The 57,671-nt window shown below is 47.5% G+C and carries 45 protein-coding genes (1 of these 45 cut by a window edge); 17 read left to right on the plus strand and 28 right to left on the minus strand.

Translation table 11 applies throughout. From position 1 onward, the window contains the following. Positions 1–92: 92 nt before the first annotated feature. The 8 genes from A1OO_RS23020 to A1OO_RS10990 form a co-directional block, all read right to left on the minus strand. Positions 93–413, minus strand: coding sequence for a hypothetical protein (locus A1OO_RS23020; RefSeq protein ID WP_017003048.1), 321 nt, complete (start codon positions 411–413; stop codon positions 93–95). Positions 414–1,009: 596 nt separating this feature from the next. Further along, on the minus strand, positions 1,010–2,458 hold the full coding sequence (gene gnd, locus A1OO_RS10960) for a decarboxylating NADP(+)-dependent phosphogluconate dehydrogenase (RefSeq protein ID WP_016959865.1): 1,449 nt from the start codon (positions 2,456–2,458) through the stop codon (positions 1,010–1,012). Positions 2,459–2,468: 10 nt separating this feature from the next. Continuing rightward, positions 2,469–3,215: a 6-phosphogluconolactonase gene (gene pgl / locus A1OO_RS10965; protein WP_016959866.1), complete on the minus strand. Its 747-nt coding sequence runs from the start codon at positions 3,213–3,215 to the stop codon at positions 2,469–2,471. Beyond that, on the minus strand, positions 3,212–4,711 hold the full coding sequence (gene zwf / locus A1OO_RS10970; protein WP_016959867.1) for a glucose-6-phosphate dehydrogenase: 1,500 nt from the start codon (positions 4,709–4,711) through the stop codon (positions 3,212–3,214). The genes pgl and zwf overlap by 4 nt, the downstream gene beginning before the upstream one ends. A 170-nt stretch (positions 4,712–4,881) precedes the next feature. After that, positions 4,882–5,967, minus strand: a complete 1,086-nt coding sequence (locus A1OO_RS10975) for an NAD(P)H-dependent flavin oxidoreductase (RefSeq protein ID WP_016959868.1) — start codon at positions 5,965–5,967, stop codon at positions 4,882–4,884. 299 nt (positions 5,968–6,266) lie between these two features. Next, the gene (locus A1OO_RS10980; RefSeq protein ID WP_017003049.1) at positions 6,267–7,796 is read right to left on the minus strand and encodes a calcium-binding protein; all 1,530 of its coding nucleotides are present in this window, start codon (positions 7,794–7,796) and stop codon (positions 6,267–6,269) included. A 472-nt stretch (positions 7,797–8,268) separates the two neighbouring features. Next, positions 8,269–12,177, minus strand: a complete 3,909-nt coding sequence (locus tag A1OO_RS10985) for a PAS domain S-box protein (RefSeq protein ID WP_016959870.1) — start codon at positions 12,175–12,177, stop codon at positions 8,269–8,271. Between the two features lie 361 nt (positions 12,178–12,538). Then, a complete protein-coding gene (locus A1OO_RS10990; protein WP_016959871.1) occupies positions 12,539–13,228 on the minus strand; it encodes a hypothetical protein in 690 nt (229 codons plus the stop codon). A 167-nt stretch (positions 13,229–13,395) separates the two neighbouring features. Between A1OO_RS10990 and A1OO_RS10995 the strand changes: the two genes are divergently transcribed. Then, positions 13,396–14,103, plus strand: a complete 708-nt coding sequence (locus tag A1OO_RS10995) for a hypothetical protein (RefSeq protein ID WP_016959872.1) — start codon at positions 13,396–13,398, stop codon at positions 14,101–14,103. A gap of 248 nt (positions 14,104–14,351) precedes the next feature. Further along, entirely contained in the window at positions 14,352–14,867 is a 516-nt protein-coding gene (locus A1OO_RS11000) for a hypothetical protein (RefSeq protein WP_017003050.1), read from the plus strand. A 149-nt stretch (positions 14,868–15,016) separates the two neighbouring features. Here A1OO_RS11000 and A1OO_RS11005 read toward each other — a convergent pair whose 3' ends face one another. The 6 genes from A1OO_RS11005 to A1OO_RS11030 all read right to left on the minus strand — a co-directional run bounded on the left by A1OO_RS11005 (position 15,017) and on the right by A1OO_RS11030 (position 20,567). Continuing rightward, on the minus strand, positions 15,017–16,762 hold the full coding sequence (locus A1OO_RS11005) for a lysophospholipid acyltransferase family protein (RefSeq protein WP_017003051.1): 1,746 nt from the start codon (positions 16,760–16,762) through the stop codon (positions 15,017–15,019). A gap of 119 nt (positions 16,763–16,881) precedes the next feature. Continuing rightward, positions 16,882–17,310, minus strand: a complete 429-nt coding sequence (locus A1OO_RS11010; protein ID WP_016959875.1) for a YHS domain-containing (seleno)protein — start codon at positions 17,308–17,310, stop codon at positions 16,882–16,884. 135 nt (positions 17,311–17,445) lie between these two features. Continuing rightward, positions 17,446–18,201, minus strand: coding sequence for an NRDE family protein (locus A1OO_RS11015; RefSeq protein WP_017003052.1), 756 nt, complete (start codon positions 18,199–18,201; stop codon positions 17,446–17,448). Continuing rightward, positions 18,202–18,777 (minus strand): DinB family protein, encoded by a 576-nt coding sequence (locus A1OO_RS11020; protein ID WP_026023819.1) that lies wholly within the window; start codon positions 18,775–18,777, stop codon positions 18,202–18,204. Positions 18,778–18,864: 87 nt separating this feature from the next. Continuing rightward, complete coding sequence (locus tag A1OO_RS11025) at positions 18,865–19,941, minus strand: D-alanine--D-alanine ligase (RefSeq protein ID WP_431354940.1); 1,077 nt, start codon at positions 19,939–19,941, stop codon at positions 18,865–18,867. A gap of 47 nt (positions 19,942–19,988) precedes the next feature. After that, on the minus strand, positions 19,989–20,567 hold the full coding sequence (locus A1OO_RS11030) for a DedA family protein (protein ID WP_016959879.1): 579 nt from the start codon (positions 20,565–20,567) through the stop codon (positions 19,989–19,991). A 235-nt stretch (positions 20,568–20,802) separates the two neighbouring features. On the opposite strand from A1OO_RS11030, the gene A1OO_RS11035 reads away from it, so the two are divergent. The 6 genes from A1OO_RS11035 to mltC all read left to right on the plus strand — a co-directional run bounded on the left by A1OO_RS11035 (position 20,803) and on the right by mltC (position 29,394). Continuing rightward, positions 20,803–21,165, plus strand: coding sequence for a nucleotide pyrophosphohydrolase (locus A1OO_RS11035; RefSeq protein ID WP_017003054.1), 363 nt, complete (start codon positions 20,803–20,805; stop codon positions 21,163–21,165). Between the two features lie 213 nt (positions 21,166–21,378). Next, entirely contained in the window at positions 21,379–25,125 is a 3,747-nt protein-coding gene (locus A1OO_RS11040; RefSeq protein ID WP_017003055.1) for an EAL domain-containing protein, read from the plus strand. A gap of 125 nt (positions 25,126–25,250) precedes the next feature. Further along, positions 25,251–26,441 carry an L-2-hydroxyglutarate oxidase gene (gene lhgO, locus A1OO_RS11045; protein WP_016959882.1) on the plus strand — a complete coding sequence of 397 codons (1,191 nt, stop codon included), beginning with the start codon at positions 25,251–25,253 and terminating at the stop codon, positions 26,439–26,441. Positions 26,442–26,640: 199 nt separating this feature from the next. Beyond that, the gene (locus A1OO_RS11050; RefSeq protein ID WP_017003056.1) at positions 26,641–27,015 is read left to right on the plus strand and encodes a hypothetical protein; all 375 of its coding nucleotides are present in this window, start codon (positions 26,641–26,643) and stop codon (positions 27,013–27,015) included. 250 nt (positions 27,016–27,265) lie between these two features. Next, the gene (locus A1OO_RS11055) at positions 27,266–27,940 is read left to right on the plus strand and encodes a M50 family metallopeptidase (protein ID WP_016959884.1); all 675 of its coding nucleotides are present in this window, start codon (positions 27,266–27,268) and stop codon (positions 27,938–27,940) included. A 350-nt stretch (positions 27,941–28,290) separates the two neighbouring features. Then, positions 28,291–29,394: a membrane-bound lytic murein transglycosylase MltC gene (gene mltC, locus A1OO_RS11060; RefSeq protein ID WP_016959885.1), complete on the plus strand. Its 1,104-nt coding sequence runs from the start codon at positions 28,291–28,293 to the stop codon at positions 29,392–29,394. A 71-nt stretch (positions 29,395–29,465) separates the two neighbouring features. On the opposite strand, the gene A1OO_RS11065 is transcribed toward mltC, so the two are convergent. The 5 genes from A1OO_RS11065 to A1OO_RS11085 all read right to left on the minus strand — a co-directional run bounded on the left by A1OO_RS11065 (position 29,466) and on the right by A1OO_RS11085 (position 34,834). After that, positions 29,466–30,671, minus strand: a complete 1,206-nt coding sequence (locus tag A1OO_RS11065) for a sensor histidine kinase (RefSeq protein ID WP_017003057.1) — start codon at positions 30,669–30,671, stop codon at positions 29,466–29,468. Beyond that, positions 30,668–31,366, minus strand: coding sequence for a response regulator transcription factor (locus tag A1OO_RS11070; protein WP_016959887.1), 699 nt, complete (start codon positions 31,364–31,366; stop codon positions 30,668–30,670). The genes A1OO_RS11065 and A1OO_RS11070 overlap by 4 nt, the downstream gene beginning before the upstream one ends. 26 nt (positions 31,367–31,392) lie before the next feature. Beyond that, a complete protein-coding gene (locus tag A1OO_RS11075) occupies positions 31,393–31,677 on the minus strand; it encodes a hypothetical protein (protein WP_016959888.1) in 285 nt (94 codons plus the stop codon). Positions 31,678–31,800: 123 nt separating this feature from the next. Beyond that, positions 31,801–32,349: a PepSY domain-containing protein gene (locus tag A1OO_RS11080; protein ID WP_016959889.1), complete on the minus strand. Its 549-nt coding sequence runs from the start codon at positions 32,347–32,349 to the stop codon at positions 31,801–31,803. 277 nt (positions 32,350–32,626) lie between these two features. After that, entirely contained in the window at positions 32,627–34,834 is a 2,208-nt protein-coding gene (locus A1OO_RS11085) for an esterase-like activity of phytase family protein (RefSeq protein WP_017003058.1), read from the minus strand. 382 nt (positions 34,835–35,216) lie between these two features. On the opposite strand from A1OO_RS11085, the gene A1OO_RS11090 reads away from it, so the two are divergent. Next, the gene (locus A1OO_RS11090; protein WP_017003059.1) at positions 35,217–35,570 is read left to right on the plus strand and encodes a VOC family protein; all 354 of its coding nucleotides are present in this window, start codon (positions 35,217–35,219) and stop codon (positions 35,568–35,570) included. Positions 35,571–35,678: 108 nt separating this feature from the next. On the opposite strand, the gene A1OO_RS11095 is transcribed toward A1OO_RS11090, so the two are convergent. The 3 genes from A1OO_RS11095 to A1OO_RS11105 form a co-directional block, all read right to left on the minus strand. Beyond that, positions 35,679–36,131 carry an L-alanine exporter AlaE gene (locus A1OO_RS11095; protein ID WP_016959894.1) on the minus strand — a complete coding sequence of 151 codons (453 nt, stop codon included), beginning with the start codon at positions 36,129–36,131 and terminating at the stop codon, positions 35,679–35,681. Positions 36,132–36,342: 211 nt separating this feature from the next. Next, positions 36,343–36,861 carry a hypothetical protein gene (locus tag A1OO_RS11100; RefSeq protein ID WP_016959895.1) on the minus strand — a complete coding sequence of 173 codons (519 nt, stop codon included), beginning with the start codon at positions 36,859–36,861 and terminating at the stop codon, positions 36,343–36,345. Between the two features lie 157 nt (positions 36,862–37,018). Further along, entirely contained in the window at positions 37,019–37,474 is a 456-nt protein-coding gene (locus A1OO_RS11105; protein WP_016959896.1) for a hypothetical protein, read from the minus strand. Positions 37,475–37,740: 266 nt separating this feature from the next. On the opposite strand from A1OO_RS11105, the gene A1OO_RS11110 reads away from it, so the two are divergent. The 3 genes from A1OO_RS11110 to A1OO_RS11120 all read left to right on the plus strand — a co-directional run bounded on the left by A1OO_RS11110 (position 37,741) and on the right by A1OO_RS11120 (position 39,471). Then, a complete protein-coding gene (locus A1OO_RS11110) occupies positions 37,741–38,070 on the plus strand; it encodes a hypothetical protein (protein WP_017003060.1) in 330 nt (109 codons plus the stop codon). Between the two features lie 214 nt (positions 38,071–38,284). Beyond that, positions 38,285–38,794, plus strand: a complete 510-nt coding sequence (locus tag A1OO_RS11115) for a CreA family protein (RefSeq protein WP_016959898.1) — start codon at positions 38,285–38,287, stop codon at positions 38,792–38,794. Between the two features lie 101 nt (positions 38,795–38,895). Next, positions 38,896–39,471, plus strand: coding sequence for a DUF1415 domain-containing protein (locus A1OO_RS11120; RefSeq protein ID WP_016959899.1), 576 nt, complete (start codon positions 38,896–38,898; stop codon positions 39,469–39,471). Positions 39,472–39,483: 12 nt separating this feature from the next. Here A1OO_RS11120 and A1OO_RS11125 read toward each other — a convergent pair whose 3' ends face one another. Next, positions 39,484–40,149 (minus strand): fumarylacetoacetate hydrolase family protein, encoded by a 666-nt coding sequence (locus A1OO_RS11125; protein ID WP_016959900.1) that lies wholly within the window; start codon positions 40,147–40,149, stop codon positions 39,484–39,486. A gap of 305 nt (positions 40,150–40,454) precedes the next feature. Between A1OO_RS11125 and A1OO_RS11130 the strand changes: the two genes are divergently transcribed. The 3 genes from A1OO_RS11130 (at position 40,455) to yieH (ending at position 42,899) form a co-directional block, all read left to right on the plus strand. After that, on the plus strand, positions 40,455–40,823 hold the full coding sequence (locus A1OO_RS11130; protein WP_016959901.1) for a DUF3302 domain-containing protein: 369 nt from the start codon (positions 40,455–40,457) through the stop codon (positions 40,821–40,823). Continuing rightward, the gene (locus A1OO_RS11135) at positions 40,823–41,953 is read left to right on the plus strand and encodes an HlyD family secretion protein (protein WP_016959902.1); all 1,131 of its coding nucleotides are present in this window, start codon (positions 40,823–40,825) and stop codon (positions 41,951–41,953) included. Before A1OO_RS11130 ends, A1OO_RS11135 begins: the two co-directional genes overlap by 1 nt. 253 nt (positions 41,954–42,206) lie before the next feature. Further along, the gene (gene yieH / locus A1OO_RS11140; protein WP_016959903.1) at positions 42,207–42,899 is read left to right on the plus strand and encodes a 6-phosphogluconate phosphatase; all 693 of its coding nucleotides are present in this window, start codon (positions 42,207–42,209) and stop codon (positions 42,897–42,899) included. Between the two features lie 15 nt (positions 42,900–42,914). Here yieH and A1OO_RS11145 read toward each other — a convergent pair whose 3' ends face one another. The 5 genes from A1OO_RS11145 to A1OO_RS11165 form a co-directional block, all read right to left on the minus strand. After that, entirely contained in the window at positions 42,915–47,540 is a 4,626-nt protein-coding gene (locus A1OO_RS11145; RefSeq protein WP_017003061.1) for a hypothetical protein, read from the minus strand. 273 nt (positions 47,541–47,813) lie between these two features. Continuing rightward, positions 47,814–49,310, minus strand: coding sequence for a sodium/proline symporter PutP (gene putP / locus A1OO_RS11150; protein WP_017003062.1), 1,497 nt, complete (start codon positions 49,308–49,310; stop codon positions 47,814–47,816). Between the two features lie 54 nt (positions 49,311–49,364). Next, positions 49,365–50,075, minus strand: a complete 711-nt coding sequence (locus A1OO_RS11155; RefSeq protein ID WP_017003063.1) for a hypothetical protein — start codon at positions 50,073–50,075, stop codon at positions 49,365–49,367. A gap of 23 nt (positions 50,076–50,098) precedes the next feature. Further along, positions 50,099–53,206 carry a bifunctional proline dehydrogenase/L-glutamate gamma-semialdehyde dehydrogenase PutA gene (gene putA / locus A1OO_RS11160; protein WP_017003064.1) on the minus strand — a complete coding sequence of 1,036 codons (3,108 nt, stop codon included), beginning with the start codon at positions 53,204–53,206 and terminating at the stop codon, positions 50,099–50,101. A gap of 203 nt (positions 53,207–53,409) precedes the next feature. Next, positions 53,410–54,183 carry a helix-turn-helix domain-containing protein gene (locus tag A1OO_RS11165; RefSeq protein ID WP_017003065.1) on the minus strand — a complete coding sequence of 258 codons (774 nt, stop codon included), beginning with the start codon at positions 54,181–54,183 and terminating at the stop codon, positions 53,410–53,412. Between the two features lie 660 nt (positions 54,184–54,843). Here A1OO_RS11165 and A1OO_RS11170 point away from each other — a divergent pair. Together A1OO_RS11170 and A1OO_RS11175 are read left to right on the plus strand one after the other, a co-directional pair. Then, the gene (locus A1OO_RS11170) at positions 54,844–56,682 is read left to right on the plus strand and encodes an SUMF1/EgtB/PvdO family nonheme iron enzyme (RefSeq protein ID WP_016959909.1); all 1,839 of its coding nucleotides are present in this window, start codon (positions 54,844–54,846) and stop codon (positions 56,680–56,682) included. 485 nt (positions 56,683–57,167) lie between these two features. Then, positions 57,168–57,671, plus strand: partial view of a helix-turn-helix transcriptional regulator gene (locus A1OO_RS11175; RefSeq protein WP_016959910.1) — the 5' portion only. Its footprint extends 204 nt past the window's final position; the window shows 504 of its 708 coding nt (coding positions 1–504); the start codon lies at positions 57,168–57,170; its stop codon lies off the right edge, out of view.

Genomic DNA, 57,671 nt, shown 5'->3' on the forward strand with positions numbered 1-57,671 from the left:
CCTTGCTAAGCGGACTAAAATTGTGGGTTATAATGTGGAGCGAAGCGAAACGTAACCCACTGTTTTAGTTCCGTTTAAGCAACTTGTTATGTTTATGACGATGAACGTTTGCTGCGTATTAAACGATAACACCATTTACTCAGTACATAATTTACAGGGATCAATATAATAGCTCCCAAAAACCATATCTCATTTTGTAAATAGCCCATTCCTGTCGGGCCAATATTCCAGCCAAATATAGATTCAATACCGCCACTCAAAATGAGCAAAACAATATACAACGGCATATAAAATACTGAGATGATCCATTGTAAAGCGACAACTTGAATTTGATCGCTATGTAACAAATAACTTAAGTACGCTTGAAAGCTAGATACCACAATTAAAATACCTATGTATGTATTCTTGCGCATAAACAATGCCTCATAGAACATAACAGTGTATTAGATGACAAAATGTCGGAATTAAACACGATATTTTGTCCCTTAATAACAATGCATTATACCTTAACTGCTCGTTACCAACTGATTCTAATATCTTTTTTAATCATTTAAGATGTCGATTTGCGGAAAAGCTTCAAGATGTCTTTTTTCATCAACATGCATTGGATCTCTACGATGCTGTGGTTATCAACAGTAAAAATCTCGGTTCAGATTAGAAAGAATAAGGCCAATCGGGGGAGCTATTATCCGAGCAGAGAAAGAGCCTAGCTCACTTTGGGGCAGAAATGAGTCAACACAACGTGGAATCATCCTCTCCCCCAAAAGCACTCTTCACAAAACTCATGTACTCAGCTGCCCCCTAACCTTATCCCCAATTTCTGTGCATAACTCCCACGTAATCGATGGCTTCAATGGCTTATAGATTGCAAGTGATTGTGTGATTTTTGTTCAACTTTTGTCTATAAATTTCACGCACAAAAAAGGGCAGGATATTCATCCTGCCCTTTGGTGTTTTTATCTCTGGCATCAGAGGCTATTTACACGCTCTGTGCTTATGCGTTGATGGCTTACACGTCGTAGGTGGTAGACGAGATGTTGCCGCCTGTGCCAGTCCAGTTCGTGTGGAAGAACTCGCCGCGTGCTTTGTCCGTGCGCTCGTACGTGTGCGCGCCGAAGTAGTCACGTTGTGCCTGAATCATGTTCGCTGGCAGGCGAGCGGTGGTGTAACCGTTCAGGAAGGTCAGTGCAGAAGACATACATGGCATTGGTAGGCCGCTTTCGAACGACTTAGCCACCACTTTACGCCATGCTGGCAGGCTGCCTTGCAGAATGTCTTTGAAGTACGCATCTGTGCCTAGGAACGGCAGTTCTGGGTTTGCTTCAAACGCATCACGAATGTTGCCAAGGAATGCGCTACGGATGATACAACCGCCACGCCACATTAGCGCTACATTGCCGTAGTTCAGTTCCCAGTTGTTCGCTTCAGACGCTTCGCGGATCAGCATGAAGCCTTGTGCGTAAGAAATGATTTTAGAAGCAAGCAACGCTTGGCGTAGTGCATCTAGCCACTCTGACTTGTCACCTTCAACCGGTTGGATTGGGTTATCGAACAACGCAGCCGCTTCAACGCGTTGGTCTTTCATTGAAGACAGCACGCGCGCGAACACTGACTCGGTGATCAGCGTCAATGGAATACCCAAATCTAACGCATTGATACCTGTCCATTTGCCCGTGCCTTTTTGGCCTGCTGCATCCATGATTTTCTCAACCAGTGGTTCGCCGTCTTCGTCGCGGTAACCCAAAATGTCCGCAGAGATTTCGATCAGGTAGCTGTTTAGCTCAGTGTTGTTCCACTCGGCAAAGGTCGCTTGCATTTCATCATGCGACATACCCAAACCTTCTTTCATGAAGTGGTAGGCTTCGCTGATCAGCTGCATGTCGCCGTATTCAATACCGTTGTGAACCATTTTCACGAAGTGACCTGCACCTTCACGGCCAACCCAATCACAACATGCTTCGCCATCGTCAGTTTTCGCGGCGATAGCTTGGAAGATTGGCTTCACGAAAGGCCATGCCTCTGGGCTGCCGCCCGGCATGATTGACGGCCCGAAACGTGCGCCTTCTTCACCACCAGAAACACCGGTACCCACAAAGTGGATGCCTTTTTCGCGTAGCTCTGCAACGCGGCGGTTGGTGTCAGGGTAGTTGGTGTTACCACCATCAATGATGATGTCGCCTTCGTCTAGCAGCGGCACAAGTGCGTTGATGAATTGATCAACCACATCGCCTGCGCGAACCATCAACATCACTTTACGTGGTGCTTCTAGTTTGCTCACCATGTCTTCTAGCGAGGTAGCACCCACAATGTTGGTGCCTTTCGCTGGGCCTTCAAGGAACTCGTCCACTTTGGCGACAGTACGGTTAAAAGCAACGACTTTGAATCCGTGGTCGTTCATGTTCAGGATCAGGTTTTGACCCATCACGGCCAGTCCGATTACACCAATATCAGCTTTCATTTATATCTCCTTAGGCCAGCTCTTGGGCTGCTTCTGAATCTAAATACCACTCGGTTGTATCCGCTTGTTTTTCACAGCGAACTTTTGCAGCAGGGTAAGCCTCGGCTGCTGGCGCGTTGTCGGCGATTTCTTTCAATACCGACGCTTTGCTAGCGCCCAATACCAAGTAGGTAATGCGTTTTGCGTTTTTCAACAGATGCGCAGTTTTGGACACACGGAACTGATGGCTTTCAGGGTGTGAAGCAATGGTCGCAATTTCTGTGGTTTCGTAATCTGTTTTACCTGGGAACAGGGAAGCGGTATGTCCGTCTGTGCCCATGCCAAGCAAAATCCAGTCAAATGCAGGTGTCTTACCTTGGTCTAGTTGACCTTCGCTATCTGGAATCGTGTCATACATCTCTTCCGTAAAACGAATCACTTCGCCTGCCACGAAGTCTTCACCACGGATACGGTGAATGTTCTCAGCAGGGATCTGGATGTGGTCAAACAACAGTGCCTTTGCTTGTCCGTAATTGCTTTGCTCATTATCTGGTGCCACGCAACGTTCGTCGCCCCACCAGAAATGCAGGTTCTGCCACTGAATACGCGTGGCGTAATCCGCGTTTGCCAAGTAACTGAAAAGCTGTGATGGCGTGCTGCCACCAGACAGTGAAATGTGTATAGGACGTCCCATTTCGCTGTATTCCAACAAGCTCTGAGCAAGGGCTTCAACCACCTGCTGAGAATCATCGAATACGCGATAGTTCATGTTACTCATAGTTCACAATAATCCGTATCTGCTAAGTTCTTACAAGGGAAGCGCCATGAACGATCTTCGTCGTTCAGTAGTTCATCAGCTTCTTTTGGCCCCCACGTCCCTGCGGCGTAGCCGTATAGGTGCTCAGGGTTTTCCTTGTATTCCAAAATCGGTTGAACGAATTCCCAACACGCTTTCACTGCATCGGTTCGCGCAAACAATGTGGCATCGCCTTTCATTGAGTCGAGCAGCAAACGTTCGTATGCCGTGAGCATTTGGGTTTCTTCAAGGGTGTCGTAATGGAAGTCCATCGAGACTTCCTTGGCTTTAAAGCCTGCGCCCGGTTCTTTCAAACCAAAGCTCATTTGAATGCCTTCATCAGGTTGAATACGAATAATCAGCTTGTTCTCTGGGGCATTCGCGCCAAACACTGGGTGCGGCGTTTTTTGGAAGTGAATGACCACTTCCGTCACTCGCGTTGGCAAGCGTTTACCGGTACGAACGTAAAACGGCACGCCGTTCCAACGCCAGTTATCGATAAACATCTTCAAACCGACATACGTTTCCGTGCGGGAATCGTCTGCTACACCATTCTCTTGGCGATAGCCTTTGAGGTGAGCACCACGCACATCAGACTCAGTGTATTGTCCCAGTACCAGATTATTCTTCAACTTTTCTTCGGTCAGTGGCTGAAGGCTGTTCAGCACTTTCACCACTTCGTTACGCATTGAATCTGCGTTTATGACCGCAGGCGGCTCCATACCCACCATTGCCAATACTTGCAGCAGGTGGTTTTGGAACATGTCGCGCACGGCGCCCGCACCGTCATAATAGCCGCCACGTTCTTCTACACCCAGGAACTCAGCCGCAGTAATTTCAACATAATCGATGAAGTTGCGGTTCCAAAGGGGTTCGAACATACCGTTAGCGAAACGGAAAACCAGCAGGTTTTGAACCGTTTCTTTACCAAGGTAGTGGTCAATGCGGTAAATCTGATGTTCTTGGAAAGCATTGTGAAGGGTTTTATCGAGCTGTTCAGCGGTCGCAAGATCATAGCCGAATGGCTTTTCAACGATCAGGCGTTTCCAGCCGTTGTCTTCTGTGTTCAGGCCATGAGCAGCAAGGCTCGTTGGGATAACGCTGTACAAACTTGGCGGTGTCGCCAAATAGAAGGTGGTGTTGCCACCGGTTTCGTAAACTTGCTCGATATCATCCAAGCGCGCTTTCAACTTGCCGTAATCGTCGACATCTGACGTATCAATCGGCTGGTAATGAACACGCTCAAGAAACTCTGTCAGCATTTGCTGATCAACTTTCTCATTCGCTGTTAGCGAGATTTTGAGTTTTTCTTGAAATTCGGCATCAGAGTAGTGGGTACGACTGACCCCTAGAATGGCGAATTTTTCTGACAGCAATCCATTAGCAAAAAGATGATAGAAGGCAGGAATTAATTTGCGATGGGTCAAATCACCCGACGCGCCAAAGATGACGATACAATTATTTTCTGGTTTGACCATAATGCAATCCCACTTGCCTGAAGCCCTCAGAGCAAGTCATTCATTTTTTAGTGATAGAACTATAAACAATAAGCTGAAAAGTAACAGTCGTTTCTGTCTATCAAATTGATAGATAGACCCGAACAACCTCAATAGCAGAGATTCAGGCGCAACTATATACCCAAGCAACTTCAAGATGCTTGAGTATATAGCGCTTTCGTCAATTCACCCGCTGAAATTGCTTTGCAACCTGATGTATTTTGTCCACACCAAAGTGGCGTGAAATCATCACGGCCTTGCAATTCAGCTTGGCTTCGAAGAGGGGTCGCCTCAATCGAGGCAAACGGAAACGTCGGGACGAGTGGATGGATACAACCCAGCTCTTTCATGGCGCGATTGACGATGCCACGAGCGGGTCTGCCTGAAAATATGTTCGTCAGCGCGGTATGCGGTGATTGGCCGCTCTGAATAGCAGCACGGTGCAATGGTGAGGTCTTAGCTTCCACGCACAATAGATACGCGGTTCCAACTAGCACAGCATCGGCACCTAGTGACAAAGCGCTTTGCACGTCGTTACTGTCACCAATACCACCCGCGCCAATCACAGGCACATTGACACGTTGGGCGATTTGCGAGATCAGCGCAGCGGCTCCCATTTGGGTAGTAAGGTTATCCGTCAGGAACATGCCTCGATGACCGCCCGCCTCTATGCCTTGCGCAATAATACCGTCAGCCCCATTGGCTTCTAACCATATAGCTTCTTCAACCGTGGTCGCAGAAGACACCACTTTTGCGCCCCAGCTTTTTACCCGCGCCAAAAGTTGTTTATCGGGAAGACCAAAATGAAAACTGATAAATGAGGGGCAAAAAGGTTCGATGGCATCAGCAATATCGTGGTTAAACGGCATTCTGGTTGCGCTGTTGAGCAGGCTTGCTGCATTCACATCAAACTCTTCAAAGTACGGCGTCAGCACAGTTCTCCATTTTGCGTGTTGGCTTTGGTCGAATTGCGGCATGCGATGACAGAAGAAGTTGAGATTGTAGGGTTTGGTCGTCGAGGCTTGAATCGCTTCTATCTCACTCACGATTTGATCGATACTCAACATGCCACAAGGCAAAGACCCTAACCCACCCGCTTCACTCACTGCGATGGCCAGCGTGCTGTCTTGCACGCCTGCCATTGGCGCTTGAATAATGGGAAGTTCGGTACCGAGCAGTGCCTTGATGTTGCTGTCGAAGTTATCGCTACCCCTATTGGTGATCTCTCCGTTATGCATCAGCGTTCCTTTTCTGACGTATTCGTTATCGGTTGGGCTAACAGCGCAAGCAATAGACATGCGAGATATACGCAAGTGACCTCAAGATGCTTGGGTTTATCACTCTAATCACAAAACGCGCAGAGTGCGCGAACAAAGGTCTGATATTGACCATTGGTTGGCAAATTTAAGTATGTTGAGGCGAGGAGATTAGCATTGGGGATCGTTCAACGAGAAAACGGAGGCGTACCTCCGCTTTGGGATATTTTCGCGAAAACTTAAGTCTAAACGAAAACTGAGGTCTAAACGAAATCTAGGGTTTAAACGAAATCAAACATGCTGTTATCCAGATCGGATGCATTGAACTTATCGAGTACGATTTTGGTTTGCGCATTATCAAACGTCATGACCACATCTTCACCAGACTGACGGATGTTGATGTCGCCCATTTTGGTTGCGAGTGTTTTTTGAAGCGCAATGGTGTCGTACTTGCCGTTGAAATCCAAAATGATGTCGTTCTCACTGCTGTTGTTGAAGAAAAACACATCCGAACCCGCACCGCCAGTGAGAATATCTCGACCCATACCACCATCAAGGTAGTCATCGCCGCCACCGCCGTTTAGGCGATCTAAGCCATCATGACCGTACAACTTGTCGTTGTCCGCTTCACCAAACAGTTTGTCGTTACCCAAACCGCCCAACATCGTGTCTTCACCCGACCATCCGTAAAGAATGTCATTGTCAGTATGACCGTTGATGAAGTCGTTGCCCAAACCACCATAAATGGTGTCGTTTCCTTCAAGACCAATTAGGGTGTCGTTACCTTCTTCGCCAAGAATAGTGTCATTGCCTGAGCCGCCATTCACTTGATCATCGCCAAGGCCACCGCTGACGTAATCATCACCCGCGCCGCCGAACACGGTGTCATCATCACCGCGCCCAAACAGGGTGTCATTACCTTCACCACCGTGCAGTTCGTCTTCGCCATAACCACCATTAAGCATGTCGTCACCGTTGCCGCCGTTCAACAGATCATCGTCAAGGCCGCCGAATAACTCGTCGTGGCCATCGCCACCTTGAAGGTTATCGTTGCCGTCTTTTCCGTAAAGAAAGTCGTTCCCGGCTTGGCCATACAGGGTATCTTTACCATCATTGCCGTTAATGATGTCGTCGCCTGTTCCGCCGTAAAGTTTATCGTCACCCGCTTGGCCGAACAGTTGGTCGTTACCCGCATCGCCGTATATCGCGTCGTTACCGTTTTCACCGAAGATCACGTCATTGTCTTCGTTGCCGTGCATCACATCAGCACCGTCACCACCGCGTAAGGTATCGTTACCCGCACCGCCGTTCATGGTGTCGTTTCCAGCGTCACCCCAAAGCACGTCGACACCGTCATCGCCATTTAATGTATCGTTACCGTCACCACCAAACAGGATATCGTTTCCTACGCCACCAAACAGTTTGTCGTCACCCACGCCGCCTCTGAGGCGATCGTTGCCCGCATCACCGTAAAGTGTGTCGTTACCTTCATCACCTTGCAAAGAATCGTTGCCGTTGCCGCCATAGAGAAGGTCTACTCCCAAACCACCCTCAACGATGTCATCACCATCATCACCGAACAACTCGTCGTTACCAAAGCCACCACGTACAGAATCATTCCCTTCGCCACCACGTACAACATCGTCGTTGTCGCCGCCAATTACGGTGTCATTACCACGTCCACCGTCAACATAATCGGTATCGCCATCGGCCTGAATAAAGTCATTGCCGTCCAAGCCATAAATCTCGTCAGCGCCGGGTGTGCCGCGAAGAACATCATCGCCATTGGTTCCATTAATGATATTTGCCATCGGTATCTCTTCCTTAATTGGTTTTGATAGAGACGTGCATGAGAAGAAATCGCTTTCTCGCGCACGAGTACAGAACGAAATACTTCAGCAAAGCCAATTAAGTCATCTTTGTTTGAACGGAATTTTAAGGCAGTAAAGCAAAAATGCCTGTTAAACTGAAATTGGGGAGGATGATATTCATACACAATTAGTATGGATTTTCGATTAACGATGTGATCTTTTTTACGTGATGGGCGTCGTTAGAGAAAAAACTGCGAGCAGCATTCAAAGACCGTCGATTTCAGCTCGATGCATATGTGTAAAAACCACACGAATCGAACCTGACAAATTTTCGGACAATGACAGGCGTCTAGAAAATAATGAAACCGTCCTGTCATGCTTTTTTGGTACTCATGACGCCCTTAAACATGGCGGCCTTTCCGCTAGACATAGCCATTCACGCCAGCGGAAAAAGCCTAAGGTTAAGGTAAGGTCACACATTGATATCGCTTTCTTTGGTAAGTACCTCTTTAATACCTCCCATCATGGTTTTCACCTCGGCAAGTACCTGCTTTACCTTGCTAATATCTGCTTTACTCGTTCCCATCACGTCAAAGAGCGCACTCAATGACAAAGCACCGCTTGATGCGGAGGATCCTTTTAAGCCATGGGTAAGCACACCAATCTGATCGATATCATTGTCTGAAATGGCTTGTTCCAATAAAGCCATGTCAGAGATCAGTGATTCCCAAAAAATGGTCAACACTGCATTCATCATTTTTTTGTCACAGGTGCCGATCATGCTCTCTAAGTGGTCGAAGTCAAAAAGCTCAGTGTTCAGCGCAATCGATGTACTGGGCAGTTTGGCTGGCAATGTCGATACCGCATTAACCGGCATTTTTATGACATTTCTTGCCAGTGTTGATTTCAGTTTGACGAGCTCAACAGGTTTGGAAATATAGTCATCCATTCCCGCTTGAATGCAGTTTTCCGATTCGCCCGCCAATGCATTGGCTGTTATCGCAATGATGATGGTTTTATCACGCTGTTGTTCGGCTTCTAATCGACGAATTTCAGTAGTGAGTGCAAAACCATCCATTTCAGGCATGTGGCAATCCGTTAACACAACAGGATAGTGACCCGACTTCCATTTCATCAGGGCTTCCACACCGTTTTTTGTCATTTCATAGTGATAGCCAAGATTTGTAAGCTGGCGCTCCAGCACCATTCGATTGGTAGGCTGATCCTCAACGCATAGAACAACAATGCTGTCTTTCTCAATACCATCATCATCAACGTCGTCAGCTGTGCTGTTGAATAATGAATAATCTACATTTGTGAAATCCGGTTTTTCAAAGCCACAGAGCACAAATAATGCCGTGATCAACTCGCTTGGGTTGAACGGTCGAATGCCCAAATAATAGAGCTGTGGAGCAACATAACCTGCGAGTTCGGAGACTTCCGTATCTAACACAATGTTTTTTAATTTCTGATCGTTGATATGGAAAGGCTCATTAACCGTGATGACAATGGTTCGACAATCATCAATAGAGGTAGGCATTTCACGTGTGATCATCTTAGGCTGACATTGCAAAATAATTTGTTCACAGGTGCGATAAATTTCTTCGTCTTCTATCATCACAACGAAATGGTAGTCGTGAAAGTCATAATTATTAAGCAAGGTTTCATCTGATGTACTGTGATACAACGGCAGCGTCACCGTAAAGTCACTGCCTATTTCAGGCTCACTGGTGACGCAAATATTACCTTTCATCAGTTCAACAAAGGATTTTGAAATGCTAAGACCCAGTCCCGTGCCGCCATATTTTCGCGTGGTAGAGCTATCGGCTTGTGTGAACGGCATAAATAGCTTATCGACCTGCGCCTCCGTCATCCCTACGCCAGTGTCGGAGATAGAAATACGGAGAGAGCGGCTGTCTTGAAGATATTCCGTGCTCACAGTAACAAACGCCTTTTTATCGGGTCTGTATGAGAACTTAATAGCATTACCCACTAAGTTGAGTAATACCTGTCGAATGCGTACCGAATCCATTTTTATTTGTTTAGGTAACCGAAAATCGTAGTGAATCCTCAGTACCACGTTGCTTTCTTGCGCCGTTACCCAAAAAACATCAAGTGTTCTTTCGATCAAACCCAGCAGATCCGTATCTCGGTACTCCAACTCCATTTGCCCCGACTCAATTTTCGAGAAGTCGAGAATGTCGTTGATAATCTCAAGCAATGAAAAAGATGAATCTCGAATTGTGGCCGTCATCCGTTGCTGATCTTTGGTCAGTTCACTCTCTCTGAGCAAATCAATCATGCCCACAACGCCATTCATCGGCGTGCGGATTTCATGGCTCATGGTAGCAAGAAACCGAGACTTGGCTTCGCTCGCTTTCAATGCTGTTTTTGATTCCTGCTCCAGCTTTTTCTGCAACGTGCGCTCATCGGTGATATCGAGATTAATGCCAAATAACGTATATTGCTCACTATTGGGATTATGGTAGACATCGCCCGCCGCCTTTATCCATCTCACCTCTTTCGTAAAACCATGAACAATACGAAACTCGGCATTAAACGCAGTATTCGCATTAAGCGAGCGACGCACTTCATTTTCGGCATAGTCAACGTCATCGGGGTGTATCGTTTTGCGCCAGTCTTCATACGTCAAAGCATTCGCTTTGGAAAAACCATAGAGGTTGAACATACCTTCGTCCCATTTCAATTCACTCGTGTGAATATCCATGGACCAGTTACAAATCCCACCGGCATTTGAGGCCAGTTTCATCCCACGAAGTAATTCGTCTCTGGTTTCTTTCGCACTGAGAAGCTCCTTCTCTGCTTCCTTTCGCTCTGAGATGTCTTCAACAACTTCAATGAGGTACTTTGGCCCCCCTTGGTCATCACACACTAAAGAAACCGATGTCGTGGACCAAAACTCCTCACCGTCACTTCGAATGTATTGTTTTTCCAAGGTAAACGACTTCGTTTTGTCGGTAATCAACTCATCAATTGACGTTTTAGTGATTTGTCGACAGTCTGGATGAGTAATCTCATAAAGGCTCTTATTTAGTATTCGCTCTTTGTCATATCCCATGAGCGCGCACATTTTATCATTCACTTCCAAAAAGCGACCATCCAGTGAGACCCTTGCAATACCAACGGCCGCCTGACTAAAGGCCGCTCTGTATATGATGTCACGCTCGCCTTCAGCATGAATATCGACCAATGATGCGACCATTGGCTCCGGTTCATTTAGGCTATACATCTTGGAGACAGGTACATGAGCTTGGTTCTGACCAATCAGATTAACAGCGCCAGTTGAAGGGTTCATTGGCACAACAATGCGCCGAGAAAGGTAAAATGCGAGCGCCAGACCGAAAGCAACAAACATCAATGCGAAAAGTATGGCGTTGCGAACTAAGGTATCAGACGCAGCAAATGCTTCATCTACTCCCACCCGAATATATGCCGACCAAGACAATCCTGGATAATCGTACGCCCCATTGGAATGTGCATAACCCGTGACTTGCTGAATGTGTTTCCGAGAGTGCATAGAAATGTTAGCGCCGCTAAACCCAGACACGGCGAGTTTCGCCGCCTCTACGCCACGCTCCATGAGGTTTAACTGTCCGATCGTGGTGAAATCTCGCTGATAGTTGGCTGCTTTTTGCCCGACAGGATCCATGTCGACAATAACGTAGCCTTGGCGATCTAACAGAGTCAGCTCTACACCGTTGTAACCTTCAGACGACAACAGTACATAGGTTTCTTCAACGATTCGCTCAATCGCTTCAAAATCAACCACATTGACCCAAAGCCCCAGAGGGTTACCTGACATATCACGCAACACGGTCGAAAAGATCATGTCGTAGTGATTACTGTCGTTTTCCAGAAGATTTCGCTCTGGTCCAACAACAAATGTGCCATTAGGCATCTCTGGATTAAGGGATTCCCCCTGAATTGCGCGTTGAAACCAATCACGTTCTCGCATTGCTGCAGGGGATATAGACAGATCGGCGAGTGGCTTACCAAACGTATTTTGACTGTTTGCCGCGACAACGTTGCCTTCAAGATCGAAGACAACCATTCGACGATACATGTTGTCATGTCGAACATAACCGTTCAGCGTTTTAGCAAGAGCGGCCGTTTCCCCCAAGCCTTTCAAGCGCTGCTCATCAAGACTACCAAGCGAAAGAGGGAAGGTTTTTGTATCGTTATAACGCGCAAGAAGCTCCCTATCTATGAGTTTGATCAGCAGCGCCGCTTCGCGCTCAATACTCGTCAATACGGTGGATTGCGCAATGTCTTTTCCTTTCAAAGACACCGTCGCGACCATAACAACCATGAGCAATGCTAGGAATAAGAAAAAGGCGGAGAGTTTGATCGAAAGCTTCATTTTACTGACTCTTTTCTTGGGCAAAATGTCGTACGTCAAATGAACCACTGATAAGCCACATCATCATTCTGCTCAATCAGCGTCACGCAACTTGTCTTGTTAACAACACATATTGAGTAAGATTAGTTGCATATCTTATAATTGCGACATAACTGTCGCTGTTTAGTGGTGCTGTCTCGGCGTAAAAGCCGATGTAGCTTCGCTTTCATCTTTAGGAAGAGGCACACATCAACAATGCGTGATTGGCTCAAAATCCTGCCCGATGTGGTCAAGCGAATTGGCCTTTATTTACTGATGAATAGATTAAAAAACGGGAAGCTCGCATGGTGAGTCTTGTGAAAGAGCCGCGAGAAAGGGGGATTTAAATCGGGAAGAAAGTCATCGATGCAAACCCGTGCACCACCTGATTGATGTGACGGTTGGTGCTGTCGGCCACCATTTTCGCCATCATGTCTTGGATAACCATCATTTGACCTAACACGCGCTCATAACTGTAATTGGGCACGCCCTCTTCGGTGAGGCCATTGCTCCACAGCATGAGATTGCCGTTACTGTCTGTGCGAGTGTTTAGCAACCATGCGACAGTTTCTAGGTTGCGGGCGCTGTTGTAGAGCTTTTGCTGATCAATATCGTCCAGCAAATAGAACTCCAGTTGGTTGTTGTAACTGCTGCTGACCATACCCGTGATACCGACCATCAGCGCGAACACACGATCCCCTTCGAATTCCTCCGCAAATGCAAGATACAGGGCATCTACCCCGTCGATGTTGCCAAGTTCTGCGTAGCCATTTATTGGGCGTTTAACGGTCATAAAAGAAGCAAGGCGGGCGTTCACCGTTGCGCCGGGCACTTTGGTGAGCTCTCTTGGGTTACGTTTGTAGAGTTTGATGGTGAGGGTTTGAATTAAATCGCGGATCTCCACAATATGAATATCCGTGATCAAATCCATGTCGGATTTAGCAAGATTTTTAAACGCAAAAGGACGACTGCTACTGCTACAGGCACTCAATACGAGAACCAGTACCACACACAGCCAATGTCGTCGCATCATTCCTACTCCGCGTTTAAGAGAACTCAAAAAGTGTAGGTGGCGCACTATTGATTTGAAAAGCGTGCTACATCCGGTCTGAGGGGTGAATCTAAAAAAATCGCGATATTGTTACTCACGACACCATCCTTTAGAATTCGCCCAATCAAATTGATTTCGCAAGGCAAACCATGAACAAGAGTTTTCTGACTAACATCATCGCTGCGGCCATTTTCGCGGCAGGCTATTTCCTTGACCAACCCATTGCCCTTTATGGCGGTTTATTTGCGTTGTCTGGCTCACTCACCAATTTGCTGGCTGTGCACATGCTATTTGAGAAAGTGCCAGGTCTTTATGGCTCCGGGGTTATTCAAGCGCGTTTTGAAGCCTTTAAGTTGGGCATCAAATCTTTGATGATGGATCAGTTCTTTACTAAGGAGAACATTGATCGCTTCCTTAACAAAGAAATGTCAGGCGGCGCCAACCTGAACCTTGACCCTGTCATTGAGAAGATTGATTTCAATCCGACGTTTGACGGCTTAGTTGACGTGATCAATAACAGCCAATTCGGTGGCATGTTAATGATGATGGGCGGTGCAGAAGCGCTGACCCCGTTGCGTGAACCGTTCGTGGCGAAAATGCGTCAGTCCGTGATCGACATTACGCAGCAAGAAAGTTTCCGTGAAGCGCTCAAAGGCCAGATTGAACAACCAGAGATGTTAGGCGATATCACCGCCAACATTGAAACCGTTATCGAGCAACGTCTTGATGAGCTAACCCCTGATATGGTGAAAGACATTGTTCAAACGATGATCCGCGAGCACCTTGGCTGGCTGGTTGTTTGGGGTGGCGTGTTTGGTGGTTTGATTGGTGTCGTCTCTGCACTCGTCACGGCTTAACAACTAAGCGAGCGGTGATCCCAGTTCGCTGGCATAAAACGCGGACATATGATGCTTATCGGCACCTTCGGGTGCCGTTTTTGTTTCACAAGGTCTCGCCATGCTTTGGGATGGCTCACAAATCTCTGTTCTAATTACAAAATCACCCTCAAGTTCCCCGCAGTTCGTCCGATTCACTCCTAGAATAAATGCATATTGCACGTCGCATAACTGACACACTTTAACCGTCTTTCACATGAGGTGAATTTATGGCCAAAACACGGATTTTTACATTAGCTACAGCGCTTGTTTGCGCCATGTTTGCGTCTTCTGCTTCTGCATTGATATTGCCACTTTCGGTAGGTGCCGATGCCGGTGTTGCGGATGTTAAATATAAAGGGCGCAGTGCGACAGGCTACTTTTGGGCCGTCACGGGTAACCTAAAGCTCACCAGTATGACCAGTATTTACTCAGGCTATGGTGAAACGACGGCTGAAATCCCCGATATTGATGGCGTTGATCAGGATTTCACGTCTATCTCTGTTCCACTGGCACTGCAGGTTAACCTGCCGATTGTGTTGGGTGATGTCTATGTGCGCGGCGGTGGTAACTATTACGAAAACACCTATGGCACCGAAGTCGAAGACGGCTATGGTTTGATTGGTGCAATTGGTCTGAGCCTTGCACCCGCGATTGGTCCAGGCATGGCAATTGAATTGGGTTATCGTGACCGTGGCAATGCGGAAACCAGCAGCATTTCTATTGGCGCTCGCTTAAATTTCTAAGCCGATTCAGCCTTTAGACCCAAAGCCAAACAAAGAAAACCAAAACAGCGCCCTATCGGCGCTGTTTTTTATTGGGTGTTTATATCAAGAGCGAGACCAAGAACTAGAGCGCGTACTTAAACCTTAAGCCATAGGCTAGAAAGGTTTGGCTACAGCGCTTGATGGCTTTCGAGGTAAGCCTCTGCTTGCTCTTTACCCATATATCGTCCCAATGTCTTCGCTTGTACGTTGCGCAAGTCGACCACAATCAACCCATCTAACGCGTTGTTAAACGCCGGATCGACATTGAAACACACCAACTTCCCGTTCAAACCAAGGTACTGGCGCAGTAACACAGGCACACCCAAACCGCTGCTCATTCTGCTTATTACTCTCGATAACACTTGCATGTCACCCAACGCAGATAGCATTGAGGTGTGCCATGGCACAGGCTCTGAGGTTTCTAGTGGCGTGGTAGGTTTCACCAACTGTGCCATGTTGTCGTCGTAATGATGAACGCTCAAGCTTTCTGCCAATAGACGTCTTGCTGTCAGGGGATAATCATTGCTGATGCTCACAGGGCCAAACAGAGTGGTGATATGCGAATGTCGGCTGACATATTCCGCAATGCCTTTCCAAAGTAATAACAATGCCGACAAGCTACGCTGATATTTTACATCGATCACCGAGCGTCCCATTTCCAGCGATACGTTCATGCTGTCGACAAACCGCTCATCATATTGAAACAGACTGCGCGAATAGAGCCCTTCAATTCCGTGTGTTTTCACAATGTCCTGGACCTGCCCTAAACGATAAGCACCCACCATTTGTTGTGCTTCTCTGTCCCAAATAAACAAGTGCAGATAATAGTTATCGTAGTCATCCAGATCGCACGAAAGCCCTGTCCCTTCGCCCACTGCTCGGAAGTTGATTTCACGCATGCGACCAATTTCTTTAAGAATGCAGGGGATGTGCTCGCTGGTTGTGCAATACACATCAAACTCGCTCGACGACAGTAACTTGGCATCGTCTGGTAGGGTTTTGATTTCAGCTTCGATGACATCTGTCCCGACCGAATCAATGATAGGTTCGCCATCACTGCTAGCCAAAGCACTGACGGCTTTTTCTTGATTCAGCAGATAGGTGTTCAAACGCAAATAATTAACCAGTGCATCATCGTTTTCAAACGCCCGACACTCTTTCCATTTGATCGGTTCACCGATGGTCAGAGGGATAGGTTTTCCACGTTTGTTGAGCAATTCTCGCCCGAGCAACACAGTGCGAAGTAGTGGGTGAATCGTTCCTGCACGATAAAACTTGCGGCTGTTACGCCCACCGATAAAAATAGGTACGACAGAGGCTTTGTGCTTTCTCACAATGGCCGCCACAGAGCGGCTCCATGCTTTGTCATTTAACAAGCCATTTTCGTCGAAGGTCGACACCTCTCCGGCGGGAAACACCAGTAACAGTCCACCGTCACCAACGTGCTGATGCGCTTCTCGCAGCGCGCGCATATTGGCACGACGAGCACTTTCGCCTTCAAACACATCCACGCCGATAAAGAGATCGCTCAGCTCAGGAATACGTTTAAGGTAGTAATTGGCGAGCACTTTCACATCAGGCCGCACTTCACGCAGCACTTTGGCAAGGATAACCCCTTCCACACCGCCTAACGGATGGTTGGCGACAACGACAGAGCTTCCTGAACGGGGAATATGATCAACTTCTTGTGACACAACTTGATAATCAATGCCCAACACATCAAGGGTATAAGTCAGAAAATGATCGGTATCTATCCCTTCTGGGCGAAGGCGATAGTATTTGTCTAACGTGCGGAGCCCAGTTAAGGACTCCACTGTTTTTTCAACCACGCCAAACGGCGTTTTTCTTGGCAATAGAAAGGGGCTGGTATTCATTCTCTCTCCCTGATGAAGCCAAGTACGTGCAACACGGTAAGTTGCAACTCGTGAATGCAAAATGGCACCATGATGCCGTCTTTAGCCCCTTATCTATAATAAGGCGCCTCTCGTTTTTTCTAACGTTTCACCCAGTTCAAATCGCCCTGAGAAATGAAGCCGGGAACATCTTTTTCCCATTTGCCCTGAATCGATTTGTCGTAGTTCAGGTAAAGCTTTCCATCGACGATTTTCCAGTAAGCTGGGTCGCCAGGAGCAAGGTCATCTTTTTCTGCAATGGCCCATGCGCAATAGCCGCCATATTGAGGGGCGTACTGTTCGGGATTGGCCAAAAATTTGTCGAGATTGGCTTGGCTTGAAAACAGCCATTCCGCGCCTTGGTACTCCGTTTTAAAGTCAGACTTCCCTTGCACAGGGCCGCCTTCAAAATAAGAAACCGTGTCGTATCCACTCACCGCTTTGTTACTGAAAAAACCCGTGTAAACGTCTTCAGCCGCGAACGTAGCCGCGGAAAAGAACAGTGAGATCAATAGTAAAATTCGAGACATTTCATCACTCCATTTTTTAATAATTCGTTGCTGGGAGATATGACCGAGCAGTGCACTTTTCCTTTCACGACTTTTCACTTTTCTGCGAGGTTTTTAATCACTCGTTTGAATCAATGTTCACGTCTATCTGCGCCTTTAACCTTGATCACTCGCCACCAGCTTAAGTGGCTGGTTCTTTCTCACAAGCGCTGTCGTTACCGCCTCACCGTTTTGGCAGGGAGGGCCATCCACGTAGACCATTTCCACCTGCTCAGGGGTCACCTTAAGGTGGGTAAAACTCACAGTATTCGCGTCTTCACGGTGCATGCACACCGATTTATAACCTGCCTCTGGTACATGACTGCGGTGAAATTCCCACGCTTTTTCAACGCTGCGCGGCGCCGTTAGAATCACAGTATGTGCCTGTCTTCGCGCCTGCATAACTTCAGTAAACGCAACAGAAGACGATATCATGGGCTCAATACTTGGCCTTTGGGTTAGTACGTGGCCGTCCCATTGAAATGCGATCACATGACCTTGTCGTGACGACAAATCTGGTGCGAAAACCAGCAAGGTAAACGGCGCATACGATCCCAAATGGCGTGTATTTAACGTCGCTACCACATCTGACACCATGGCCGATGGTGCGAGCATTTTCACCAATAAGCCTCGGCTTATAAGCGGCAATTCAGGAATGTCACCTTGGTAGTAATTCAATAAGCAGAGCGACAAGCCATGCTGATTAGTCGCCATCCATGTGCCGCCACCATCAGGATCGACAGGCATCATAAAAGCCGTATTACGGTGCGCAAATAATTGAGGTGAGAAGGCGATAGCACGCCCTTTTTGTTCATCGCGATTGAAAAAAACGTCGTAGCCCGACTCATGCAGCAACCAACTTACCGTGCACATTTAGTCGCCTCCTCGATAAAAAGTCGCGGTCGCAGGTGCCATACCAAAGGTCTCGGCGGTTGATATATCCTGCGCACACAAACTCACGCGGATAAGTGCAAAGTGATGCACCGCATGGCTGGCAACAAAAGACAATTCACGACCAAGGGTGGATTGCGTGACGGACGCGACATGGTGTTTCAAGCTGACTTCTCCACTAACGTTCATGCCCGTTGAAAGGTTCGCTTCACTTATCGTTTCCAGCCAATGATAGAGCGATATCCACTCTTCAATGGCAATGCTTTTTTCTCTCTCGACAGGATGAGCTCGGCGGCGAATATCGTAATCCACAAAATCAGAATTCGGCCACGCTGTGATCGCGTGAAAAACATCGAGAATATGGCGCATATGTTGCCCAATGGCACTTTGCAGGTACGGCGTTGCCACATGGTTATATTGCTCATCAGACAACTGATGCAACAACTCCAAAGCTTGTGCCGCGACGTCCATCCCGCCGATAACTTCAGCTGGCACTTCAGCTAACGCATCTATAATTGCGCTTGGATTGCGATTGCTTACAGCATCCTTTGCTAACATGCTTTCACCTTCATCTTTCACACTCTTATTCTTTGTTGTTCGACCTAAGCTCGTTCATCAACTCAAGTTCAATCAGTGACTCAAGCTTCAATCTGTCGATGGATAATGTTGCACCAACGCTTTTTCACGCCGCCATGCTTTATAAAGCTCAACCAACGTCGGCACCTTGTGACCCGATTTACGCTGTAAATCGCCAATTTCAAACAAGATACGGTACTGTTCTAGCAAGGTTGAAAACGCATCTTTCAGCGTCGCGCCTCTGTCCCAAATATGGGCGGCTTCACTGCTCGCTCCATTGACTTCGATAAGCGCGAAATCGTCACCTCGCATCAAACTTTCCATGTCGCGGAATTTGAGATCAATGCGCCCGTAGTGATAACCGGGGAAATCATCAAAAATTTCATCTAATCGAGCAACTAATGCGTCAGTGATGTATTCGCTGCCATTTCTAAAGATGGCACCTCGGCAATGACTGCCTGCAAACGCTAACCTAAAGGTCTCACCCGTGGCTAATACCAAATCGAGCTTGTCTTCATGACGGGCACGATAAAGATGCCGTAATTTTCCGGCACGAGGGTCATCATCGATCAACTGCGCTAACGATCGCTTCCCATCACCAATCACGAAGGGATTGTATTTCAGCGTAAGAGAGAAAATTCGACCGCGTTTTTCACCGGGGTAACGCACATAGAAAACGCCCGCTTCAGCGTTATACGGCGCTTTTTTTTGCAGCATGAGCCGCGCGCCATCAGGGAAAAGGCGGAGGTATTCTTCCAATTCGGCTTTGTTTTCAACCAAACGTACACCCGCACCACGACAACCTAAATCCGGCTTCGCCACCACAGGAAAACCTAGCCCTGCTTGATGCAAAGTGGTGAGTGCCTGATGCGCTTGTGTTTCTGCTGGGACGGTGGATTTTTCCCACATCACATAAGGCAAAATCCATGGTTTGGCTTTTTCTCCCGCCAGCGACAATATGGCGTCTTTGGATTCGCCCACCATGCCACTGAGTTCAATACCAGGGTTAGCGATAAGGGGGAGACTTGCGCTGCGATATTTAATGCCATGCCAAATCCACTGCACGGCAACTGGGGTATAAAACACCCAACCGGGCCAAAACTCAAAAGCGGAAAATGGGTTACCTTCCATGTTCAATGGTGGCATCCCATGATTAACGGGTAAGGCAGGTGCTGTTTTTTCTTCCACCAATTTTAATCTGTGCAAACCGCTTTCTCCTTAAGCTTGTTGCCTGCAAAACGGTTAATAACAATAAGCAAAATCAGCACGACAGGAATAAGCGCCCAACTGACATTGCTGTTAATCCATTCGATTTCACCGAGTTGGTAAACCAATGTGAACACCGCGGCAGTCCATAGTGTTGTTGCAAACACCACAGCCATTAAAAAATCACGTAGCCCAACGCGGAAAAAACCACTCAGGCAGAAGCCGACGAAACGTAAACCCGGAACAAATCGAATGAGGAAAAGATTGCCGATTGCGTGTGCGCGCAGTTTTTTTCGAATCACCCTTACACTCGGTTTCGTCAGCAAAAAACCACGTAAACGACGCCATTTTCGAGCCCAATATCCAAGCGCATACAAGCCAGCATCGCCCGTGGCGATACCGATAAAGATAGCGAGCAGTGCCATAGGCACAGACATTACGCCCTGAGAAGCGGCGACACTTGCCGTAATGATGGCGAGATCTTCAAGGAGATAGGACAGCAAAATCACCGCAAAAAAAAGCGTTAGCGGCGAATACTGTAAAAGGGTTGTTGTCACGTCATTCAAAAGGCGCGCTCATGTGGCTATTAAACTCTTAGAGAATAGACAGGTTCAACGACGTTTCGCTTTCAGATTATTAAGAAAGTCTTTAAATTCACAAAAATAGGACACGCTTTGCTTCAAATTTGTTCCATGGCGAGACATTGAAAATTTTCTGATTGGCCATCGCGAGCAAGCTATTTTCACCACATGATTAACGTGACAAACTGGCGTTCAAACCCCGTTAACAGGCAGTGGCAGCATGAAAAACACCGCGATATCTCCTTTTGTACGCTTACAAAGTGAACTGGCGAGTTTCGCCAAAGCACGTGACTGGGAGCAATTCCACAACCCGAAAAACCTCGTGATGGCTCTAAGCGGCGAAGTCGGTGAGCTGGCTGAATTATTTCAGTGGTTAACCCCAGAACAAGCGGCTGATTTTCCGCAAGAAAAGAAAGAAGCCTTGGCTCATGAACTGGCAGATATTCAGCTGTATTTGCTGCGCATTGCAGAGAAGTGCAATATTGATCTTGAAGAGGCCTGTGATAAGAAACTCGTGCTTAACAACGAAAAATATCCCGTCGAAAAATGTTATGGTCGCGCCGTTAAATACAACGAGCTATAGATTCTCCGCTCCTTTTCGTCAGGTGAAAGCGCCTAAATTAATATCCCACAAATGAGACATGGGCTAAACTTTTGATAAAGGACACGCGCGCTCGGTATCCCCCTTTAGGCGGATACCGAGCACATTGATCTCCTCCATCCGGTAAGCAGTCAGGATAGGTAATTAATTTTTAATCATTAATCAATTTTTCGCGACTAAACAATGGATGAGTAGATGGCACTCTCTGACGAGCAAGTACAATCAAAAGACTTGTTTCCTAACGATGCCTTGCTCGTGCGCGCCATGCTGGTGTTTATTGGCTGTCTATCTTTATCGCTGGTAGCCATCTATCTACTCAGACAACCTGGCAGTGCAGCCTTCACTTGGTACGCGAATGGTTTGGCCATCGCGCTGATATCACTCGCACCCAACGCACAACGAGCCGCTCTAACGGGATCCGCATTTATTGCCATATTGCTGGCTAATATGCTGTTTGGCGATGGTCCACTTCAGAGCATACAACTCGCTTTATCCAACACCGCGACGATCACTGCTGGCTGCGTGGCTCTCGTTTATGCCAGTCGAAACGCTTCACCCTTCTTATCAATGCAGAGCTTTTCCATTTTTATTGGCCTAACGGTTTTACTCAGTCCTTTGCTTGGCGCTATCGCGGGTGGCTATACATTACATAAAGCGCTTTCAATCCCCTTTAACGACGTCGCCCTGGCTTGGTATTTCGGTGATGTGATTGGTATTTTGGCGATGACACCCGTGACCTATATCTTACTCAAGCGACCTATCGAACTGCCATCGTCATTTTCTAATATGAAAACAGTCTGTTTGATATTAGGTATCACGGCTCTGTCGGGCTATCTCCTCTCGCATGTGGCATACCCTTTCATTGCCATTGCCTTTGCACTGACTTTCGCTTGTGCTGTATTGGATCGACTCTCTGCGTTTATAACTGCATTTTTTGTATCCGTGGTTCTCGATATTTTAATGGTTTCTCCGTCAACCAAGCTCACATTTTCGGATGCTGCCGCTAATCCCGCGGGCTTATTGCCCCCCATCGCTGGCGCAATGTTGATCGGTATCTTGTTGGCAGTGAAAACCGCCAAGTTGCGAGAAATACAAAAAATGAGCGATGAGAAAGCCGCCCTATTCTCTGGCGCCATGAACGCATCAGTGATCGGTATGGTTATGGTATCGCCTGAAGGGCGCATGATTAACGCCAATCGCAGTTTTTTAGCGCTTATCGGGCTGAGCAACGAAGACCTTCAACGCAAGAATTTCAATCAGCTTGTGTTTCATTCAGACAAACACGATGTGAACGAGCAATGCCAAAAACTAGCGGCAGGAGAGACCGATAGCTTCCAACTCGCGTTACGCTTTCTCACCAAGAATAAACAGGTGATATGGGTCCAAATCGGTGTTTCCGCCGTCAAAGACCAATGGACAGACAATGTGATTCATTTTGTCTACCAAATACAAAATATCGATAAAGAACGCCGCATTGATGCAGAGAGAAGCATGTGGTCTCAAAAGTTCGAGTTCGCACTGGGCATAAATCACATTACGGTTTATGAAATGGAATGTCATACCAAATTCATGCATTTGTCAGACAATGCTTATCAAGCCATTGGCATCAAAGCGTATACCGTCAAACGTCTCTATGAATGGATGGCTCATATTCATCCTGATGATCTCAGAGAATACCAACACTCTGTCTCTAGAATTGGCCTAGAGCCCGTGGCGATGGAATACCGCGTGATTGACGATGAACAAAGCTATCGCTGGATACGTGATTGCAGTCAGCCTATTGAGCAGTTAGATCAAGACTCGACCAAGAAAGTCATTGGCACGATGACAGATATCAGTCATGAACGCGATGCCTCGAAAGACATCGAACTGATTGATCGCTCAGCATTAGCACTCAAAGCTGCCCAGTTTGGCGTGTGGGAGTACAGCCCCATAAACGATGTGTTGTATTGGAACCCTGAAATGTACGCTCTGTTTGGAATGAAATCGGGGGAGTTCATTGACAAACGCATGTGGCGCAACCTACTCCACCCTCACGATCGCCGTCAGTTTGATGCCATGCTTGCATTGACTATTAACGGCGCTCACTATCACACCCATGTACGCCGAGTGCTTGACGGTAAAGAAAACCCGCATCATTCACTCATGGCAAAAATCACTCTCGATGATAACCATCCGCACTTAGTTGGCGTGTGCACCGTGACGCCGCATGTTTCAGCAGCGAACAACCCGCAAGAGAATGCAAAAACACAGCTAGCATCGGCTATCCATGCTTCGAGTGAAGGCATTATCGTGCTAGATACAAACCTCAATATTCAAGTGATAAACCAAAGTGCCCGTGATATTACCCATTGCGGCACGGATAGTATCAGTAAAAGCATTGATACCTGTTTTTCACTGTTTGATGGCGACGCTTCGCTTTCGCTTAGGCACTTATTGGTCAACACGCCAAACGATGATTTCATTCTGGACAATGTCTTCTGGTTGCAAACCACACAAGGGCTGGACGTCCAAGTTGCACTATCAGCTAAACCAATGTTGTCCGACGAAAGTGTATTTGAAGGGTGGGTTATCACGCTGCAGCATACGGCAAAAGCAAGTTGGATGGATCAGACAGATAACGATTTGCGATTGGATAAATTAACAGGCTTGCCCAATCGCCGCGATTTTGACCATGTGCTGCAACATCATATCGACACGTTGCAACAACATTCGGGGGAGCACACACTCGCTGTTGTTCAACTTGAAGGACTAGGAGCGCTAAAGGACTTACTCGGTCGACCTGCACGGGATCAAGTGATCAAGTCTGCTGCGCTTGTTCTAAAAGCCAACGTACACAAAGCCGGATATCTTGCACGGATCAGCGATGACAGGTTTGCCATTTTACTCCAACACTGCGCGCCGTCTCATGCGTTCGAAATCGCCAAAGAAATCACCACTAAACTGGATCACCTCAAATACACCCACGATGCCAAAGCGTTTTCAATAGAAAGTGCCATTGGTCTTACCGCAGCCAACACATTAGAGATTCCCCCTTTTCAATTGCTTTATCACGCTCAAGTCGCCTTGGCATTGGCTGTTGATGGTGAGGCTCCCCATGTGTCTCTCTTCGATGAATCAACACCAAAGCAAAGCATGCAACTCAGTAGAGATAATCTGCTACAACAAATCGACACAGCAATTGAGCAAGGTTCATTCACGTTACTTTGCATGCCGATTGTTCCCCGACGAAACGGCCTTGCGACATGGCATGAGCTTTTGATCAGAATGATCACAGAAGATGGACAGCTGCTGCTCCCAAATACGTTTTTTAGTGCCGCGGAGCAAACAGGACGCCTGATAAAAATTGAACGCTGGGTGTTTAGTGAAGTGCTGGAAAAACAAGCACAGGCATTACATGACGCGAATCTTTCTGTCGCTGTTAACCTTTCATCTGAAGCTTTCTACAACAGCGCCTTTGTTGAACATTGCACAACACTCATCAAACAGAGTGCGCTACCGGCTTCAAGCCTGTGTATTGAAATCAAAGAAAACACCTTACTGATAGACCCAATGAAAGCCAGAGATGTCGTCTCAACGTTCCGTGCTTTAGGCTGCTCAGTAGCCGTTGATAACTTCGGAGCAGAACTCACCTCATTCAGCCATTTAAAAACCCTAAATGTCACCATGCTCAAAATTGATGGCAGCATTATTTCTCTGATGCGATCGAGCCGAGTGGAGAAACGTATCGTTGAATCCATCAAACAGATTGGTGACACTCTCAACATCAAAACAGGGGCACAGAAAGTCAACAACGAAGAAGACTATCAGCAAGTACAAGATGCCGGCCTCGACTACACTCAAGGTTATGTGTTCGGCGAGCCTCTCCCACTATCGCGTGTCATATCCTCAGCAAAAGCGGGATTAAGCAACCACCTCTTATTCCCGAGATCCGCCAGCTAACTCGCCCAACTCTCGGACACTCGCATCACAGACTGGCCGATCCCTCCTTTTCATTTCGTTCATTTTCGCCTTCAATGCTAACGTTGAGCGAAACGCTTTGTTGGACAACACGCTAGGACTGGCAAATGAAGAATTGTGACTATCTGGTAATTGGCGCAGGCATTGTTGGGCTTAGCGTGGCGCATGAACTGCAAACTCGCTATCCCGATGCACACGTCGTGGTGGTGGATAAAGAAGACCAAGTCGCCAGTCATCAAACTGGCCGTAACAGCGGTGTGATTCACGCAGGTGTCTACTACACACCGGGCAGCATGAAAGCCAAATTCTGTACCGAGGGGAACCTAGCGATTAAAGCGTTTTGCCGCGAGCACGACATTCCTTTTGAAGAATGCGGAAAACTGCTAGTTGCCACGAATGACATAGAACTTGGTCGCATGGAAGCATTAAAAACCCGCGCCCAAGAAAACGGCTTGGAATTCGAGGTTTTAGACGCGGCTCAACTTCACCAAAAAGAGCCAAACATTGAAGGGGTTGGCGCGATATTTGTGCCATCAACAGGCATTGTCAATTACCGCCAGATCTGTGAAAAACTCGGAACACTGATCAAGGAGAGCGGCGGCGAGGTTATATTCAATAGCAGCGTCGAATACATACAGGAAACCGAGGAAGGTGTGACGGTTGTTGCTGGCACCCAGATCCTCCATGCCGACAAGGTGATTGCCTGTGGCGGTGTCATGTCAGATCGCATTGTGCGTATGCTCGGCAAAACGCCAGATTTCCAAATCGTGCCTTTCCGAGGCGATTATTTCCAGCTTCCACAGCGACACAATGGGATTATTTCTAGTCTAATTTACCCCATCCCCGATCCCGACCTGCCCTTTCTCGGCGTTCACCTCACCAAGATGATTGATGGCTCGGTCACCGTCGGCCCTAATGCAGTGCTAAGTCTTGCTCGCGAAGGGTACTCGCGGTTTTCATTTTCTTTCAAAGACACCGCAGAAATGCTGCAATATGTCGGCTTTTACAACGTTATTCGACGCAATTTTTCTTCAGCGATGAAAGAGTTGCGTAACGGGGTATGGAAGCCGGGATATCTCAAAGAAGTGCAGAAATACTGCCCGTTGCTAACCAAAGAGGATTTGCTCACATATCCTTCTGGTATCCGAGCGCAGGCGGTCTATCAAAACGGCGACATGGTGGATGATTTCTTATTCCATCAAACCCCACGCACCTTGGTGGTATGCAATGCGCCATCGCCAGCCGCCACGTCATGTTTTCCGATTGCGAACTTCATTGTCGATAAATTAGACGCATAGCGGCTGTTCTTACCTTGTGCGCACAATATTTTGTTGGCCTCGACTCTCAAGATATTTTATACCGTTCAGATTAAGTAAGCGGTCATCAATTTGCACTCAAAATCATCCAAGACAATCTTGTCTTCAATGTCTATTGAGATAGTATTTTGCTAGAAAACGCTCATAATCTTGCTACAAAACACTTAAAGAAAAATTACCCATGACTGATTTTCAATACTACTTTCATCAACTTCCTTGTTTTAACTGTAAAAAAACCACAGTCAGCACGGATCTTGGTTGGTTAACGGCTGCGATGAAAGATGATGTCGTCGCGCAAATGGCTGCGATTATCGCGCAAGGCAACGTTGAACCAGATCTTTCAGTGCACGTTACTTGCACGAAAGACGAAGCGCGTGACTACTTATTGCTGAATTTCTACGGCTACTCAGAAGAAGAACTCGCAAATCAAGTGAAAGCGGAAGATGAGCAAGAGGTCGCGGATGAAATAGCAGAGCTACTGGCAGAGGGTAGCGAAGCAGCCGTCTTTGAACATGAAATCGCGCTGCAAAGTTGTACTGATTGCGACATTGATTAATCGTTAAACCAAGCGCAAATATTCAGTTTGCCCATGTTCGTCATACACAACATGATGTTCAATTTATTCAAGGCGTTAGAAACTTAGGGTTTGATAACGCCTTTTTCGTTTCTGCGATTTTTCTCAAGTACCATTTACAGTGTTTACCATTTACACATGTGAAAAGTTACACTCGTAAAATTCCAGAATAGGCTTTTCTTGCCATATCTTGAATAAAGGCAATTTTGTTCTTAGTCGGTTGAGGTTATCGATGTTTAAACGCATACAACAACACGCGAAAGGGGATCTGTTTATCTTTCTTCTTTTCGCTTTTTTAGCGTTATGGATGCATCATTTCAGTCATTCGGCAATATTGAGTTATTCACTAAAACCCGTTGAGGTTTTTCTCCATGAGGGCTCACACGCGCTTGCTACTTTACTGACTGGAAACCACCTTCAAAGCCTGCATCTAGCGTGGAGGGAAGGACATGTAATTTCCGCGGTTAGTGGACGGATAGGTCAGATTATTATTGCTTTCTCTGGTTATGCGGGTGCGTCTCTTTGGGGGCTTCTTATCTACGCCACGAGCATTAACGCCAGTAAGGGTATAAAAGTTGTTCTCATTGCTTTCAGCGCTTTTTTCTTCCTGTATATCGACAGTCTGACAACGGGCCTGATTTTAAGCTTTGTGATCGGCGTATTTGTCGTTAGCTGGTACCTTGGTAAAGCTGGCAGTTATTTCCTCCGATTCCTCGGCATTTTCGTCATGCTGAACTCCATCTACTCACCCACTTATTTATGGTCTTATGATCAGACGGGCGATCATGTGTCCTTAAGTAAGCTAACCTTCCTGCCTTCGTTCGTGTTTATCCTGATCTGGCTTGGTATTGGTTTGTATTGCTTTAAGTTGGCATATAACATCACGCTCAAAAAACAGCAGCAGTGATACACAGCCACTCTCTTTAAGCAATTCGCGACAGAATCTTCAAACCATTGTTATGGTTTACATTGTTATCAGAAAGTCGTGTTCAACTGAAACGAACTGACGGCGTAAGGGATAATCGTCAATCGTGTTATTTCGCAACGCCCAGTTCGGCTTAATGTGGTTTTAAGTCGGTATTCACGCCAAACTTATGATGTCTGCACCACATAACCTCCCACAAATTCCTTTTCTTTTCTTAAGCCTAGGCATAGCATCGTCGCCTCTATTCAATAGGCGGAGGTTCTCCATTATTCTCCCGCCAACCATCTGATTAAAAAACACTCTTCACTCAGAAAAGAGATACTTAATTCATCATGAAAAAAACCGTTCTGTTTCTCTGCACAGCCCTAATCACAGGCTGTTCGACACCACCTCAAAGCAATGATCATCATACGCCGCCGATTGCTGGTGAGCCGATTTCCGATAGCAACAAAAAAGCGATTGCTGCGCTGTTTTCATTGCTCGCCAAAGAAGCGAAGAAACAATGGGGCGAAGACGAATACATCGAATCCAGCAAGCATCGCTATGTGAAATATCTCGACGGTTATCAGACTCGGGCACACATCGACTTTGATGCGGGTAAAATCTATGTTTCAACCGTGTCGCAGCATAAGCCGATGGAAAAATTGCACAAAGCGATTGTTCAAACCGTGCTCATGCCTGCCGATCCTAAAGATATTGAACAGTTCACGGACAAAGATATTCAGCTTAAAGGCAAACCGTTTTTCTTAGGGCAAGTGGTCGATCAGGAAGGGAAATCGATTGAGTGGGAATGGCGGGCAAATCGCTTTGCCGCCTACATGCTTGAAAACAAGCTGCAATCCAAAACCATCAAGAAAGGTAACGCTTACTACGTCCAAATCGACATGGTAAAAGACCACCTTGCCCAACGTGAATATCAATACGCCCACTTGGTGCGCGATGCATCAAAGCGCTATGACATTCCTGAAGGCTTGATTTATGCGGTGATCAAAACCGAAAGTAGCTTCAACCCTTATGCAGTAAGCCATGCGGGTGCGTACGGTTTGATGCAGGTGATCCCAAAAACAGCAGGGGCGGATGTGTTTAATCTGGTAAAGAAAAAGCCAGGAATGCCAACCAAAGAATACCTGTTTGACCCTGCTAACAATATCGATACTGGCGCAGCGTATTTATACATTCTAAAAACGCGATATTTACGCGACGTCACCAACCCATCTTCACGGCATTTCAGTATGATTTCAGCATATAACGGCGGAACGGGCGGTGTACTGGCGACATTCCACACTGACAGGAAAAAAGCGATGGTTGCATTGAATCAGCGCTCGCCAAGTCAGGTGTACGATGCACTCACGACGAAACATCCTAAAGATGAAGCCAGACGCTATCTGCAAAAAGTGCTCTATTTCCAAAAAGATTTTAAGGAAGGGAAGATCTAGCTCAGGCAGCCTGCCCCCCACTAGCGACAGTTTTGTCAATTCGTGTGGGGGGATGAAATTGGGTGGGTAGCTTATCGCGGCAAAGTAACCATCACACCTAACCCCGGCTTGCGATCAGTCAGGGTAATCACGCCGTGGTGCAACCCTGCTACGGCTTTGGCAAGAGAAAGCCCTAACCCCAGCCCGCCGTCTGTGCGGCTCTTGTCGACGCGATACAGACGTTCAAACACGCGCTCTTTTTCAGCATCTGGAATACCGGGGCCGTTGTCTTCCACTTTCAACCAGACTTGATTACTTTCTCGCGCTTGGCCGCAGCTAAGCGAGATCTGACTACCATCAGGGCAATAACGCAGGGCGTTTTCAATCAGGTTTGCCACTTGTTGGATCAGCAGTTCTCTGTCGCCTTGAAACAGCAGAGGCTGCATGGGTTTTTCAACCACCAGCGACATGCCAGCATCTTCCGCAACATCGCCATAGATTTCGGCCACCGTATCGATAATGTGTACCAAATCAATCTGCGAGAAACGACTACGTCTCGCGCCAGATTCAATTTGTGAAATACGCAGTAAGGCATCAAAGATGGAGGCTAACCGCTGTGAGTCTGCCAGTGCATGATCCAATTCCTGCATAAAAGGGGCTTGTTCCGTCACCTTCAGCGTTTCCGCTTCTTCTCTCAGCGTCAAAAGGTTATGACGTAAACGGGTGATTGGCGTTTTCAGCTCATGCGCAATGTTGGATGAAATATCACTCATGGCGGCGACCGAACCTTCAAGACGCGACAACATTTCGTCCACTGACACCGAAATACGCGCCAAATCGTTGTGTGTATATCGCTCTCCGGTTCGCACAGACAAATCGCCATCTGCCGCCGCATTGAGCACACGTTCAATACGATTAATGCGCTTTTGGCTGATCCGCCCCATCGCCACGACCAGTACTGCGGTGAGTAATGACACCAAAACGCCAGCTAAGATGAATCCTGATGTTAATACCGCGAGGATTTCATCATCTTCAATCGGGTCATCATCAACCTTCCGCTGACCATGACCTTCAATTAATGCGCGGGATTCTTTCACTATCTCGCTATTTTGATCGCTCAGTTCATGCTCGACATAGACAAATGTCACTGCCGCCATCAAAAACAGGCTGAGCAATGACACGGCACCAAACATTAATCCCTGCTGTGTGGCAGAGGTTTTCATCCATTTAGGAAGCGCATCAAGCAAGCGACGGAACGATAAGTACTGACGAACAGAGGCTGAAAACTTTGCAATCATTTCACCTCTCCGCCGTCTTTATGTTCTAACTTGTAGCCCACACCGCGTAAAGTTTGGATCAGTGTGTCACCGAACGGTTTTTCCAGCTTATTTCTCAATCGACTGATGTGGGTTTCGACTACGCTGGTTTGCGGGTCGAAATGAATGTCCCACACGTGCTCTAGCAACATGGTACGTGTGATCACTCGTCCAGGATGGCGCAGGAAGAGCTCCAGAATACGAAACTCTTTCGGTTGCAAATCAAGCGAGATACCTTGACGAATCGCCGTGTGTTCAAACAAGTTGATCACGACATCGCCAAAGCTCAATTCAGGATTGGTTTCGTTGGATTTAAGTACAGAGCGGCGCGATAACGCCGTCACACGAGCCAACAATTCAGAAAAGGCAAAGGGCTTGGTCAGGTAGTCATCCCCCCCTGCCTCTAACCCTTCCACGCGGTCATCAACGCCGCCAAGGGAGGTTAGAAATAAAATCGGAGTGCCAATTTGTGCAGCACGGAGCGCTTTAACCAGCGATAAGCCATCCAATCCGGGCAGCATTCGGTCGACAATCGCGACATCGTATTGTTCTGCCATGCAAAGGGTCAGCGCATATTTGCCGTTGTCGGTCACTTCGACCTGATGACCTGCTTCACGTAACCCTTTTTCCACAAAACTGCTGAGACTCACATCGTCTTCAACCAGTAATATTCGCATGTGAACTCTCTCTTGAAAGCGGCGGCTTATACCGCAGCAATAGGCTCGTTGTTGATATTATGATCTGTTGGGTTAGCGACGTCATTTTTAAACTGACGTTGTTTCCAAGCGGCAATAATCACCGCAGTAACACCTGCTAACAGTGTGATTCCTAGTGTAACCAGTCCTAGCATGAAAAGCAGGGAAAAGCTCAATACACCGACAACCGCAGTGACACCATTCTCTCGAACTTGCTTTGCCAGCGCTTTGGCCCGTAGCCATAGCTTCGACATCGATAGCTTTGACATAGATTGACGTATAGATTTAACCATTATTCACTCCTTGAGGGCGTCAAACGACGACGCCCTTATTCTGTGTTTGTTAGTCTCTGCTTAGGCAACATCGCCTCAGTCATCACAATCGTTTTTGTGTGATTCTATTTTGCTTGTAACAAATTACTTGGCTGCAACCGCAACGGCATCAATATGTGTTTCTACGCGCTTGCCATTGGCATCAAGCATTTCCACGTCATAAGTTATTTTGCCGAAGTGATCGTCTACATCCACGCTCCACGCTTTACCACCAAATTCGGTTTCGGCTTGCATCACGGCTTGTTCGAGCGACAGATAAGTGCCGTTGTTCAAACCTGACAACCACATGGCATCTTCAACTTGGTCATCTTGGTCGTCGTCATGGTCGCGGCGTTTTTGCATCAAAATCACTTCGCCTGTTTGAGCATTAATCACGGTGTGGATTTCTTGGCCGTCAGTTGCAGACAGTTCCACTTCGTAAACCGCTTGACCGTGTTTAACGTCGCGCTCTGCCTCAAGCGGAATACCGCCCGTTTCATTTTTCGCAATTTCAACCGCTTGAAGCAGTGACACCGCATCTTGATTTAGCGATGTTGGTGCATCACTCGCATTTGCTGAACCCATTGCCATCATGGCGCTCATACCAAGAAGTACAGAAATAGCAGCAGGCTTAAAGTTGATGTTCTTTTTCATGGTGGTGTCCTCGTTATTAGTTTTGGCTCAATCAGAATGTCTCTGTCGATGGAGCCACTCTACGCGCCGTCGTTGTCAGGAGGCTTTCCTGAACTATACATTTTTGTAAGGTTATGGATGGCGAGGTGTCTTCTTAATAACAATTTCATAAATCAGCGTTTTACAATGTAAATACATCAATAAAACAGAACGTAAAAACGCCAGCGATTTGCTGACGTTTGAGGGGGTTTTTGAACGTATGGGTTTGGATTTAACCCATGGTTAAAACGCCGTTGCGTTATGGACGCAGCGCTGCAAAGTCGACGGGCTTGCCATCATGCTTGAGCGCAAAGAATAAGGTTTCACCGCTGCTGTCATCAACGCCGTCGTTATCGGTGACTGCATATGCACGTCCATCTTTGGTGATGGCAAAACCTTCAATTTTATCGGTCACATAACCACCCGTCGCTTGTAGATCAGGGATAAAATCATACACCACATCTTTGTTGACTAATGGCAGTTCACCACTCAATGGGGCTGGCGTTACATCACCCAAGATAACGCGCGTCAATTGCTTCACTTTCGCGGCATCACCAATTTGGTTGTCACGCTCGATGATGTACAACGCGTCTTCGTAAGCGGTGATTTCAGATAATCCGACCCAGCCTTTTTTGGCAACATCTGTCGGGTAACGCACCGCTTTCCAATCACCAGTACGGGTATTGTATTGCACCAGCTTGACGGTATTTTCAGGGTCATCTTTCCAGCTTCGCTGAATCGCTATCCACAGATTGTCGCCTACGCGTGTGATCCCTTCTGCGCCATAGCGCTTTTCAACCGCAAGCAGGTCGACTGGGAAGGCAACGGTTTCGACAATCTTGCCGTTAGCATCGGTGCGATAAAGCGCGTGAGGAATGTTCTTGTCGGTACGCCCTTCAGAGGCAAGCCAGAATCCGCCGTTGCCATCGGTGGTGATGCCTTCTAAGTCCACATTTTTCGCAGGCTTACCGTTGACAGTAACAGCAATGCGCTGCGTGATTTTGGCCGGTGTCGATGATGCATCTATGACGAAAATTGACGGCTGTGCTTTATAGAAGCTGTCGTTGACGGCATACAAGGTGTTTTCGTTATTCAGATCCGCAACCAAACCGGACAATGCACCCCAGCCTAGTGGCTTGCCATCTATCATGACTGATTCAATTTGTGGGTAAGCAGGCGCATCGGACGTTACTTGATAAAGCATGACGTGCGAACGCACACCGCCATCTTCAATCAAATCCGTTTCATTGGCCGTCGCCAGCAAGCCACGGCTTGGGATTGCAACCGCAGACTCAGGCGAAATACCGGATGGCAACAGTTGCACAAATTCTGGCGCTGCACCTGTATCGCGATAGACACCGATCAATGAACCGCGCTCTGAGGTAACAAAGATAAAGCGCTCACCATTGAAGGTGCCTATTTCAAGTCCTTCAGGCTCAACGCCTTTGTTGCCTGAACGTTTTTCAGGGTAGTGACCCGCCAACGCCGCGCGATATTCAAAATCTAACCCTGATTCAAACAACACGTTGCCTTGCTTGTTGAAGATAGTGAAACTGCGAGACCCCCCTTCGTAATCTCCTTCATTGGCGGTCACGAAGCGATCATCGTCGATCCATTTCACGGCGTCGGGTTCACGTTTTCTCGCCATTTGCTTACCGTCAAATGTCAGGGCGCGCTCTTCATCCAAATCGACGTTATTAAGGTCCACCGTACCCGCAGAAAAATCGGTGATCACAGTGCCTTTTCTGCCATCCACCAGCACAAGATGATTGTTCTCTTGAAGGGTAACAACCACTTCACCCAAACCGTTAATATCTACAAACTCAGGTTCAGGGTCGTTAGGCGCAATGTCAGACAACCCTGTCATCGCGACCTTCTTGTGGGCGTCGCAATCCATTACGCCGTTTGAAAGCGGGATAAGAGACAAGTGCCCAGCGGGGAATTGCGGCATTACGCCATCATTAAGATCTTCATCGCGCTCGTTCTCGATGGCGACAGCGACAAAGCTGCCATCTTTGGCCACGGCGACTGAGTCAGGCTGACCGCCGAGATCACACTTAGCGATTTGTTTGCCCGACTCTAGGTTACGTTGCACCAAAAAGCCGGAGGGTTGGGTATAGCTTTCCGAGGTATTCACCGCAGTGACAAACGTCTCACCCACCACATCTATCGAGGTTGGCTCCCCCCCCATCGTGATGAAGCCCTTGCCCATTGGCTTTTTCGGGTCACGAATATCAACAAGGCCGACGCCTTCAAGGGGGCTGTCTGAATAGACCAAGGTGTTGCCATCTTCGCTAACAGCAATAATTTCTGCCGAGCTTTCATGCGTCCTTTCCACGCCCGGCGGAATATTGTTGTCTGTAGAGAACGCACTGATGCGTTGGAACGCTTGATTATCCGCGGCGTGAACACCGGTGGCGATAGATGCTGCTAACAATGAAAGTAGAAGAGTGCGCTGTGTACGCATGAGGTAACTCCTGTAATACCATAAATAATGGCGCTACTTTTTCCTGTTGCGGTGACAGTCTCATGACAGTGAGATGGCAATTAGGTGATGCGAGGAAAATGTGCTTCTGAGGCCGCTTTATCTCCCTGTTTTTTAATGTAACGCTAGTCTGCGTTCCATAACATTGAAAGCAATGTCACCGCACGGCATTTTGTTTACCTACACTGACGTTAGCATTGCTTAGAAAGTGGCCTTGATCTCAATGAATGGAGGCGGCTTGATTTATCATCATCTCAATCAACTTTCAGAGGCTGTGCGGGGTTTCTAAGCCAATACGGACGTTATGTCTACACACGTTACCGTATGACACACCCATCCACGCCCCTTATTTTGGAGTGAGCCAATGACGCAACACGGTAAGATAAATTACGTTGAATTTCCCGCCTGTGATCTTCTCGCCACCAAGTCCTTTTTCTCTGAAGCGTTCGGCTGGACGTTCACCGATTACGGCCCAGATTACACCGCATTTTCTGACCAAGGTTTAGATGGTGGATTCTTTCGTGCTGATCAGTTCGCCGACACAGCCAATGGTTCCGCTCTGATCGTATTATTCAGTGACTCACTGGAACAAACAGAAATCAACGTTCGCCAGACTGGCGGTAAAATCGTGAAACCCATTTTTGAATTTCCGGGCGGGCGACGTTTTCATTTTACCGAACCCAGCGGAAATGAATTTGCGGTGTGGTCTGATAAATAAAGAGCAATCAATAGCATGATGTGAAAGTTGCCATGATGCCATGATGCCATGATCGAAAAGGGGGCCACCTTGGCCCCCTTTTCGATGTTCATTTGATGCGATCTCGCATTACGCACTTAGCTGATTCGGTAAAGTTGCCCCAACACGAAACAACTTGCGGCAGCGTTCTAAAAACACGCCATATACCATGCCCAACATGCCGGAAAGCAACGCATTACTCGCCACTGCCGTGACAATTTGGTTTGGCTCTGCACCCACACTGAACAATATGCCAGCGTACACGGGAGATTGGAACGTCACGTAAGCAAAGAAATCTGCTGCGCGCTTGCCCAGCCGAGATGACGACCGACGCGTTGCAAATGTCAGCACGCTGTCGCGAAACACGCCATAAGGCCAAGCGATCAAAATATTGACCGGTATCGATAGCAGTCTTGATGCCAGCGATTGTTCAAACGACATGCCCGACACAAAAATTTCAATCATCATGCCCGTCACAAAACAGAACACGACCATGGCAAACATATCAGCCACAACAGTACGAACGCGGTTAGCGCCTTTCATTTCCCACCCCAAAAATCGCATCAATCAAAAGCAGCAAAACACTGCAAAAAAGTCTTAAAACGTCAACACGTTGTTCGGCTATTAGACCAAAACACCTACAATTTTAGGTGCTTTATTTTCAAAAATATCCAGCTATAAATTCTATTAATTTACATAAAAATAGAATTTATAACCATTCGTATAATTGTGATTTATTGGTGAGGATATCAGGCTAACTTGGCTTTCTAGAAAGGTCTCTGGCCATGATAAGTGCCAGCCCAAGTACTTGGAGGAAGAGAGCGAGGTTTCGGTAAGCGGAGATTTTACTGCCTAAATCTCGTTGAGAGTCAGCCAACTGTAGGTTATCGAGATATAACGTATCAATTTTGTTTCGCAGAAGATCCTGCTGTTGGTCAATGGCGTCCATGATGAGTGGCATATTGTGCTGTGTAACCGCAGTCTCACTCATATCATTGAACGACTGCAGCAATCGACGACTAAACGGCAGGGGGAGAGAGCCCATATCAGGTTTAACAGCCAAAATGACCAGGATGGTTTCTCGACGACGTTCGAGCGCATCGAGCTGCTGCCAGCTAAGTTGAATAAGCTGATTATTGTTGGTTTGCGTTTCGATAACTGACGCGGATTGCTCGCCCAAGCCATCGATCACGAAGTTGGTCATCAACGCAGCAACAATGTTTAACACCAAACCAATGGCAACAACCGCCCACGTAGGTATTCCTATTCGCACGTTTTCGTCCTTTTTCTAAAGGTATAGTCGAGAACAGAACGTGACGAGACATCAATCCTTTCAATGATGGACTTTTCTTAATGATAAAACGCAAAAGGCCAGCATGTGCTGGCCTTCAAATTGGATTCAGGTTCGGCTTAATTTCAGGTAATGAGGACTAGGCGCTTTTCGCCACGGGCATAACCTGTGCAAGCTTGAGGTAGGAATGCAACTCGTTGTTTTTATATTCGATGGCTGAGTGAATATTCACTGCTTTATTCGCAATCACACGGCTACGATACTTATTACTGCCTTTGGTGATTTCGATATCAAGTACACCTTGTTCTAGCTTCCAACAACCCGTGGTCGGGAGTCTATTGAAAAGCGTATGTTCTTCCAGTGAACCATCAGCATGTAATAACAGCTCGGTGATGTAACCGGCACTACACGATTTTATCCAACGCTGACCGCGCACTTCGGAGGTGGAAAATGAACGCTTACTGGCCATCCAATCAAAAAGGGCAATCGCATCAACGTCTGACACATCTGGCAGTTGCTCTGTATCCAGCATGGCTGCGGTGCCTGACTCACGCATAAAGAGTTGTAGATATGAACTGTTCACTTGTTTTTGCATCTGCTACGCCGCTGTCGTTCCTTGAAAAAGAAGAAGATACCGCCAAACCTCTGTTTGCTTCATCTCCCTTTTTGCAGGAATGTTAACCCGCGCCGATATCAGCGCACATTTTCTTCAACCTGACAGAAAATATCGGAAAAACCGCTTAGTAACCATTCAACGCACACAATCTCGTCTTGTATCAATAATCAATCACTCGTCCCACTGGAGAGGCGGCCCAGTGTGAACTATCTTTAATCATGACATCACCTCAAGAGGCAACACGGATGCGCTATCTCTTTGTAAAAGCATTAGTTATTGGACTGTTAGCCACACCCACCGTTTTCGCCGAAGAGCAAGAATCTTTCGGTGAAGTGGTCACAGAAAAAAACGAGTCGATCTGCAAAAATAAATTCACCCAAGAATTATTTACCCAGCAGCGAATTTTTAGCTCTACGCGCAATGGCGCTGACAACCGTCGTATCGCAGAACGAAAAATCGAAGCCGCGCGTGAGAAGTACAACCTCACCGCCAGCTATTGTGATGCCTACAACGAGCTAAAATCGTTCAACCCTGAAAACTTAGATCGTAAGCCTGGTGATGCTCAGTTCAACTGATCGCCTGTATTATTAAGTGATCTTCGCGTAAAACAACAGTGCCGCTTTTTAACGCTCAAAGTACACGCGTGAATGCACCGTAACTTCGCAGCCAAGACCAGCGTAATATGTGACCAATAGATGGCATGGCAAGTCGTTGTTAGACAAACGAGGCTTGCCACTGTTAGAGTGAGTCAGCGTCTTTTTTTAACAACGATTAGCAGGTTACCTCGCAATGCGACCCAACTTTTTCTCTCTAGCTTCACTTTCAACTTATTCGCGCCCTCTTGTTGCCGCTTCTCTGCTTGCACTGACCGTCACAGGTTGTTCCGACAATGAGGTGGGAGACGTGAGTCTGGGTCTTTTCACCACCAAAGACATTAAAATTCAAATTTTCAGTGACCCTGAAGTCTCCGGTGTCACTTGCCATATCAGTCACGTGAAAGCCGACCTGGATTTTTCTGACCCGTCAGACATGGGCATTTCTTGTCGTCAAACAGGTGAAATCACCGAAGAGATGATTGAAAACGTCGATAGATCAAAGTCAGGCGAGGTTGTCTTTACCGCATCGAAAAGTATTCTGTTTAAATCGATGAAGATTCGTCGAATTTTTGATTCTGATAATCAAACTCTGATGTACCTCTCTTATTCCACCAAAGAGACACAAGGCAGCCACAAGCACAGCCTGTCTACCGTGCCACTTTGGGGCACCAAGGCGTGGAAAGCCCCTGTTACGACTAATTAATCAGCAAACAAGGGTGATTTGCACTGTAAATCACCCTTGTTCGTAGGCATTTCACCAGACCCTCGCTACTATACTCCCTCGCATTCAAAGGGGGATTTCCCATGACGACGCAATGGTCTGTTCTAGACATCGAACAACAAACCACAGAATGGTTAGAGAAGGTCGTCATTGGCCTCAATCTTTGCCCTTTTGCCGCTAAACCACAGCGTAACAAGCAAATCAAAATTGAAGTGTGTGAAGGCACAGATGATCAAACAGTGATGGATTGTCTGCTGGCGGAATTATCGTTGTTAGACAGCAGTGAAGTGGCGGACTTGGAAACAACCTTGGTCGTCACACCCCATCTCTTTCAAGACTTTGATGACTACAACCAGTTCTTGGATGTGGCAGACATGCTGATTGATCAATTTGGCTGGCGTGGCATCTATCAAATCGCCAGTTTTCACCCTGACTATTGCTTTGCTGATGTCGAGCCTGAAGACGACAGCAACTTGACCAATCGGTCGCCATTCCCTGTGTTTCATCTGATCCGCGAAGCGAGTATCGAGAAGGCATTCAAATATTACGGTGGAAACGCGGAAGACATTCCACAAATCAACATCGACCGCGTTTGCGGGCTTTCCGACTCAGAGAAAAAGGCCCTGTTTCCGTATTTGTTCAGAGCTCCATCGGTTTAGCGCACGAGCTATTTAAGGCGCAGCCACACAGCGAAAATTCGCGAGAGTGTCACCCGACAATGACAACGCCAACTCGTCGCCCGCATGCAGTTGGCCAACACCTTTTGGCGTCCCTGTCAGTACAATGTCCCCCGGCAATAGGGTGAAGTATTGAGTAAGGTGACAAATCAAAGCGATCACAGGCGTTATCATTAATTGTGTATCGCCTCGCTGACGCGCTTCGCCATTAATATCCAACCCATACTTGGTCGACGCTAAGTCCATTTGGTGATTCGCCACAAACGGGGATTGTACGCAGCTGCCATCGAACGCTTTCGCAATCTCCCACGGCAACCCTTTTTCTTTTAGCGCACTTTGCGCTTCTCGTCGCGTCAGGTCGAGTGCAACACCTAAACCCATAATCGCTTCTCGCACCTCGGCTTCCGTTGCATGAGTTAACGGCTGACCAATCAGCACGGACAGTTCTGCTTCGTAATGTATAGGGGCTAGGGTTTCTTTTAGCACCAGAGAAGAAGACGAGCCTACCAGCGCTGTGGAGGGTTTGATAAACAACACGGGCTCATCAGGAATTGGGTTGTTCAGCTCTTGGGCATGTTCAACGTAATTCCGGCCAATACAAACCACTTTTCCGGCCGGTAACGCAATGCCTTTGCCGTCTTTCCATGTGTGCGAATACATCCCTTCTCCTTTTATTGAAAACATACACCTCAGCCACCTCAAGATGCTTTGATACAACACCTAGCATTGAAATCTCAGTGTACTCGATTCCGCACACAAGCAAACAATCCCGCGCCTTCAAACAAAAATGGCGAATGACTGTCATCGCTGCTTGTCGGTTCAAAATTATTGGACATACAAACAATGAGACGGAATGAAAATTCTTATACACTGACAATGCCTTATCCGTGCCCACATCTATTCATGTGTTCAAATGTAGGCAAACAGGTAGGTTTATATCAATATCAAAATTTTAAGGATGAAAAATGAACCTTGATTACATCGCGCTGGCGCTGCTGATTTTTGTCGCGCTGGTCATCTTCTACGGCGTGATAGTGATTCATGACATTCCCTATGAAATCGCTAAAAAGCGCAATCACCCCCATCAGGACGCAATTCATCATGCCGGATGGGTCAGCTTGTTCACGTTACACGTCCTCTGGCCTTTTTTGTGGATATGGGCAACGCTTTGGCAACACGACAGAGGTTGGGGCATGAGTACGCTTGAGCACAATCAAGAGTCGATACAGGAGGAGTTAAACGCACTCAAGAAAAGAGTGCAAGAGTTGGAAAAACAACCTTCATCAACGCCTCCATCACAAGACGACCTAGCGCCGAAAAAGGGAGAAATCTAATGGATTTACTGCTTATTCTCACCTATACCGCGCTATGTATCGCTATTTTCAAAATATTTCGTATTCCTTTAAACAAGTGGACAGTGCCTACCGCTGTATTAGGTGGCGTGGTGCTCATTGGCTCATTGATTTTGCTAATGAACTATAACCACCCTCACACATCGCTAGGTGGCAATGTGTATGTCACTACCCCTATCATTCCCAATGTACGCGGACAAGTGGTGGAAGTACCGGTACAACCCAACCAGCCTTTAAAGCAAGGTGACGTGCTATTCAAGATTGATCCAACGCGATTTAACTCACGCGTGATTGACGCTCAAGCAGCACTCACCGCAGCTAAACAATCTGCTCTAGGTTTGGAAGCCTCATATCAAACGGCTAAAGCCAATACCTTGCGAGCAGTCGCAGAACGCGATCGCACCAAATTGGAATTTGAGCGTTACCAAAAAGGGGCAAAAAAAGGCGCATTCACCAAGTCTGACGTTGACAACAAACGACAATTTTATCTTGCTGCACAAGCCTTGTTAGCCGCTGCTGAAGCAGAAGAAAGTCGCCAGCTTATTGCGTTAGAATCTGTTATTGATGGTGTGAACACGCAGGTTGCACAAGCGCAGGCGAGCTTGGAACAAGCTCAATTTGATCTCGACAGCACTGTGGTTCGTGCGCCAACTGACGGCTTAGTGACACAAGTAACACTCCGCCCTGGCATGATGGCTGTGCCTATGCCTTTGCGTCCTGTTATGACGTTCGTGAATGAAGAAAAAGAGCGCTTTGTAGGCGCATTCAGACAAAACAGTTTGCTCCGTTTGAAGACGGGCTTTGAGGCTGAATTTATTTTCCGTGCTTTGCCGGGCAAAACATTCAGCGGAGAAGTCGTTGAAGTCATACCCGCTATTGGAGAAGGACAAGTTCAAGCGCAGGGTGCACTGCTTGGTGATGCCATGTTCAATAAGCAGGGCAGAGCTTTGGTGGTACTTCAAATCAACGATGATATGAGCGAGTACAATCTTCCATTTGGCACCAACGTTGAAATTGCCGTTTATTCTGACAGCTTCCACCATGTCTCCATCATGCGTAAAATTCTTATCCGCATGAAGAGCTGGCAGAACTACCTATACCTCGACCACTAACACTCACGACACACATTTCCCTTGTTAGATCCTCGGCTTCCTGAGCCGAGGATCGCCTTTCCCCGTCCCATTTCTAACACATTGACTCACTGATAATAAAACCCGATCTGGCGTTGATTTTTCCCCCGATTAACCACCAATGACAAGACCTAGTTGGCAATTTACTAAATAGCACTTGTCGAATTTCTTAGTCAGGTCAAGGCTTACGGTATGCCCGATTGTTCAACCCAGTAAACAGGTTAACTAAAATCGAATGAATCTTTTTGACTACGACACCCCTTTGTCTTGCGTTATTTTTGACTGTGACGGTACGCTGGTAGACAGTGAAGTCCTCAGTCAAATGGCCATGGTCGATGTATTCGCTCACTACGATATCGTGCTTGATTTACAAGAATGTTTAGATAATTTCCAAGGTGGGAAACTCGCTGATATTTTGCTTCAGACCTGTGAGCGATATGGGCTATTAATCTCTTTAGACGAGCTAGAGCCGCTGTATCGGAAAAAGTGCGAATCTTTATTTAAAACACACCTCACTCCAATTAATGGCGTGCCTGATTTACTCAACATGCTTGAAGAAGCCGGAGTCGATATGTGCGTGGCATCCAATGGCCCCGTAGAAAAAATGGAACTGTCGCTCGGCATGACAGGGTTACTTTCGCACTTTACAGGTCGGCTATTCAGCGCGTTTGATGCTAACAGCTGGAAACCTGCACCCGATTTACTTCACTATGCAGCGATGAATATGGCGGCTCCCACTGACCAATGTTTATTTGTGGATGATACAATTTTGGGGGTACAAGCAGGGGTAAATGCAGGTATGCGAACGGTGTATCTGAATGAGGGTAAGAAGATGCAAATTGATCACCCGTTAGTAACGTGTGTAAGCTCTATCAAAGAGCTCAAATCTCTCATGGCGAGTCTTCCTCTGTCTAATAGCTGGGCTTAGCTGGCGTATCTGAAACTATTGATGCGTGATCAGCAGTCCATCTTCTAACATTCGACCCAAGATTTCTGAACCCGATCCTGATGCAATACCCAGTACATCCTGGCTCAACTCTGTGAGCGATTTGTCATTAAACACAATAACTTGATCGGTGTTCTCACCGTCGCTCGCCACTGATAGTGTCGCTTTACCATTTTCGTCACTTAGAGATACCAAGTAATCATCAATGTTATCTGCATTTGCACCTTCGAGGAGATCAGACAAATCCAATTTATCAAACGCAACATCAAAGTCTGCAATCACGTCTGTCGCAAACGTGTCGGCATCGCCTTTAAGAAACGCAAATACATCTGCGCCCGTCCCGCCTGTTAGCGAATCGCTGCCCTTGCCACCCACAATCAGATCATCACCTAAGCCAGCATCAATGACATCAATACCCGCGCCACCGTAAATATGATCAGCACCCGCGTCGCCGCTGATGGTATCGTCCCCTTGATGACCCGCTAACAAATTCGCGTTGTCGTCACCCGTCAACTCAGTGGTATTGACAAGGTCGCTCAAATCTTCATTGGTGTTGTCTGCAAGGCGGATATCCAGCGTGCTTTCAAAACGCAAACCGCTGCTATCATTGACTAATTCATAGCTAAACGATTCCAGAACGTCGTTTTCAGTGACATCTGTCATCAATTGATAGCTGAAGTCTCCTTTTTTATGAGTGCCTTCATCTTCACCATAAATGGTCAGCGATCCATAGGGTGTTTCAATCAGCATGATGCCTTCTGCAGCGTTATAGATCGCTCCGTCAAAACTGACCGCAGACAGAGACCAATCGCCTGTAAGGTGATCATTATTAACCAGATTTCCTTCGGCAATATGCGCACCACTAACTTCACCACTGAGCCCAGCGGTCTGAACGGTTGCAACCAAACTGGTGGCGTCGTCAAAGCTTATCGTCAGCGTGGCTTGATCTAGGTTTGAATCGCTATCAACAACCGTGTAAATGAAAGCTTCATCCGTAAGGGACAGGGTTTCTAACGATCCATAAAGCGCTTCCACTAGCACATCGGTATTGTCTATCACTAAGTAGCGAAACGAGGTATTTTCTGTCGCCTCGATAGTCACATCGCTTCCGGTGTAGGTTGAAGACCCCTTACCCACTTGCTCGCCATCAGCGCCATACAAGTAGTAATCGAAGGTGTCGTCGGTATTGAGTCCACTCAGGGTCAAGATAGTCTGGTCAATTTCATCACGAAACCCATACACTAATGCGGCGTAATCTCCACCAGCAACAGCACCTTCAAAGGTAAAGTTGTCGGTATCCAAATCATCTATATCGATGTCTTTTAAAATCAGTTTGCCAGTGTCGAGCGTGATATGGGTATCATCACCGACTTGCTCCATCATGAGTTCATCGAATGTGTCGATTGAGGTGGCATTCTTGATGATGCTGCTGTCGTTACTGGTTTTGAAACCATTCACAGTGTCAGTGCCGGACTCAAACACCACCACATCAGGGCCATTGCCCAATGTTAGCGTGTCGTCACCTTCGCCACCGACAAGACGGTCTCCACCTCTGCCGCCGTCCAGAGTATCGTTCCCCGCATCACCATAAAGCACATCTTTGCCATTGCCACCGGAGAGAATGTCGTTACCTTCTCCGCCATGCAGCTCATCAACCCCGTTACCTCCTTCGATGTTATCGTTGCCACCATATCCGTAGAGAACGTCATCACCATTACCGCCATCAATCACATCGTCGCTGGTGTTGGCTGGAGCAGGATTGTCATCATGAATTTCTTGGTTTAAGAGGGTGTCCAAATCTAGCCCTGCAGCGGCATTGCCACCAAGGAAGATGTTTTGGTCTAAGCCGGCGCCATAGAAAGTCACGCCATTTGAGCTATCAAATGCCGCGATAAGCTCGCTCGCATAGAATTGAGTTTGAATGGATGAGATATAGGTGTAATTGCCGTCGTCCGTCATGGTGAAAGAACCAGACTCAGTCGCAATTGTCACGCTGCCTTCCGACAGCACGTAATCATCACCCAGATAGCTTACCTGCGTCACGGTAACACCATCGTGCACAGTATCGCTGCCATCGCCATTTAGCCCTGAGATCACATTGCCAGTAATAGTACCTAGTGCTGTAATCTCATCTTGGTCATCTGCCGCCACAATATCTTCAATACGTGTCACGGACACAGTGGCAGACGCTTCTGTGGTCGTTGTACCATCGTTTGCTGTCACAGAGAAAGACATTGAGGTAAGCAAGGGGTCTGCACTGTCGCTGTTAATCGCAGCAACGCCTGTCGCAGTAAGCAACACTTGCGTGCCACTCAACACAAAGTAATTGCTATCGTTGTTAATGAGCGTAATCGATAACGCATCTTCATCCGCATCAGAGACGGTGAAGGTCGCCACCACATCGTTTTCTGACACGGACTCTTCGGTCAGATCGTTCACCGTGAGGCTAATCACAGGGGCATTGTCGTTGACACGATTCACCGTCACATCGGCGTCCACGCTGCTTTGACGGTCACCATCATCTGCCGTCACACTGAAACTGATGCTGTTCAGCTCTGCCACATCATCATTGATGGCAGCGACGCCATCAGCAGTCAATCGCACTTCATCCCCATCGATTTCTAGCCAATCCGCATTGGCAGTCATCAGGCTGTATTCCAGCGAATCTGAATCTAGATCTGATGCAACAATCGTTGCCAGCACTTGGCCTTCACTGACAGATTCTTCCATCGCGTCGGAGACATTCAACGTGATGGTTGGGTCGTTGTCGTTGACCCGATCAATGCTCACTGATTCTGTCGCTACCACGGAATAAGTGCCATCAGACGCTTGTACTGATAACGACATCGCCGTGAGAGGATCTACGCCATCTTGATTGATAGCAGCAACGCCTGTCGCAGTTAGATACACTTCGTTGCCGGTTAAAACGAAGTAGTCACTTTCGTTATTTGCTAACGTAAGGGTTATTGGGTCATTATCTGCATCGGTCGCTGTCACCGTGGCGACTAACGTCAATTCCGACACGTCTTCTTCCAGCAGTGAATTCACCGATATTGATACATTAGGTAAGTTGTCATTGGCGCGACCAACCAAAATCGTATCTGTCGCGGTCGTCTGATTTTCACCATCAGAAGCGGTGACAGATATCGACAAGCTGCGAATATCCAGCTCATCATCTTGAATCGCGTTTACACCTGCTTCTGTCAGCTGAACATTGCTACCGGAAATGACAAAGTAGCCGCTGTCATTATTCAACAGTGAGAACGTCAAATCGCCGCCATCGGCATCTGATGCCGTAAACGTCGCGATCGTTTGACCGACTGATACACTATCTTCCGTCACATCGCTCGCAATCACTGATATGTCAGGAGAGCTGTCGTTCACGCGCGTTACCACCACAAGATCGGAAGCACTGGTCTGAAAGTCTCCGTCACTCACCGTAATATTGACGGCAATCGCCTCGATAGACAAAGCGTCGTTATTAATGGCAGCAACACCTTCCGCAGTCAACGTCACGTTACCGTCCTGTATTGACAGATAGCCATCATCATTGTCAGTGAGGGTAAAGGTGAGAGTATTTCCATCTGCGTCATTGGCCGTGTAGGTTGCCAATACCATGCCTTCGGAGACCGCGTCTTCCGTCACATTGACTGCGTCCACAGTGAGAGTAGGCACGTTATCGTTCACTTTATTCACGGTAATCGTACCGCTGATTTGTTCAACCAAATCACCATCGCTGGCTTCAACGACGATTTCCAACGCATCAAGTCCGAGCGCATCATCATTGATGGCGTCCACCCCGATTTGCGTTAGAACGACCTGCCCGTCTTCAATGCGGAAATAACTGGCTTCATTGTTAAGCAAGTTAACCGTCACAGCATCATTATTGACATCCGTCGCCGTGATCGTTGCAACTGACTGCCCTTCAGATACCGACTCTTCAGTGACGTTATTCAATGCGAGCGTCACTGCGGGTGCATTATTGCCAGAGTCAGAATCTGAAGGATCAGTGGGTTCTGATGACGGAGATGGCTCTGGGTTTGTGGGCACAGGCGTTGGGGACGCAGAGGTGGTAATGTCTGGCGTTGTAATGGAAGCCGTAGACTCTTCGTTTGCCTCGCTTTGATTCAGACGATCAAGAAAAAATCGTTGTAAGGTAGACAAAGAACCTAGTTGCTGCGTCGTGAAATTGTTAATAGACAGGGGCTCAACGCTTTGGTTCTCCTCCCCTTTAGCCTCTTGCAATAGCTCTCCCAAACCAGGGCGGCCACTGCCTGCAGCTTGTACGATCACATTGCCAGCGCCAAAAAACACGGACGAGCTGCTTTGCTCTCCCGCTGCAGGATCCGCGCCTTCTGTTGGGTCATCACCTTCTTCGACACCACGCTTCAGGGCATTTACATCGTTGTCAGACTCTGGGGGAGGTTCGAAAAGAAAGCCGCTATTTGGGCCAAGTCGTATCTCACGGTCGCCGTTTTCTTTTAGCACGGCACCGCCATTTTCGGTCACAAGCACTTCATCGGGCTTCAGCTCTGCATATTGCTCTGCCGCCCTCACACTTCCATCTGCGGCAAAAATCAGTGCATTGCCTTCAAGTTGTGTAATGATTAATTTGCTTGCCATATCAACGCCCTCAGCCTTTTCTTAACTCACGGGTTAAACGGTGCAACAAAAAAATAGGTCGCTAGACGCATTTGCCCATTAGTAACTGTAGCCCATGAATCTCGCTTTTGAGTTATCTGTTAATAATTCAATACTCATGCTAGGCATGAGAAAAGTATGAGTAAATCAGTCCACTCACACTAACCCTATGATTGAAATAAAAAAGGGGATGCTTTCGCATCCCCCCTTTTCTGCTTCATGAATTCTTTTTGAAGAATTCAATTCAATGTTGAGTTATGGCAGTGTCTTTAAGCTCTGTTCATAATCATCAAATTTTTGCATGACTGTATCCGCTGCACCGCCTGTCATTTTGCTTATCGAGATAATGGCAACAGAAGCGAAAATGAATCCAGGTACGATTTCGTAGATATCGAAAATGCCGCCCGAGATTTGTTTCCAAACAACCACAGTCACGCCACCGATGATAACCCCAGCGAGTGCGCCATTGCGGTTCATATCTTTCCAGAACAAGCTCAACAGCAGCGCAGGACCAAAGGCTGCACCAAATCCTGCCCACGCGTATGACACTAAGCCAAGCACCGAACTTTCTGGGTTCATCGCCAGCGCCAATGCCACAACAGAAAGAACAACCACGGCGAAACGACCCACCATGACGACTTCTTTCGTTGATGCTTGCGGACGGAATACTTGTTTGTAGAAGTCTTCTGCCAATGCCGAAGAGGAAACTAACAATTGTGAATCTGCTGTACTCATCACCGCAGCCAAGATAGCCGCTAAAAGAATGCCGGCGATCACAGGGTGGAATGCCGCATTCACCAGATACATGAAAATGGTTTCGCCGTCAGCCAGTTCACCGCCAAGGTGTTGGTCAACATACAAGATTCCCACAAGACCGATCAGCACAGCACCCACCATAGAGATGGCACTCCAAACCACTGCGATATGACGCGCTGTCGTGATGTCTTTGTTGGTACGGGTAGCCTGAAAACGCGCCAAAATATGTGGTTGTCCGAAGTAACCCAGCCCCCACGCAACCAAAGAGATGATTGCAATCGCAGACAGAGGCTCACCGTTAATGTCATTCCAAAGCGTTAGCAATTCTGGATTTTTCGCTTCCAATGCCCCAGGCAGGTCAGTAAACGCAACGTCCATGGTCGCAATTGGCACAATCATCAGGGCCGCAGCCATCAACAAGCCCTGAACCAGATCGGTCCACGATACCGCCAAGAAACCACCGAACAAGGTGTAAGACACCACGCACACGGTGCCAACAACAACTGCGGTACTGTAATCAAGGCCGAACACGGTTTCAAACAGCTTGCCACCAGCAACCAGACCAGAGCTGGTGTAGAAAAGGAAGAACAGCAAAATGAAGAACGCGGAAATGGTTTGCAGTAACTTGGATTTGTCTTCAAAGCGACGCGACAAAAACTCTGGAATGGTCAGCGCATTATCAACTTCAATACTGTAGGTGCGAAGTCGCTTGGCGCATATCAGCCAGTTTAAGTAAGTGCCTGCTAACAAACCCGCCGCCAGCCACAAGGATTCGATGCCAGCGGCATAAGCATAACCCGGTAAACCAAGCAGCAACCAGCCACTCATGTCAGATGCGCCGGCAGAAATAGCCGCAGGCCAAGGGCCCAGCGATCGACCGCCAAGGAAGTAGTCTTCCGAGCTGGATGTACGTTTGTAGGCATAAATGCCAATGCCAAGCATAAGAACCAGGTACACGATAAACGTGGCGCTGATTGCAACGCTGTTTTCAATCATTCTATTTCCCTCAATGCGCGAGCGCCAAAATAAGACGCCCAATTTTTGTTGGTTTTAATGTTCACCACTGCCGAGTTCTAACAAGGTGGCATTGCCCCCTACAGCAGTAATATTTATGGTTCGCGTTCGCTCTGTAATAAAACGAAGCAGATAGGTTGGCGAGGCCACGATAGGCAGCAGGTCGGCATTGTTCTCAGCGACAAATTGGACCAACACACCGTCTCGGGCAGCCAAGGTTCGGTTCATTTCAATCAAAAGTGCATCACTGGCCACGGCGGCCACCCCACAAAGAGGTGCGTCCGCTAAGGCGCTGTCAACGTGATTGAGATCGATCGTGGGCACGAGTCGGTCAGATACGCTTGTTTTGACCAAGTCAGCCAGCAGGGCGTCTGTGTCGTGACGCAATGCAGCAGGTACAGCCACCAACGCACAGTTTCCTGCAACCAAGGTTGCCGTCAGCTGTCCGGCTAGAGCCGTCAGTGACAAGCTGTCGTCACCCGTGATCAGGAATAAGCCTCGACCTGCGGTATACAGTTCATTGGTTTCCCCTGTCGGGCCTGGCATATCGTGTACTGGCTCTAACAAAGCTTCGGCGTGTTGCAAATGAAAACGAATCATTTGTGCGGCGGTTTCAAAAACATCTCCACGCTGTTCTACATTGTCAGCCCAAGCAGTCAGTAACACTCGACGAGCTGCCACACCCATGCCATTCCACTCTTCCCAGACCGCTAGACTCTGTGCCGCCAAGCGCGTTGTTTCTGTCATATTCTGTATTCCTTGAACCTTGCTCATGCCACAACCTCCTCTTTGGTGAAGCGGTAGAGATAGTGCGGACCACCCGCTTTCGGACCCGTGCCTGATAGGCCTTGTCCACCAAAGGGTTGCACGCCAACCACCGCGCCAACTTGATCACGGTTGATATAGCAGTTACCCACTTTTGCGCGTGATTCAATATGCCGATAGGTGTTTTCGTTGCGGCTGTGAACACCCAGCGTCAACCCAAAGCCTGCATGATTAATGTCATCAATCACACGATCAAGATGATCAGCGTGATAACGCACCACATGGAGAATCGGGCCAAAGTGCTCTTGAGTCAGCTGTGTAATACTGTTGATTTCAAAGGCCACGGGAGCAATGTAAGTGCCTATTCGCGTTTCACTGCCCATCGGCGCTTTAGCGATGAAGTTGCTGGTTTTAAATAGCTCATTAACGTGATTTTGCAGCTTTTGCTGCGCTAATTCGTCAATCACTGGACCGACATCGGTGGAATGCAGATAAGGTAAACCTACCCGCATTTCTGCCATCGCGCCCTTAATCAAACCAATCACGCGATCAGCGACGTCTTGTTGGACATACAACACACGAAGGGCGGAGCAACGCTGCCCTGCAGAAGCAAATGCTGAACGAATCACATCTCGAGTCACCTGCTCTGGCAATGCAGTGCTGTCCACGATCATGGCATTTTGCCCGCCCGTCTCTGCGATAAATGGCACCGGAAGCGCGTGACGAGAAGCCAGCGTTTGGTTAATGCGCTGCGCGGTTGGCGTTGAGCCCGTGAAAGCAACCCCCGCAATGCGATCATCACCCGTCAATGCACTACCTACCACTGCGCCACTGCCCGGAAGCAGGTGGATCACGCCTTTCGGTATGCCCGTTTCCAGCAGTAATTCAATGGTGCGGAATGCAATCAACGACGTTTGCTCTGCGGGCTTGGCCACGACGGTATTCCCCGTTACCAAGGCCGCTGAAATTTGACCGATAAATATGGCTAGCGGAAAGTTCCAAGGGCTAATGCAGGTAAAAACACCTCGGCCTTCACGACGGAGTATCGCCGTCTTGCCATCAAAGCGCGTAAAGGTTTGGAGATCGCTTATCACTTGCTCGGCTTGCACTGGGTAGTAACGGAGAAAATCGACCGCTTCGCGCACTTCATCAATGCTGTCATGAATGGTTTTACCCGCTTCACGGTGACAAAGCGCGACCAACTCGCCCAAGTTCTCTTCCAGCTTGTCCGCAAGTAGAAGTAGGTACTTACCTCTTTCTGCCGTCGGCAAGGTACGCCAAGCTTCTGTGTTGTCAGCAGCAACAGAAAGTGCAGTATCAACATCATGGGCATTCGCCCAACGAATAACGCCGACGTCAATGCGATGATCATAAGGCGCGACCACGTTGTGCTCACCACCTAACAAGCGTTCGCCATTGATAATAGGGCCGGCCTGCCATTGCGTGGCCATGAAGCGTTGAACACTGGCATCAAACGTTTGCCATTCGCTTTCAATGTCGATAGCGACGCCCTTTGAGTTCCTGCGCGATTCACCGAAAATCTCATTCGGCATAGGAATACGTGGGTTATGAAGCGTTGGGCGTGATGCCAGCATGTCGACAGGATGCGACGTCAAGTCACTGACTGGGCAACGTGCATCGACCAAACGGTGAACAAACGAACTGTTAGCGCCATTTTCGAGCAAGCGACGAACGAGATACGGCAGAAGGTCTTTGTGACTGCCTACAGGTGCGTAGATACGGACAGATTGGCCAAACATGGCGTGTGCATGGGCATAAAGCGCATCGCCCATGCCATGAAGACGCTGGAATTCATAATCATCATGGCAAGCCATGGCATGAATCGCTGCAACGGTTTGGGCGTTATGGCTAGCAAATTGCGGGAAAATTAGGCCACTAACGTGCTGAGACAGGAGAAACCGGGCACAAGCAAGATACGCAACATCCGTACCCTCTTTGCGGGTGTAGACCGGGTAGCCCGGTAAGCCGTTTTGCTGTGACAGCTTAATTTCGCTGTCCCAATACGCCCCTTTGACCAAGCGCATCGGGATCTTGGTGTTGTTTTCGCGAGCTAGAGCGGCAAGCCAAACGATGACAGGGAGAGCACGTTTTGAGTAAGCCTGAACAACCAGACCAAACTGTCCCCACCCTTTGATGTGTTCATGGGTGAACAGTTTTTCGAACAGTTTTAGCGACAGCTCAAGGCGATCCGCTTCTTCTGCATCAATCGTGATCGCAACATTTAGCTCACGAGCGCGTTTGAGCAACCCCAGCACAGTGTCAAACATCTCGCTCAGAACGCGATCTTCATTGGCCACTTCATAACGCGGGTGGAGCGCAGAGAGTTTAATCGAAACCGATGGCGTCGGTGCGCCACCCACTTGAAGATGCTGTGCGACTGTTTCAATCGCCTGCATGTAGTCATTCAGATATTTCTGCGCATCTTGCGTGGTCAGCGCAGCTTCGCCAAGCATGTCAAAAGAGTATGAAAAACCTTTTTGACGCAGTGGCTTGCCATTATCCAGCGCTTCATTGATGTTACGACCCAGCACAAACTGGTGTCCCATCACTTTCATTGCTTGATGCATAGCCTGGCGGATCACTGGCTCAGACATCTTGTTCACAAAGCGGTTTATCACCTTACTGGGACCGCCTTCCTCGCGTTCATCCAAATTGACGACTTTCCCCGTCAACATCAGACCCCACGTTGAGGCATTAACAAATAACGAGTCAGAGCCTTTAAGATGGGCCTTCCAATCCGCCACGCCTAACTTGTCACGGATCAATGCATCTGCGGTTTTCTTATCCGGCACTCGCATCAAGGCTTCGGCCAAACACATCAGCAAAATGCCTTCTCGGGTGTCCAGACTGTATTCTAGGAGCAGCGCATCAATCATCTGCACCGCTTTTTTATCTGCACGCACCCGCTCAATAAGCTCAGTGGCACGTGCTTCTGCTTCACTGCGTTCCTGCGCCGATGGCGTTGCCAACGGAATCAATGATTCAAGTAGCGTACTTTCGTCCACGCAGTAGTGGGCAGAAATAGCCGGCCACAGATCTTTCGATGGTTGCTCAAGATAGCTTGGCACCAACACATCGGTCGCTTTCAACATAAGCAGATTCCTCTCTCCTTGAAACCACGAGGCAGTGGTAAATGTTACTAATATGTTAGATTAGCGACCGATTCTAGGTGTGATATGACGGGGAGTCTTTCAAAATTCTGCGGCATTATTGCAAAAAACTCCGATGATTAACAAACAGAGAACCACTGCCTTTATCAAGGCATAACAATTTATTTCATATCTAATGATTTAGATCAGTGTTGTTGGCGGAAGCGAGATGGCGACATGCCAAAGTATCGGGAGAATGCAGAGGTAAAGCCGCTCTGGGAGGAGAACCCACAGCTGTCTGATATCTGGGTAAGATTGAGTTCGCTGGTACAAAGCAGTTCTTGTGCAAGGTCAAAGCGTTTTTTCAGCACGTACTGATGCGGCGTCATGCCCACTTGGGCTTTAAATAGCTGATGGAACTGACTTTCTGCCAGGAATACCGAGCCTGCCATTTGCGCCACACTGATCTTACGGCTGATATGTTGACGGATATAAAGGTCGATAATATCCATGTTAAGCCGATGACCCTGGCGGCGCGGTGCAAGCTGGTCACGAAAGTGTCGCTCCATGACGCAAAGTAAGGTATCCGCGCAGGCTCTACCCAATATAAGGTCATCGGGATTGGCGACCATTTCAGCTGTCAACGCTTTCACTAATACCTGCGCTTGGCTATCCAGTTGAAAATACGCGTCGCGCTGAAACAAGGTATCGACCTTCTGTTTCATGCTCAGCTCACCCATCAGCACCGCATCTGGCAAGTTGATCACCAAAATCTCGTTGTGACCACGCCCAGAGAACGCATGAAGCTCGGACTCAGACACCAGGCAACCTTGACCCGGCCCGACAAGACTGCCGCGCCCAGAAAGCTCAAACTCTGTTTGGCCTTGCAACCCAATCACTACCTGACGGTAGTCGTGCGCATGCAACGACGGATGGTTGGGTAATGCCATGACTTGCGAGTGCTTCAATTCAGATGCCATAGGATAATGATAGATGACTTAACTGCTTCTATTCTGCCACGCTATCCCTGAAAACAAGAAGTAAAATCGCTACGGAAAGATGATCAAGAGATGGTCAAACTACGGGCAATGTCATTTGGATTGTGATTTTGTGCATGATCTCAACAAAATTTGGCTGTAGATCTCAGTGGCATTCAAGTTCACGAATCAAAGACCAAATAGGGAAAAATCATTAATCACATAAAAACAAAAACTTAAATTAGTTTAAGTTGAATGTAGTGGCAAATACATCGCTTGATCATGCTTTCGATACTTTCTTGTCATGATCACGCCATGATCATCGTTCCGATGAAAAAGATCCTTCGTTTTTCATATTCACGTTAAGCATCCCGCGGAATTAACATTATTTCCCAAAACGTCAAAATTATGACGCCAAATAATAATTATGCGTCAATAATTACCTTATTCTATCCATCATTAAGTGAGCATCACCCTCTATTTATGGCTTAATCTAAATAAGGGTAAAAATTACTGAGCTATTAATCAAAAGATAGAGATTGATTAATAACGATAAGCATCAAATAATGAGTAACATGGACGAGCTAAATAGCACATACGTGTTAATCTAGCTATTTGGGACAAAGCTTTTCTATTGAAATTCTGAGAATAAGCAAGGGACATATGAAAAGTAATCGCATCACCGCGTTGGTATTCGCGTTATCGCCGATACTTCTTAGTGGTCAATCGCTTGCCAATGACACCAATGTAGCAACCAATGATCCGGTCGTTGCTCTGGAGCAGAAGCTAGCTGATAAAAGAAGTGAAATAGGCTTACACGCTGAAAACCTCCAGACGCAAAGAGATAAACTGGATGCTTTGCTCGCAGAACGAGAGTCATTAGCAAGTAAAGCGATTGAACTAGAGAAGAGACGGACAATGGCGCAAGAGCGTCTTGATGAACAATTCCGTCGCCTAATCGAAAATCCGGATACTGACCTCACGCAGTATAAAAATGATTATCAATCAGCATGGAAAGCTGTAAAAGAAAATCAAACATCGACGCTTCAAAATGATCAAGTTGTCGCTGAACAAACACGTATTGTTGAAGGTGAAAACCGCCAGAAACAACTGTTGGTAAGCGCACTCGACAATTTGCAAGAATCGAAAAAAGAAGCGCGCGTGAAACGTCTTCGTCAAGAATTGACGTTTGCCGATACCATTGAAGTCGTGCATACCATTACGTGTAGCGAGTCGATGACGCTGGCAGCATGTTCGAATCAGGGCAAAACCCTGACGATGCAAAAAGCGGTCAACACTTTCCAATCACACGTCTTAGATAAAGTAACGGAATCTTCTACCGCCAAGCTCAATGCCAACCGTGTCTCGTTCAACATTCATGTGATGAACAGTAACGTGGTAGATAGCGGCTTTAGTGGAAACAACCGTTATATCACCCGTATGCAAGCTGAAATGCGTAGCCAGCCTGACGAGAATGCTTCCTGTAAGCTACTCGATTTTGCTGAGCGCTATTGTGTTGAGAAATCATTCACTTCTGCCAAGGCTTCGCCAAAGCAGCAAGCTAAACGCTGGGTAAACGTAAAAATCCGCTCAAATCGCTTTGAAGATAACGTTACGATCAATGGCGTCACTTATGGTTCTACTCCGGTAGAAATCATGCTTCCAGCAGGCCAGCACCAGCTGACTGTCGAAAAGCCAGGGTTCGAAGCGTATAGCCGTCAAATGTACATGAACAAAGATTCTGTCGTTTGGGCGAGCTTAAGAGAGCAGGAGAACCGTCCTAAACCGGGAAAGCAATTCGCTGACAAACTCTCGAACAATCGTCAAGCACCCAAAATGGTGGTTATTGGTGCAGGCCAATACAACGTAGGTTTTGAAGCGAAACAACCTGTGCTTGTCGACCAACCTTTCTCCATTGCTGCTACGCCGGTAACAGTGAAACAATTTGGTGAGTTTGTCGCTACAACCGGTTATGTGACAGAAGCTGAAGAAGGGCAGGGTTGTACGTCTCTTGTGAACGGCGAACCGAAACAACTACTGAACCATAACTGGCGCAAGCCAGGCTTTGAACAAGCTGATAACGCGCCTGTGGTATGCATTACCCGAGACGATGCACTGGCTTATTCAAAATGGTTAAGCAAGCAAACAGGTTTCGACTATACATTGCCTTCAGAAGTTCAGTGGGAAGTCGCTGCTCGTGCAGGCAGTGCGTCAGACTTTTGGTGGGGTAACGACATCGGTGTTGGTAATGCCAATACCGGCTGGAGCGGAACCAGCTGGTCAAACAAAAGTACGTCACCAGTAGCCAGTTTTCCTGCCAATCCTTTCGGTATTTACGATACCGCAGGTAACGTTTGGGAATGGGCGGAAAGTCGGGCTCCCGTTGCTCGTGGAGGCGCTTGGAGCTTTTCACCAAGCAGTGCTCGTGTTGCCGAACGCTTAGAGCTGAAATCTGATTTAAGTGCCAACTATTTAGGGTTCCGTGTGGTAAGAAACATCTAGTTTAACCACCGTTTTCCTACTCAGTCCCTTTAAAGCCCGTCACATCACGTGACGGGCTTTTTCTTTGGTAAATAAAAATCACAAGAAATGCATAGAACACAAGACATACAAACCGGGATCTACATCCCCAATAAAAAACAAACTCGTCAATAAATCGAAAACTAGTACATTCCCCCCCTGCCCGACTTTCTAGCATCTGCGTATAGTAATAACTGAACAGCACATATTGCAGTATGATGCTGTTTCATCACTGAATTTACCTCGGTGACCCATTTATTCTCGATACATTTACCCAGATACTCGAGAGTAGATGGTCTCTTCTACACGTCGAACAGGACAATGCTCGTATGAGCAAAACTCTTGTCTTTACCGGCTCCCTACGAGCCGGTTTTTTTTCGCCTAAATCGCCCAAAATATGATACAGTCTCAAAAAATTGTAAACACTTACAATACACTGCAAGTTAAGGTATCCACCTAATCGTGTTATGAAAATATCTCCTCTCCCTCCTCTTAATGCCATCTTCGAACAAATGCCTGGCTGCTGGGGATGTAAAAACACCGACTCTACGTTTGTGCACGTTAACAAAGAATTTTCCGAGCTTGTCGGCGCGATATCACCGGATGCACTCGTCGGAAAAACAGATTTCGATATGTCTCAGCCGTTATCTGCTTATGCAAAGATCTTCCAACAACAAGACATACAGGTAATGAAATCAGGGCGTTGCATGCGTGTCCTTAACGTTCATCCTTATCCAGACGGTCAATGGCGAGCCCATATCTTTACCAAAGTGCCGTGGTATAGCGATAACGGACAGATCAAAGGCATTCTATTTCATGGACAAGCAGTGAATAACAGCGCGATGTTGGAAGTTGGGCAATGGATATGTAAAGCGATAGGGCATGAGCCACCCTGCCCACCGACGAAGGAGAGTGAACATTGTCATCAACCTCCGCTCACGCCCCGAGAATCAGAGGTGCTTTTTCTTCAC

It is taken from the genome of Enterovibrio norvegicus FF-33, from assembly GCF_000286835.2.
GTDB lineage: Bacteria > Pseudomonadota > Gammaproteobacteria > Enterobacterales > Vibrionaceae > Enterovibrio > Enterovibrio norvegicus_A.

Coding starts and splice junctions, on each gene's coding strand:
- A1OO_RS11040 (WP_017003055.1), top strand. CDS start 21,379: ATGGCACTCTCTGACGAGCAAGTACAATCAAAAGACTTGTTTCCTAAC.
- A1OO_RS10985 (WP_016959870.1), bottom strand. CDS start 12,177: ATGAAGCTTTCGATCAAACTCTCCGCCTTTTTCTTATTCCTAGCATTG.
- A1OO_RS11050 (WP_017003056.1), top strand. CDS start 26,641: ATGACTGATTTTCAATACTACTTTCATCAACTTCCTTGTTTTAACTGT.
- A1OO_RS11035 (WP_017003054.1), top strand. CDS start 20,803: ATGAAAAACACCGCGATATCTCCTTTTGTACGCTTACAAAGTGAACTG.
- A1OO_RS10990 (WP_016959871.1), bottom strand. CDS start 13,228: ATGATGCGACGACATTGGCTGTGTGTGGTACTGGTTCTCGTATTGAGT.
- mltC (WP_016959885.1), top strand. CDS start 28,291: ATGAAAAAAACCGTTCTGTTTCTCTGCACAGCCCTAATCACAGGCTGT.
- A1OO_RS11055 (WP_016959884.1), top strand. CDS start 27,266: ATGTTTAAACGCATACAACAACACGCGAAAGGGGATCTGTTTATCTTT.
- A1OO_RS11020 (WP_026023819.1), bottom strand. CDS start 18,777: ATGTTAGCAAAGGATGCTGTAAGCAATCGCAATCCAAGCGCAATTATA.
- A1OO_RS11125 (WP_016959900.1), bottom strand. CDS start 40,149: ATGTATTCGCACACATGGAAAGACGGCAAAGGCATTGCGTTACCGGCC.
- gnd (WP_016959865.1), bottom strand. CDS start 2,458: ATGAAAGCTGATATTGGTGTAATCGGACTGGCCGTGATGGGTCAAAAC.
- A1OO_RS11025 (WP_431354940.1), bottom strand. CDS start 19,941: ATGCCACCATTGAACATGGAAGGTAACCCATTTTCCGCTTTTGAGTTT.
- A1OO_RS11090 (WP_017003059.1), top strand. CDS start 35,217: ATGACGCAACACGGTAAGATAAATTACGTTGAATTTCCCGCCTGTGAT.
- A1OO_RS11145 (WP_017003061.1), bottom strand. CDS start 47,540: ATGGCAAGCAAATTAATCATTACACAACTTGAAGGCAATGCACTGATT.
- A1OO_RS11005 (WP_017003051.1), bottom strand. CDS start 16,762: ATGAATACCAGCCCCTTTCTATTGCCAAGAAAAACGCCGTTTGGCGTG.
- putA (WP_017003064.1), bottom strand. CDS start 53,206: ATGTTGAAAGCGACCGATGTGTTGGTGCCAAGCTATCTTGAGCAACCA.
- A1OO_RS11070 (WP_016959887.1), bottom strand. CDS start 31,366: ATGCGAATATTACTGGTTGAAGACGATGTGAGTCTCAGCAGTTTTGTG.
- A1OO_RS11165 (WP_017003065.1), bottom strand. CDS start 54,183: ATGGCATCTGAATTGAAGCACTCGCAAGTCATGGCATTACCCAACCAT.
- A1OO_RS11155 (WP_017003063.1), bottom strand. CDS start 50,075: ATGACAGAAACAACGCGCTTGGCGGCACAGAGTCTAGCGGTCTGGGAA.
- A1OO_RS10975 (WP_016959868.1), bottom strand. CDS start 5,967: ATGCATAACGGAGAGATCACCAATAGGGGTAGCGATAACTTCGACAGC.
- A1OO_RS11085 (WP_017003058.1), bottom strand. CDS start 34,834: ATGCGTACACAGCGCACTCTTCTACTTTCATTGTTAGCAGCATCTATC.
- A1OO_RS10995 (WP_016959872.1), top strand. CDS start 13,396: ATGAACAAGAGTTTTCTGACTAACATCATCGCTGCGGCCATTTTCGCG.
- yieH (WP_016959903.1), top strand. CDS start 42,207: ATGAATCTTTTTGACTACGACACCCCTTTGTCTTGCGTTATTTTTGAC.
- A1OO_RS11065 (WP_017003057.1), bottom strand. CDS start 30,671: ATGATTGCAAAGTTTTCAGCCTCTGTTCGTCAGTACTTATCGTTCCGT.
- A1OO_RS11015 (WP_017003052.1), bottom strand. CDS start 18,201: ATGTGCACGGTAAGTTGGTTGCTGCATGAGTCGGGCTACGACGTTTTT.
- A1OO_RS10980 (WP_017003049.1), bottom strand. CDS start 7,796: ATGGCAAATATCATTAATGGAACCAATGGCGATGATGTTCTTCGCGGC.
- putP (WP_017003062.1), bottom strand. CDS start 49,310: ATGATTGAAAACAGCGTTGCAATCAGCGCCACGTTTATCGTGTACCTG.
- A1OO_RS23020 (WP_017003048.1), bottom strand. CDS start 413: ATGCGCAAGAATACATACATAGGTATTTTAATTGTGGTATCTAGCTTT.
- A1OO_RS11075 (WP_016959888.1), bottom strand. CDS start 31,677: ATGGTTAAATCTATACGTCAATCTATGTCAAAGCTATCGATGTCGAAG.
- zwf (WP_016959867.1), bottom strand. CDS start 4,711: ATGGTCAAACCAGAAAATAATTGTATCGTCATCTTTGGCGCGTCGGGT.
- A1OO_RS11010 (WP_016959875.1), bottom strand. CDS start 17,310: ATGTCTCGAATTTTACTATTGATCTCACTGTTCTTTTCCGCGGCTACG.
- A1OO_RS11110 (WP_017003060.1), top strand. CDS start 37,741: ATGCGCTATCTCTTTGTAAAAGCATTAGTTATTGGACTGTTAGCCACA.
- A1OO_RS11135 (WP_016959902.1), top strand. CDS start 40,823: ATGGATTTACTGCTTATTCTCACCTATACCGCGCTATGTATCGCTATT.
- A1OO_RS11120 (WP_016959899.1), top strand. CDS start 38,896: ATGACGACGCAATGGTCTGTTCTAGACATCGAACAACAAACCACAGAA.
- A1OO_RS11080 (WP_016959889.1), bottom strand. CDS start 32,349: ATGAAAAAGAACATCAACTTTAAGCCTGCTGCTATTTCTGTACTTCTT.
- A1OO_RS11105 (WP_016959896.1), bottom strand. CDS start 37,474: ATGCAAAAACAAGTGAACAGTTCATATCTACAACTCTTTATGCGTGAG.
- A1OO_RS11130 (WP_016959901.1), top strand. CDS start 40,455: ATGAACCTTGATTACATCGCGCTGGCGCTGCTGATTTTTGTCGCGCTG.
- pgl (WP_016959866.1), bottom strand. CDS start 3,215: ATGAGTAACATGAACTATCGCGTATTCGATGATTCTCAGCAGGTGGTT.
- A1OO_RS11095 (WP_016959894.1), bottom strand. CDS start 36,131: ATGAAAGGCGCTAACCGCGTTCGTACTGTTGTGGCTGATATGTTTGCC.
- A1OO_RS11000 (WP_017003050.1), top strand. CDS start 14,352: ATGGCCAAAACACGGATTTTTACATTAGCTACAGCGCTTGTTTGCGCC.
- A1OO_RS11115 (WP_016959898.1), top strand. CDS start 38,285: ATGCGACCCAACTTTTTCTCTCTAGCTTCACTTTCAACTTATTCGCGC.
- A1OO_RS11170 (WP_016959909.1), top strand. CDS start 54,844: ATGAAAAGTAATCGCATCACCGCGTTGGTATTCGCGTTATCGCCGATA.
- lhgO (WP_016959882.1), top strand. CDS start 25,251: ATGAAGAATTGTGACTATCTGGTAATTGGCGCAGGCATTGTTGGGCTT.